At 66.3% G+C, this 44,633-nt stretch carries 20 protein-coding genes and 7 pseudogenes; 11 read left to right on the top strand and 16 right to left on the bottom strand.

The genetic code is table 11. The features are described from left to right. Positions 1-744 (bottom strand): IS256 family transposase (locus tag ACSVC7_RS28085; protein ID WP_483508924.1); only part of this gene is annotated, 744 nt, incomplete at its 3' end. Between the two features lie 205 nt (positions 745-949). On the opposite strand from ACSVC7_RS28085, the pseudogene ACSVC7_RS28080 reads away from it, so the two are divergent. Then, positions 950-1,150, top strand: a pseudogene (locus ACSVC7_RS28080) (IS4 family transposase); the annotation flags it as partial. 14 nt (positions 1,151-1,164) lie between these two features. On the opposite strand, the gene ACSVC7_RS28075 reads toward ACSVC7_RS28080, so the two are convergent. Further along, the gene (locus tag ACSVC7_RS28075) at positions 1,165-2,664 is read right to left on the bottom strand and encodes a recombinase zinc beta ribbon domain-containing protein (RefSeq protein WP_448207792.1); all 1,500 of its coding nucleotides are present in this window, start codon (positions 2,662-2,664) and stop codon (positions 1,165-1,167) included. Between the two features lie 93 nt (positions 2,665-2,757). Between ACSVC7_RS28075 and tnpA the strand changes: the two genes are divergently transcribed. Beyond that, entirely contained in the window at positions 2,758-3,012 is a 255-nt protein-coding gene (tnpA, locus tag ACSVC7_RS28070; RefSeq protein ID WP_448207791.1) for an IS66 family insertion sequence element accessory protein TnpA, read from the top strand. Here tnpA and ACSVC7_RS28065 read toward each other — a convergent pair. Both ACSVC7_RS28065 and ACSVC7_RS28060 read right to left on the bottom strand, forming a co-directional pair. Then, positions 2,969-3,681 (bottom strand): annotated as a pseudogene (locus ACSVC7_RS28065) (IS6 family transposase). The gene tnpA and the pseudogene ACSVC7_RS28065 overlap by 44 nt on opposite strands. Further along, positions 3,678-3,899: a hypothetical protein gene (locus tag ACSVC7_RS28060; RefSeq protein WP_448207794.1), complete on the bottom strand. Its 222-nt coding sequence runs from the start codon at positions 3,897-3,899 to the stop codon at positions 3,678-3,680. The pseudogene ACSVC7_RS28065 and the gene ACSVC7_RS28060 overlap by 4 nt, the downstream one beginning before the upstream one ends. 192 nt (positions 3,900-4,091) lie before the next feature. Between ACSVC7_RS28060 and ACSVC7_RS28055 the strand changes: the two genes are divergently transcribed. The 6 genes and pseudogenes from ACSVC7_RS28055 to ACSVC7_RS28030 form a co-directional block, all read left to right on the top strand. After that, the gene (locus ACSVC7_RS28055) at positions 4,092-5,711 is read left to right on the top strand and encodes an ISL3 family transposase (RefSeq protein WP_448207790.1); all 1,620 of its coding nucleotides are present in this window, start codon (positions 4,092-4,094) and stop codon (positions 5,709-5,711) included. A 72-nt stretch (positions 5,712-5,783) separates the two neighbouring features. Continuing rightward, positions 5,784-6,047, top strand: a pseudogene (locus tag ACSVC7_RS28050) (IS5/IS1182 family transposase); the annotation flags it as partial. A gap of 263 nt (positions 6,048-6,310) precedes the next feature. Continuing rightward, positions 6,311-6,976 carry a recombinase family protein gene (locus ACSVC7_RS28045; RefSeq protein WP_448207789.1) on the top strand — a complete coding sequence of 222 codons (666 nt, stop codon included), beginning with the start codon at positions 6,311-6,313 and terminating at the stop codon, positions 6,974-6,976. Then, a pseudogene (locus tag ACSVC7_RS28040) lies at positions 6,906-7,352 on the top strand (DUF4158 domain-containing protein); the annotation flags it as partial. The gene ACSVC7_RS28045 and the pseudogene ACSVC7_RS28040, both read left to right, overlap by 71 nt. 811 nt (positions 7,353-8,163) lie before the next feature. Continuing rightward, positions 8,164-8,751, top strand: a pseudogene (locus ACSVC7_RS28035) (Tn3 family transposase); the annotation flags it as partial. 140 nt (positions 8,752-8,891) lie between these two features. Further along, a pseudogene (locus ACSVC7_RS28030) lies at positions 8,892-10,072 on the top strand (Tn3 family transposase); the annotation flags it as partial. 61 nt (positions 10,073-10,133) lie between these two features. Here ACSVC7_RS28030 and ACSVC7_RS28025 read toward each other — a convergent pair. After that, positions 10,134-10,295 (bottom strand): annotated as a pseudogene (locus ACSVC7_RS28025) (IS3 family transposase); the annotation flags it as partial. A gap of 206 nt (positions 10,296-10,501) precedes the next feature. Here ACSVC7_RS28025 and ACSVC7_RS28020 point away from each other — a divergent pair. After that, positions 10,502-14,575, top strand: a complete 4,074-nt coding sequence (locus tag ACSVC7_RS28020) for a hypothetical protein (RefSeq protein WP_448207788.1) — start codon at positions 10,502-10,504, stop codon at positions 14,573-14,575. A 25-nt stretch (positions 14,576-14,600) separates the two neighbouring features. Next, positions 14,601-19,253, top strand: coding sequence for a tubulin-like doman-containing protein (locus tag ACSVC7_RS28015; RefSeq protein WP_448207787.1), 4,653 nt, complete (start codon positions 14,601-14,603; stop codon positions 19,251-19,253). A gap of 57 nt (positions 19,254-19,310) precedes the next feature. On the opposite strand, the gene ACSVC7_RS28010 is transcribed toward ACSVC7_RS28015, so the two are convergent. The 11 genes from ACSVC7_RS28010 to ACSVC7_RS27960 are packed head-to-tail and all read right to left on the bottom strand — an operon-like array spanning position 19,311 to position 42,918. Further along, positions 19,311-27,416, bottom strand: coding sequence for a hypothetical protein (locus ACSVC7_RS28010; protein WP_448207786.1), 8,106 nt, complete (start codon positions 27,414-27,416; stop codon positions 19,311-19,313). Next, the gene (locus ACSVC7_RS28005; protein ID WP_448207785.1) at positions 27,413-28,738 is read right to left on the bottom strand and encodes a hypothetical protein; all 1,326 of its coding nucleotides are present in this window, start codon (positions 28,736-28,738) and stop codon (positions 27,413-27,415) included. The genes ACSVC7_RS28010 and ACSVC7_RS28005 overlap by 4 nt, the downstream gene beginning before the upstream one ends. After that, a complete protein-coding gene (locus tag ACSVC7_RS28000) occupies positions 28,735-29,142 on the bottom strand; it encodes a hypothetical protein (RefSeq protein ID WP_448207784.1) in 408 nt (135 codons plus the stop codon). Before ACSVC7_RS28000 ends, ACSVC7_RS28005 begins: the two co-directional genes overlap by 4 nt. Further along, positions 29,136-31,235, bottom strand: coding sequence for a hypothetical protein (locus ACSVC7_RS27995; RefSeq protein ID WP_448207783.1), 2,100 nt, complete (start codon positions 31,233-31,235; stop codon positions 29,136-29,138). Before ACSVC7_RS27995 ends, ACSVC7_RS28000 begins: the two co-directional genes overlap by 7 nt. 2 nt (positions 31,236-31,237) lie before the next feature. After that, positions 31,238-32,911: a hypothetical protein gene (locus ACSVC7_RS27990; protein WP_448207782.1), complete on the bottom strand. Its 1,674-nt coding sequence runs from the start codon at positions 32,909-32,911 to the stop codon at positions 31,238-31,240. A gap of 9 nt (positions 32,912-32,920) precedes the next feature. Beyond that, entirely contained in the window at positions 32,921-33,949 is a 1,029-nt protein-coding gene (locus tag ACSVC7_RS27985) for an AAA family ATPase (protein WP_448207781.1), read from the bottom strand. Then, positions 33,942-34,838: a hypothetical protein gene (locus ACSVC7_RS27980; RefSeq protein ID WP_448207780.1), complete on the bottom strand. Its 897-nt coding sequence runs from the start codon at positions 34,836-34,838 to the stop codon at positions 33,942-33,944. The genes ACSVC7_RS27985 and ACSVC7_RS27980 overlap by 8 nt, the downstream gene beginning before the upstream one ends. A 6-nt stretch (positions 34,839-34,844) precedes the next feature. Further along, positions 34,845-37,010, bottom strand: coding sequence for a hypothetical protein (locus ACSVC7_RS27975; RefSeq protein WP_448207779.1), 2,166 nt, complete (start codon positions 37,008-37,010; stop codon positions 34,845-34,847). Beyond that, positions 37,007-39,589: a hypothetical protein gene (locus ACSVC7_RS27970; RefSeq protein ID WP_448207778.1), complete on the bottom strand. Its 2,583-nt coding sequence runs from the start codon at positions 39,587-39,589 to the stop codon at positions 37,007-37,009. The genes ACSVC7_RS27975 and ACSVC7_RS27970 overlap by 4 nt, the downstream gene beginning before the upstream one ends. Positions 39,590-39,638: 49 nt before the next feature. Next, positions 39,639-41,237 carry an SUMF1/EgtB/PvdO family nonheme iron enzyme gene (locus ACSVC7_RS27965; RefSeq protein WP_448207777.1) on the bottom strand — a complete coding sequence of 533 codons (1,599 nt, stop codon included), beginning with the start codon at positions 41,235-41,237 and terminating at the stop codon, positions 39,639-39,641. A gap of 46 nt (positions 41,238-41,283) precedes the next feature. Further along, entirely contained in the window at positions 41,284-42,918 is a 1,635-nt protein-coding gene (locus tag ACSVC7_RS27960) for a P-loop NTPase (protein ID WP_448207776.1), read from the bottom strand. Between the two features lie 330 nt (positions 42,919-43,248). Between ACSVC7_RS27960 and ACSVC7_RS27955 the strand changes: the two genes are divergently transcribed. Then, positions 43,249-44,253, top strand: coding sequence for a sigma-54-dependent transcriptional regulator (locus ACSVC7_RS27955; RefSeq protein WP_448207775.1), 1,005 nt, complete (start codon positions 43,249-43,251; stop codon positions 44,251-44,253). Positions 44,254-44,633 lie beyond the last annotated feature (380 nt).

The raw sequence follows: 44,633 nt of genomic DNA, 5'->3' as shown, positions 1-44,633 counted from the left end.
CCGGCAGCGTTGCCACGTGGCGCTCAGAACCTGGCTGATGGCCGCCTTCAGCCCCTCGTGGGCATCGGAGATCACCAGCTTCACGCCCTTCAGCCCGCGCCGCCCGAGGCCGCGCAGGAACTCGATCCAGAAGGTCGCCGCCTCCGATTGGCCGAGCCCGAGGCCGAGGATCTCGCGCCGGCCGTCCTGGTTGACGCCGGTGGCGATTATCGCCGCGATCGAGACGATGCGCCCGTTCTGGCGGACCTTGAGGTAGGTGGCGTCCAGCCAGACGTAGGGCCACTCGCCGTCCAGCGGGCGCTTCAGGAAGGAGTGCACGCGCTCGTCGATCTCCTGGCACAGAGCGGAAACCTGCGACTTGGAGATGCCGGTCATGCCCAGCGCCTGGACGAGGTCGTCGACCTTGCGCGTCGAGACGCCTTGGATCCAGGCTTCCTGGATGACGGCCGTCAGCGCCTTCTCCGCCGTCTTGCGCGGTTCCAGAAAGCTCGGGAAATAGGAGCCCTGGCGCAGCTTGGGGATCTTCAGGTCGAGCGTGCCGAGCCGGGGGTCGAACGGACGCGACCGCGAGCCGTTGCGGTAAGTGGTGCGCGCCTCGCTACGTTCGTGCCGGCCGGCGCCGATCCGCGCGTCGACCTCGAAGGCCATCAGCCGGTGCAGCGCGTGTTCGGCGATGGCGCGCAGGAAGTCGCCATCCGAGCTCTTCTGGATCTGGTCGAGAAGTGCCATTGTGTCGTCGGTCATCCCCGATCAAGTCGGGGACCGTCTCGCTGGTTGTGGTCCGGTGTCGCAACTCGACCTTACCAAAGACGCGCGATGGCCACCTCCTTCCGCCAAGTCACCGCCAGCGAGGCGGAGGATCGGGCCGGGCTACGCTATGGGAGGGCTTCGCCCGGCCCCGGCCCGATCCTTCATGGGCGCTTTTTCCACCACGCCCCTGGACGTTACCCTGTCCGACCGGGTTGGGCACCTGCCGGCCCGCCAAGCCAAGAGCCGGACCAACCCCTTTCCGGCCCCGGTGCGCGAGGTGCGGGTGCGCATCGCGACGGGCAAAGTGCTGCGGGTCTTGAGCAACGATTTGGCGGCGAGCGCGCAGGAGATCGCCGATCTGTACAAGCGCCGGTGGGCGATCGACATCTGCCAACCATGGCGCCTCTCAAGAGATTATAGTGTTTGGTGGGGTGATGGCCGGGTGGACCGGTGTTTGGGGATGTGCTCCCGTGCCGCCAAGCGGGCTATTTCCGCCTCATCGGCCTGGATCAGCCAAATCCGCTGGCCGCCGGCCTCGGCCAGCCGGCCGTGGAGCCAGCCCCGGCGCAACCACGCGAACACGGTCTGGTGCGGCATCGCCAAGCGCTCGGCCAATTCGAGGATCGTCACTTCATTGGCCTGACGGTCCACGCGTCCGACCACAGTCGAGCGTTGGTGCGACACCACGCCCTGCCGGCGGAGCGGATCCCCGATCATGCCGCCGGTGCAGTGGGCGCAACGTTTGGCCGGCATCCACCCTTCGGCATTCAGTGTGTCGGCGATGGCGGCATGCGTGTACCCGGCTTCGCGCAACTCCGCCACGCGCGACGCCAAGGCATCGTAGGTGCTCAGTTGCTTCAGGCTGGCCACCGGCCGGCGAAAGTGGGTCCGGGTTCGGACGCCGCCAGCCCAGAAGGCATCGACGATCACCGCTTCCGTCATTCCCTCCACGGTCACCACGATGTGGTCCAGCACCAAGCGAACCAGGGTTTGACGGTCCTGGTCAGTCGTGCCTGGGTCCGCCCACAGGGCCGGAACGTCCGCCGCCAGACGCCGGATCGCCTCTTGCTCCGCTGCGCTCGGCGGCACCGGCTGCTCCGCCCGCGCGCGCTCGTATTCCGCCAGCAGGCGGCGTTCGGTGGTCAAGGCCTCTTCCCATTGCTGTTCGAGGGCTCGCACCACCAACCGGTTCTCCGGTTCGACCGCATCATACTGCCGACGGGCTCGCTCGGCCTCATAGCGCGCCCGTTCCAGCCGTAGCCGCCATTGGCGATGCTGCTCGGCCCGCTCCAGTTCGAGATCCTCGACCAGCTGGAGACTGGTTTCCAAAGCTGAGGGCTGGACCGCCTGCAGCACCAGTTCGGCGATGTGCTGGTCAAGACTCCGCCCGGCCAGAGACTGACAGAGCGGCGTGCCGTAGGAGGCGCGCTCGACCCCACAGATGTAGCGCAGGTCACGGCCGTTGTTGTTGTAAACCGTGAGCATCCGGTGCCCGCAGCGGCCGCACACGACGAGCCCCGCCAGCAGGGCCGGTCCGCCGCGCGCCACACCGCGCTGCTGGGTGCGGTTGGCCTGCATCTGGTCGCGATTCCTCAGATACGCCTCCCAACTGATGTAGGCCGGCATGCGGTCTCGGAGCAGAATGATGCCATCGTCCAACTCATGGCCACGGCGCCGGCCGGTGGCGGGGTGGCCCGGTTGGCGGCGGCCCGGATCGACCGCGCGGCGTCCATACGCATAAACACCGGCATAGGCCGGGCTGTGCAGCAGGTCGCTCAGCGTGGCCCGGTTTGGACGTCGCCAATCCAACTCCCCCTTCCCGATGCCGGAGCGCCGCCGGTCGGGCAGGAGCAGGTCGTGGGCGACGAGATGACGAAGCACCCCGTCGATGGTGCCATACCGCTCGAACAGCATGAAGACCGTATCCGTCAGGAGCGCCCCATCTGGCCGATTTGGCGCTGAGGCCAGTAGCCTCCCGCGCGAACCGATCATCAGCGGGAGGCGGGGATGGGATCGACGGTGGCGGGCTCGGCCGAGTCGTTTTGGCGGGGACACGTTGAGGCGTGGCGGGCGAGTGGCCGGAGCCGCAGCGATTACTGCGCGGCGCAGGGGCTGTCGCGCAAGACCTTCGGCTGGTGGGCTTGGGGCACCGTCAACTCGTTGGCACCGACCATGATGGCTGGCGCAGTTCGGCCACGGATGCCCAGAGATCGGGGGATCAAGCGGCCAGCGGCGCACCAGCGACCTCAACCCAGGCAGTGAAGGCCTGGGCGCGGGCGGCGCGGTAGTCGGAGGCGGGTCGGTGGTCGCGGCGGAGGTGGAAGAGGTTGGCGATCGGGTCATGGATGGACAGAAAGCGCTGCACCTGTCGGGGCGATTTGAAGCGCTTCATCTGCCGCTCGCGTCGTCGGGTCGGTTGGTGCGAGTTCTCGGCCCGGTTGTTGATGCCCTTGTGCTGACGGTGCTCCACCCCCGGCATGATGGTCCGCTTGGCCGCGGCGTAGGACTTCAGCTTGTCGGTCACCAGCACCCGCGGCGCGCGGCCCTGCTTTTTCAGCAATTTGCGGAGCAGGCGCTTGGCCGCCTTGGCATCGCGCCGGCTCTGCACCAGCACATCGAGCACGAAGCCATCGCGGTCGACGGCCCGCCAGAGATAATGTTTCTTGCCGGCGATGGTCAAGACGACCTCGTCGAGGTGCCATTTATCGCCCCGGCGTGGCGCCCGCCGGCGCAACCGATCCGCGATCTCGCGGCCGAACTTCAAGGCCCATTGCCGCACCGTCTCATGGCTCACGGTGATGCCGCGGGCCGCCAGCGTTCCTCAACCATGCGCAGGCTCAAGGGGAAGCGGAAGTAGAGCCACACCGCCGTCGCGATGACCTCGGCGGGGAAGCGGTATCCGACGTAGCGGGGGTCACGGGGCGTCGTCATGGCAACCCTATACCCGCACCCCTGCCGCCCCGCCACCGTGGACTTGACGGTGCCCCGCTCGCGTAGCTGCGGAAATCGACCACGTGCGCGCCCGGCAAAAATGCCGTTTCCCATCCCTCGTAGACCTCCAGCTCAGGATCCTGATGATCTTCCTGGGCTTCCTTCTGGAGGTCGTCAGCGGTCTGGCTCAACCAGCCGAGCGGGTAGACGGCGATCACATCCTTCCGCTCCCGGAAGGATTCAGGACTGCTCAGAAGCTCGTGCAGCAGGGATTGTCCGGTTACCGCGTAGGGCCTGTCAGTGCCGGTTGAATACTCGGTCCATCCGCAAACTCGGTGCATGCCGGATGCGGATCGGAGCCGGAGTGAGCACATAAGGGGATCGAAATCCCCTTCAGAACATCGGTTTCCTTGTCCAAAACACTGCATTCCCTGCTTCCGGCCGGGCTTGCCGTCGACCGGGTCACCGTCGATGGCGACCGCGTCGTCGTGGCCGCCCATGTGCGGGCCGCCACGACGACCTGTCCGCAATGCCGGCGATCGTCGCGCCGCGTCCACAGCCGGTACAGCCGTCGCCTGGGCGACCTGCCCTGGCAGGGGCGGGTGGGCGAACTCCACCTGCGGGTCCGCCGGTTCCGCTGTGCAGCCCCGGACTGCCCGCGCCGCATCTTCGCTGAACGCCTGCCCACCGTGGCGCCACCCCGCATCCGGCGCACCCGCCGGCTGGCCGAGGCGCAGCGCACCATCGCATTGCGCGCGGGCGGCGAGCCCGGCGCCCGGCTGTCCAGCCGGCTCGCCATGCCGGTCAGCGGCGACACGCTGCTGCGCCTGATCCGGGCCGTGCCCGTCCCGGAAATGCCGGAGCCGCGCGTCATCGGCATCGATGACTGGGCCTGGCGCAAGGGCAAGCGCTACGGCACCATCGTCGTCGACCTCGAGCGCAACCGGTCCATCGACCTGCTGCCCGACCGGCAGGCCGACACCGTGGCTGCGTGGCTGAAGGCGCACCCTGGCGTGGAGATCGTTGCCCGCGATCGCGCCGGTGCCTACGCCGACGGCATCCGCCAGGGCGCGCCCGGCGCCATCCAGGTGGCGGATCGCTGGCATCTCCTGCGCAACTTCGGCGATGCGCTGGGGGAGGTCCTCACCGTCCATCACCGCGACCTGCGGGCAGCCGCCCGGCGGGCCATCGTTCCGGCCGAGACCGCCGGGCGGGACAAACCTGAAGAGCCGGCACCGCGCCCGACCAAGAACACCCGGCCGCCGACCCGCCGTGACCAGCGGCGTGCCGCGACCCACGCCGCCCGTCAATCCCGCTACGAGGAGGTCGCCGCGCTGGACGCCCGCGGCTGGTCCCAGACGCGCATCGCCGAGACGCTCGGGCTGGACCGCAGGACGGTGCGGGTCTGGCTGCGCGCCGGGCAGCCGCCGTCCTGGCAACGGCCGGCCGCGGGCAGCCTGCTCGATCCGTTCGCCGACCATCTGCGCCAGCGCTGGGACGAGGGCTGCCACAACGCCACGCGGCTGTGGCGAGGGATCCGCGCCTTCGGCTTCACTGGCCAGAGCGGTCTGGTCCGGGAGTGGGCGCGCCCCTTGCGGCAGGTCGCTGTGGGCGCAGCCTCCGCAGAGCCCGCTGCGTGGCGGACGCCCTCCCGGCGACGGACGGCGTGGCTGGTGGTGGCCGGCGACGACGAGATCGAGACGACCGAACAGGCTTTCGTCACCGCCCTGATCGCACGCTCCTCGAAGCTGGCGCGGACCATCGAACTGGCGCGGGCCTTCCGGGCGATGGTCCGCGGCCAGCGGGCCGACGAGCTGGACGGATGGCTGACGGCGGCGGCCGACACGGCCCTGGCGGGCTTTGCCGGCGGCCTGAAGCGCGACTTGGCGGCGGTGCAGGCGGCTTTGTCGCTGCCGTGGAGCACCGGGCCGGTGGAGGGACAGATCAGCACTCTTAAGACGACCAAGCGCACGATGAACGGCCGCGGCGGCTTCGACCTGCTACGCCATCGCGTCCTTGAGGCCGCCTGAACGGCACCGCTCAAGCCGTCCCTATGCACCGAGTTTGCGGATGGACCAAATTTCATCCGGCCTTTACACGGATCGCAGGTCGGTCCTCTGCTGGACCAGATTGACGGGCCTATTGCCGCGTTCATGGGCGACGGTGCTTACGACCAGACCGGCGTGACCGCAGCCGTGGCGGAGCACACACCGGACGCCGCGGTGATCGTGCCGCCCCGCTCCACGGCGGTGCCGAGTGCGACCGCCGAGACCACCTCAACACAGCGCGATCAGCACCTGCAGTCCATTGCCGAGCACGGACGCATGGCGTGGCAGAAAGCCTCCCGGTACAATGTCCGCGCGCTGGTCGGCCCGAACGAACGAAATGCGCAAATTTGACCTATAAGCGGACAAACCCGGAACAGCCACGCTGAAGGTTCCTGGAGAATCAACAGCTTGGCTTGCGCTGCCCCCTCTCCCTCGTTAGCGGTGCCCTGTCGGGAATCAGATGATTCCCGTGGGCCTCCGGCCGGCACGTCCGGAGGCCCTTTTCAGGCTGAAATTCTGTACGGCAAACCCTGTCGGAATGGGGTATTATACGGGAACCATTTCCAAGGGGTTTTCCGCACATGCTGATCGGGTACATGCGCGTGTCGAGCGACGGCGAGCGGCAGGTGGCGGATCTCCAGCGCGACGCCCTGCTCGCCGCCGGCGTCGATGCACGCCACCTCTACGAAGATCACGCCAGCGGCAGCCACGACAATCGCCCCGGACTTGCCGGGGCGCTCGCGTTTCTGCAGCCGGGCGATTGTCTGGTCGTGTGGAAGCTTGATCGCCTCGGCCGCTCCCTGCCGCACCTGCTGGCCACCGTCAACGAGCTCAAGGCGCGTGGGGTGGCGTTCCGCTCCCTCACCGAGCGGATCGACACCACCACCCCGCAGGGCGAGTTCCTGTTCCACATCTTCGGCGCGCTCGCCCAGTTCGAGCGCTCCCTGACCCAGGAACGGGTCATGGCCGGCTTGGCCGCCGCCCGTCGGCGCGGCCGCCGGGGCGGCCGTCCGCCCATCCTCGATGCCGAAAAGCTCGCCGCGGTGGTCGCCGCCCTCGACGGCGGCGCCAGCAAGGCCGCGGTCTGCCGCACCTTCGGCCTCAAGCGCAGCACCTTGATCGACGCGTTGGCCCGGATCGGCTGGGCTCCCGGCGTCCAACCACCGGGAGACCCGAGTGCCCCGCCGTCCGCAGTTGACCAAAGCCCACGCCGCCGCGCTGTTCGACCCGCCGACCGATCGGCGTGACCTGGTGCGTCATTACACGCTGTCCACCGGCGACCTTGCCCTGATCCGCGCTTGCCGGGGCGACCACAACCGTCTCGGCTTTGCGCTGATGCTCGGCTATCTGCGCTATCCGGGGCGGCCCTTGAAGGTCGACGAGCGCCCGCCGGCCGCCCTCGTTGCGTTCCTCGCCGAGCAGATCGACGTTCTTCCGAACTGCATCGAAGACTATTTGGCCGCACCGCGGACCTGCCGACGGCATGCCGCCGAGGCGCAGGAACGGGTCGGGCTGCGTCCGTTCGGATCCCGTCCTGCGGCCGAGTTGGCGAAATGGCTGCTGCCGCACGCGATCGAGGACGACCGGCTCGCCCATCTCGCCGGCCGGGTGCTGGAGGAATGCCGGCAGCGCCGGATCGCCATCCCGTCGCCAAGGGCGCTCGAACGGCTGTGCATCGAGGTCCGCCAGCAAGCCCGGCGGGAGGTCCAGCACCGCCTGACCGAGGGGCTGTCCGCCGAGCAGCGCAAAAGTCTGGACGCGTTGACGGAGCGCCGGGCCGACACCAGCCAGAGCTGGCTGACATGGTTGCGCCAAATGCCGGAAGCGGCCAAGCCGACGGCCATGCTCGGCCTCATGGAACGCGTGGCCCATGTCCGGAAAATCGGCATCGACGCGGCGCAGGGCCATCGCGTTCACCAAGGGCGCCTGGCCCACTTGGCCCGCGAGGCTGGCCGAACCACCGTGCAGCACCTCGCCGGCCTGGAGCGGCAGCGCCGCCACGCCACGCTGGTGGCCATCGCGCTGGACCTTGGCGCCAGCCTGACCGACCAAGCCATCGATCTCTTCGACCGGCTGGTCGGGACGATGTTTCGCAAGGCCGAAGGCCACCATGCCCGGGCTTTCCAGGCCGACGGGCGCGCCATCAATGACAAGGTGCGCCTTTTCGCCAAGGTCGGCGCCGCCCTGATCGGTGCCTACGATGGCCAGCGGGACGCCTTCACGGCCGTCGCCACGGTGATCCCGTGGGAGCGGTTCCGCACCAGCGTCGCGGAGGCCCAGGCGTTGGCGCGCGACGAGGAGTTCGATGCCTTCCAGATGCTGGGCGAGCATTACGCGGGGGTGCGCCGCTGGGCACCGGCGTTCCTGGAGGCGTTCAGCTTTCAAAGTGCTTCGGCCGCCGCCCCACTTCTGCGGGCCATCGAGGTGTTGCGCACGGTCAACCGCACGGGTGCCCGATCTGAAGGACCGGCGCCTGTACAGCTTCGAGAAGCCGTCGGCCTATCCGTCGCTGGAGCCGCTGATCGCCGGGCGGATCAACGTCGGGCTCATCCGGACCCACTGGGACGACATCCTGCGGATCGCCATGTCCATCCGCAACGGCGTGGTGACGGCCTCGGTGATCCTGCGCCAGCTGGCCGCCTTTCCGCGGCAAAACGGCACCGCTGCGGCGTTGCGGGAACTGGGCCGACTGGCCAGGACAGCTTTTACCCTGGACTGGCTGTCCGATCCCGAACTCCGGAGGCAAACCAGCCAGGAGCTCAACAAGGGCGAGTCCCGCAACAGCCTTGCGCGTGCGGTTTTCATCCATCGGCTCGGCGAGATCCGCGACCGGACTTACGAGAACCAGCAGCATCGCGCCTCCGGCCTGAACCTGCTGGTGACCGCGATCATCCTGTGGAACACGCGGTATCTGGAGCGCGCCGTCGCCGCCCTACAGGAGGTGGAAAACGTCCCCGAGCACCTGCTCGCTCATCTCTCACCGCTGGGATGGGAGCATGTCAACCTGACCGGCGACTACATCTGAAACACCGCTTCGAGCATAACGGAAAACCATGCCGGATTGAGGGCGCTCCGCCCTGTCCCGGACAGCCTCCTCCTTGCCGCCTGACGTTCTCATTTTGTCTGCTTATAGGCCAAATTTGCGCATTTCGTTCGTTCGGGCCCAACCTGCGCACCGGCGAGGCCTGCGACAACGAGAATGCGCTGCTCGCCGCCATCCTGGCCGACGGCACCAACCTGGGGCTGACGCGCATGGCGGAGGCCAGCCAGGGCGTGACCCGCGACCGGCTGATCTGGACCGCCGATTCCTTCATCCGGCTGGAAACCTACCAGGCGGCCCTGGCCCGGATCATCGACGCGCACCATCGGCTGCCCACGTTTGGGGTGGCGGCACGACGTCCTCGTCGGACGGCCAGTTCTTCCGCTCCGGCAAGCGCGGCAACGTCGCCGGCGAGGTGAACGCCCGCTACGGCGGCAGCCCCGGCTTCAGCTTCTACACCCACGTCTCGGATCAGCACGGTCCGTTCCATGTCCGGGTCATTTCGGCGGCGACGCACGAGGCACCCTTCGTTCTGGATGGTCTGCTCCACCACGGCACCGGCCTGACCATCGACACCCACTACGTGGACACGGGCGGCGCCTCGGATCATGTGTTCAGCATGGCGGCCATGCTCGGCTTCCGCTTCTGTCCCCGCCTGCGCGACTTTCCCGAACGCCGGTTGGCCAGCATCGAGCCGCCAAGCTGCTATCCGGACCTGCAGCCGCTGCTGGGCCGACGGATCAAGGTGGACGTCATCCGCGACCATTGGACCGACGTGGTGCGTCTGGTCGCGTCGCTGAAGGCCGGCACCGTGGCGCCCTCGACCATGTTGAAGAAACTGGCTGCCTACGAGCGGCAGAACCAGCTCGATCTGGCGCTCCAGGAACTGGGCCGCATCGAGCGCACACTCTTCATGATCGATTGGTTGGAAACGCCCGAACTCAGGAGGAGCTGTCACATCGGGCTGAACAAAGGGGAGCAGCGTCACGCCCTGGCCCAGGCGATCTGCACCTTCAAGCAGGGCCGGATCGCCGACCGCGGGTCCGAGGCCCAGCAGTACCGCGCCTCGGGACTAAATCTGCTCATCGCCGCGATCGTCCACTGGAATTCGACCTACATGGCTGACGCGGTGGCTCACCTGCGCATGATCGGCGAGACCGTGCCCGACGACCTGCTCGTCCACACCTCGCCGGTCGGCTGGGAGCACATCAGCCTGTCCCGTGATTTCCTGTGGGACCGGGCGGCAGCCATACCGATGGGAAGGCGGCCGCTCAACCTGGGACGTCGCCGCCATGCCGCTTGAAAGCCGCGTTCCCGGTGCGTTCGACCTTAGCGTTGTTTACCGAACAAATGTCGCGATGTCCTCGGACCCAGCCCCGCAGCGTCTCAGGATTGCAGCCGATCTTCGCCGCGATCGAGCTGATCGCCGCCCACTGCGAGGCGTGCTCCCCTTCGTGCTCGAACACCATCCGAACCGCGCGCTCGCGGACTTCAGGGGCGTATTTGGGTGATGCCTGTTTCGTCATGATGACCCCAGTCTCTCAAGAAACGGGGCCTCCGGGAAACCCGGCGCGGTTCATTCCGCACTGTCCAAGCTGTACAGTCCGGTTGTGCAGTGGACAGTCCCATTTGGCCCTCTGTTCCAAAATTCTCTTGAGATTCAAAGGTCAGAGCGCTGGCCCGATTCCTGCTAAAGGCCCGCCGGCTGGATGGACAGGAAAGGGACTTCACCATGGCACAGGCCTTGCGGACGCTTATCGTCGCGGCTTTGATGGTTGCGCTCACGTTGTTCGCGGGAACGGCGTCGGCGCAGCACGCGCTTCCTCCCATCGACCTGTTCGTCTTCCTGGACAATTCCAAGACGGTCTTCACGGGCGGGCCGGACGGTCCCAACCAACGACTGGCCGAAATGCTGAAGACTGCCTTCAACCTCCCCATCGACGGCACGCGGACCTTCGTCAGCCAGGGCGACCGTGTGTCGCTCTACACGTTCGGCCGGGAGGTGCTGCCGCTGGCCGAACGCATTGATGGCGGCAACGTCAGCGCGCTGAACAACGCGGTCAACCGTTTCACTGAAGCCATCACGCCGGACCGCGTGACCGACTTCGGCCCCATTCTGCGCTCCATCTCCACCCTTCCCGGTCTGCAGGACCGTTCGGACAACCGGCTCAAGATCGTTCTGATCGCCAGCGACTTCATCCACGATCCTTCCAACCAGGCGGAGAACAATCGGGGGACCGGCATCTGCGACCTGATGAAGCAGTACAAGGCTACTCAGAAGACGGCGGTCGCCTCGGACATCGACGCGGTCCGGCGGGCCATCGCCGTTCCGGCCGATTCCGACCAGTTGCCGGTTTATGTGGGCCTTTTCGTGGTGCGCCCCAGCGAGGCGGATTTCGCCGAAACCACTAAGCCCTACCGGGATTGCGCCTTGGACACGGTGCGGCTGCGCCCCCTGGTGCAGAGCCTGGAAAAGGAACTTAACGCGCAATCCATCGAATACTCAGATGCGGCCAAGGACCTGAACCAGTTCGCGCGCGAATTCGTGGACGGCGTGCTGCGCGCGACGCGGCCCCGGCTGGCCTTGTCGGCCGGAGCCTGCCAACCCCGCGGCGTGGATGGAATGAGCTGCACGCTGACGGTGCGCAACCCGGCGCGCGTGCCGACCCGTCTGCGGTCCGTGGCGCTGGCCGACCGTCCAGACGGAGCCGCGCTGGCCACAATTGCCGCCGACCGGACGATCGAGGCCGGTGCGACCGACACCATCGACCTGCGGGTCGGGGGAAATGAGGCGCGGTCCCTGCTGGCCGCCGCGTCCATCTTCGCCGGATTGGACAGCGAGGGGCGTGGCGCACCGACCCGGGTGAAGGTCGAGAAGGGCGGCGGCGGGGGCTTGACCGTCAATGAGGTCAAGGCGGAGCGCCGCGCGGCGGGACAGCCGGCAAGCCTGATCATCACGCTGGCCAACCCGCAATCGGACGCCAGGATCGTCCGTCGGATCGCCTTCTACAGCGCCGAACCGGGGAATGCAGGGCTGGGTGGGATCGACCTGCCGGCATCGACGGAATTGGCGAAGGGCGGGACGAGGTCTCTGACCATTCCCTTGACACAGACCATTGACGCGGCCTTGGACCGCGGCCCGGTTTTCGCCTCGGTCTTGTCCATGGACCGCGAGCGTTTGAACGATCCGGAGTCGCCCCGTGTGCGTGTCGTGTATGGCCGGCCGGCGCCGTTGCGGGTCGCCGAGGCGCGCGCCCGGACACAGGACGGCCGGGTGTTCCTCGACATCGAGGTCGTCTCCCCCGGCTTGCCGCCCCGGCTCGTCCGCAACGTCATTTTCTATGGGGCCGACGGCTCACCCTTTGCCAACGAGCCGGTCAGCTCGGCCGCTGAGATTGCTGCCGGCGGGAGTGCGCGGCTGACCGTTCCGCTGGGTGTTAGCGCGGTACAGGCATTGAACAACAACAGCCTGTCGGTCGCGGTCGATGACGCGGCGAGCGGGAGTGAATCCCAGCCGCGGCTGGTTGGGCGCCCGACGGCCAGTTCGACCAGTCTCAAAATCGACGAGCTGCGCTGGCTGGAAAATGTCGAAACCGGTCTTCTGCGCGCCCGGATTGTGGTCAGCAACGGCAACGCGATGTTTCGTGAAAGTCTGACGGGGGTGATGCTGCGTGGGGAGGGCGGCGAGAAGGTCGCGGTGCAGACCGACCCGTCTACCCTGAGCCCTGGTTCGACCATGGAGAAAATCCTGACCTTCGACGGGCGCGACATCGCCGTCCGGGCGATTCTGCGGCAATCGTCCTTCTTCATTCAGGCGATGGACGACAACGACAACCTGGGACCGGAGAAGAAAGAAACGACCCCTTCCTACGTCCCACTGCGGCTGGCGTCGGGTGCGTTCGCACCGAATGACAAAGGCTTCCTGGAATTGCAGCTTCAGGTGCAAAATCCGTCATTGGTTCTGAACCGCCTTACCCAGGTGCGGATTTTCGGCAAAGGCGGACGGCCGGAGCAGGCGGAACCCCTTCCTCTTCCATCGCCGGTGTCCATTGCCGGCCTGGGCCAGGAAACGATCAAGATTCCGTTCAACAAGGATTTCTTCCGGGCGCACAGTCCGCATCTGGACCAGAATGTGGTTTTGCAGGACGAAAATGGGCAGGCGGCGCCGGGGCGGGCGTTGTTGCCGAGCTACCCCATCACGCCATTGCCGTCGAAGCCGCTGAAGGTGGCGGACTCGGTTGCGTGGAGCGATCGTCTGCCGCTGATCCTGTCTGTCACCGTTGAGAACGAAGCGATCTACAATCAGACGCTGGGACGGATTTTGCTCGCCCCACCCGAAGGTGGTGAGCCCGAATTCTACGATCCTCCCAACGGAATTGAAATCAGGGGCGCTTCGAAGGAGGGAGCCAAGGAAATCCCCACGCCGCTTCAGGTGGTGGTTCCGATGAAGGACGAATGGCAGACCAAACTGCTGGCGGGGCAAAATTTGCGGATATGCGCCCTGACCGACCTCGATGTGTTGCAGAACCCGAAGTTGTGCCCGGTCGGTTGGGCGTCCGTTGCCTTGCCGACCCCGAAGCCACTTGAAGTCCAGGTGAATAAGGACCGTCCCTTCGACCCGCAACGCCGGGAAATCCGCATCGATATGGCCAACCCCGGCATTGTTCCGAACATGGCTACCGGTTATGCCCTTCTTTCGCCGGATGGAAAAAAGGAAATCGCGCAAAAGACGTTCGACATTCCGGAATTCGTGGGGGGCGGAAAGACAGTAACAAAGGTGATCGCACTGAACGATAACGAAGCAAGGGAAATTGCGACACTTCAAAGGTTTCGCGTGGAGCTTAGGGACAAGACGTCGTCCACCCGTAACGGCGATGCGCGTTCCTCTTCCTCCGCTGTTGGTGGAATACCTGTATTTGATTTCGCGTTCAGCAACTTCAAGGCAACCAAGGTTCCGACAAAGGATCCTTACACTGCGATAAGCGTCGATATCGAAATTCAGAACACATCGTTTCTAAGGCTTGGAAAGCAGGAATTCAATGTCTGGCTTTCAAGCAAGGATGGAACCGCGGTGTATGGTGATAGGATCGTCATACCGCATGACTTTTCGGGGGTTCGAGAAAGCTTCGCTGTAACAGTGGCTTGGGGGCTTCAGGGGGATTTTAGGCAGTACTCTCCTGGATTGGTGAGGATTGCTCCTGTGTCAAACCAGGAAAACAGTAAGTCATTTTCCTTTGACGATAGCTTTGGATACAATTTGTCCGCCATAATAATGGCTGGATCCGTTGTTGTCAGCGCCATCATGCTTCTTAGCATTGCAGGCCTTGCCAGGAAATGGTCTGCTGTAAGGAAAAAGGGTCTCGTTGAGTACTTTTTGTCAAACGGATCGAGTGCTTTTGACTGGATAAGCTCTTTTTCCAATCTGTTCGGCTCATTCATCGTTCCGTCCTCATTTTTTGGGGCTTGGATCAGCCTGTTGTGGCTCCTGGGTGATTTGGACTGGACCGTATGGCTTTCGGTGATCGCCGTCGTAACGTCCGCATTCACTGGACTTAGCCTTTTGGCGCGCGGATACAAAAGATTTCATGTAAACCGTATCGCCGTGAAAGGCGAAAAAGCGAAGGAAATGCCGGCGGTCATTCATTCCTTCGACCGGCATGTTGCCTTGCTCATTCTCGGAATATTCCTGGTGTCGCTCGTTCCACTTATAACCTACGCGATCTGGTACACCCCGACCGACCCGAGAACGGTCGAGCATCACTGGGACTACCGCGAAGCACGCAATCTGACCACCGCTCTGAACTGACCCGAAACCAAGGGGGACATCATCCATGTCCATGGCCATGAAGAATGTGAAGCGTTTCCCGGCCCTGGTGATCGGGTTGGGCGGCACGGGCGTCCGCACCCTGCGCTACCTGCGCTGGCAGGCGGAAAGCGGCGTGGATTCCGGGCTGCGGCGCATGTACGAAGACGGCCACCTGCAGCTGCTGGCCATCGACACGGACTGGAAGGCCAACCGGGAGGAGGAACTCGACGAGCATGTCGTCCCCCGCTCCGCCGCTTTCCGGAGTGGGGGAGGGCACGCGTTCGGCCGGACGCTGCCGACCATCGAGCCCATCATCGGTGTCCGCACCGACGACATCGTCCGCAGCGTCGAGGCGATCCGGCAGGCTCCGCGCCAGCGGCTCCGGGTGGTCGGGGGCGGGGAGTATGACGGCAGCGCGGAATCGGCGGTGCCCGCGGTGGCGGAATGGCTGCCGGCGATCAACCACGAGGCGCTCAACGAGATGTCGCTGGGTCAGGCCCGGTATGAAGGGGCCGGGCAATGGCGTCCCCTCGGCCGGATCGGCCTGTTCACTGAGGCCCGCGCCATTTACGACAAGCTGAAGGACAGCCACGAGCGGGTCCGCAAGGTCACGGAGCCCGGGAAGCCGGTCCGTGTGCATCTCGTCTGCTCGCTGTCCGGCGGCACCGGGGCGGGAACCTTCTGGGACGTGGCCTTCATGATGCGGCACATCGACCCCGACTGTGCGTTGACCGGCGCCTTCCTGCTGGCCGATCCGTTCGTCGCCAGCGACCGCGCGGAACGGGTCGAGACGAACGCCTACGCCGCGCTGAAGGAACTCGCCGCCTACAAGAACTGGCGCCTGCGGCCGGACGAGACGTTCAAGGTCCGCTATCCCATCGGCCGCCAGGGCCTGACCTTCGAGGCCAGGCGGGGCGACACCAGCGTCTTCAACCTCGTCTACCTCTACCAATCCTTCAAGCCGGAGGGCGAGCCGGCCGAGATTCCCGACTTGGCCGCGTCCACCATCCGCATGACCTGCTTCCGCATCGCCGAAAACATTCTGTCGCAGCTGCGGCAGGATGTGCGCGCCAAGCTGGACGAAGGGGCCAACAACGAAAAGACCGACGTCAACGCCCCGATCCATCACCGCGAACGGGGGTTCGTCTTCTCGACGTCGGCGGTCACGCCCCTGGCCCTGGCCGAAATCGGGGAGATGGCGCGGACCCTGGAAGCGGCGATCCTGAACCGCGTCATCGACGACACCGGCGCCCATAGGCCGGTCACGCCGGGCCGCAAGGTCAAAATGAGTCTTCTCCAGGCCATCCCGTCGCTGGCTACCGGAGCGTCGTCACCGGGCCTGCCCGACACCGCCGCCACCCGCCTGTACGGCGAGGAACGGGAACTGAAACGGCTGGAGCAAGGCACGCTGATCGATCTGTGGCAGCGGTCCGCTTCGGAAGACGGTCCGCCGGAAGCCTGCGCGCGGATCAACGGCATGCGCGCGGCCCTGGACGTGTTGAAGGCCCGCATCAAGGAACTGAAGGCGGGCCGGAAAGATCCCCTCGGACCCGAGGCGCGCGCGCAGGAGCTTTACCAGCTGGTGGATGAGGCGTTGCGCGAGCCCTGGGCCGCGGTCATCGAGTCCCAGGGCTGGAGCGTGGAGACCGGGGGCGTGGAAGCGGTCAAGGCCGACCTGCGCCACGTCGATCTGTGCGAGGCCGAGCTGGACGAGCGCTGGAAGCCGTTTCGCGAGGCTCTGAACGCCCTTTGCGACTCCCTGGATCGGAGCATCGGCATTCTCGACGATGAAGGGCTGGAACTGCTGCGCACTGCGCTGCTGACGCTGGAAGGCATGACGCCGGTGCCTCCGGAGGAACTCCGCGTCTCGTCCGTGGTAGCGCCCCCGTCGCTGATCCAGATGCGCATCGCGCTGAACATCCTCAACGAGACACGGGACGAAGACCTGATTCATCAGCACGCGATGCATGGCAGCGGTCCGCTGGACGTCATCATGGCCAAGTTCCGCGAGCGGCTCGACGCCATTCTGGCCGATGTCGGGCGGGCGGTCCTGGATCCGAAGACATGGCCAAAGCTCGTCGACCAGTTCCTGCACCAAAACCGGGAACGTCTGGCCGGCGATATCCGCAAGATTCTGGAGATGCATGACCGGAACTTGCGCCTGCTCAACGAACGCAACGTCGGCCTGCAGACCTACGGACAGCAAAAGCTGCGTGGTTCCTTCACCCAGCACAACCAGCACGCCGAGCGCTTCGAGCGCATGATGGCCCCCCTTCCGGCCACGCTCCGGTCCATCCTTGCCAGCGACACGCCGAACCGTCTGGATACCCTGCTCGACGAACTCAACGGCCTTTTCGCGCGCGACGCGATCGCGGAAGGGGAGGACCTGCGGAATCACTTCCAGGATGGTCCGTCGCGGCGCGCCGTATGGAAGGAATTCCTCAAGGACATCGTTGCCGCGGCCGAGCCGCGCGATGTCCGCTCCCAGCCCGCTTTGCCCCTGGTGCAGACCCTGGCGGAGGCGATCGACCGGCATTTCCTGCGCCCCCACAACGCTTCCGGCAATCGGGAGGACATTCGGACCAATGCCGCGTTCGACCACTTCCAAACGCTCGCCCGGCTCTACGCCGACGGCTTCGTCCGCTTCTGGTCTGAACAGGAGGCGTTCATCATCGCGCGCCTGAACGGCGATCAGGGGCTGGAGGAATTGATCGCCCGCTGCCGCAGCACGGTGTTTGGCAAAGGGCCGGTGGCGCCGACCATTCAGCAGGCCAAACTGGTGATCGGAAAGCCGCAGATCGGCCGCGCGCTGTCGGAAGACCGCAGCGCCTCCGACCGCAACGCCCTGATGAACCGCCTCAAGGCCGCGGCGCAGAAGGTGCTGAACATAACGCCCACCTTCACCGAGGAGGCCAGCCCGGTCCCGATCATCTATTACGAGGAACTGTACCGGGCCGGCGCGGAAATCTCCGGGATTCAGCGTTATCACCGCCGTTACCGGGACGCCGACCCGCGTTTCCGGTCCCTGTTCCATTTCCAGCGGGGGGCGGACGAATTGGAAAACCTCGTCCCCGACGAACTGGCGCCCGATGCTGTGCTGTGCGGAAACAAGGGATGCAGCTATGATCTCGGTCGGCTCCCGGGGCGCGATCAGCTGATCTGTCCGGGGTGCGGCGGACCGATCCTGAACCGCTGCGGCAACCCGTCCTGTCCGGCCGATGATCTGACCGAACGGTTGCCGCCAAGCGCCTTCGACGGGCTCGGGCGCCCGACGGTGCGGCAGTGCCCGTGCTGCCATGGCGAGCTGAAGACCTACTGGTGGCACTGTCCGGAATCGGCCCATGACGGCCGCCTCATCTCCATGCGCGACACGACCTGCCCGCAGTGCCTGGAGGGGTATGTTGCCGGACATCGGCCACTGGCGGCGGTCCGGCGCCGTGACCCCGACGATTCCATCGACTGCCCGGGCTGCATGGCCCTCCGGCTTGCCCCGGGGATGCGGACCCGGATTCCGGCTGCGCTCCGGACCTATTTCGAGAACGGCGTTGCGGCACTTGACCGGTTTGAGTTCGAGCAACTCATCGACAATCATCATTTTCTCGAACACCGATGCCCCAACCAGAATGTTCCGGAACACCTGCTGTTCCCGGCCCTGGAAGTGAAGGACGGCGCGGGGAAGAAACTGGTCCACGTGCATCGCGCGGACGGGCGCTTCAGCGCGGAGGCCGGCGTTCCGACCACCGCGCACAGTTGCTTCCATTGCGGCTTTCCGGCGTCGGCCGCGGACGTGGAGGCGACGCGGATCGGCAAGCCGCTGACCTGCCGTCGTTGCCAGCGCACGCTGCAGGTCTGCCAATATTGCTCGTCCCACGACGGCGCCCTGTTCGAGCCGATGCCGAGCACCATCGGCGCCATCCGTTGCCCGCGCTGCACCAACTTGATGCTGCGCGACACGAGCGATTACCAGTCCATCGCTGCTGACGGATTGAAGAGGCCGGGCTTCTGCCGCAACCTCTTCTCATGCCATGCCGGAGCGCGGCCTTGGAGCACGGCGGCCGATTACGATCTTGGCAACTGCCAGGCCTGCGGGGGCGCCGACAAGATACCGCTGCTTCCGTTCGAACATCTTTCCCGGCACATTGACGTCTGCCCGATCTGTCTTGTGCTGCTGGGGCGCCGCGAAACGAACAGGGTCCGGCATTTCCGTCCGGAGGACGTCGCGGAATATTTCCGCGACCGGCCGGCCCATACCCTGCCGGATTCCTGTGTGATCTGTGGGAGTCAGCCGGCCAGGGTCCTCCGCTGGATGCTGGAGACCGGTTACTTCGGCGCAACCAACGCAGATGTTCAGGAAAGCACCCTTCAGGCATTGCGCAACACCTTCAGCATCGGGCAGCCCATTCCAGACATCCCCGCAGAGTTGGGAATGGACATTCTGGAGGCGATGTTGCAGGACCACACGGAGCGTGCGCTGCATGAATCCATCACCGCCCTGCCGGGAATTCGCGAAGGTCATTTCGACCTTTCCGTTGTTCACGCGCAACTCAGCATCCTGTTCGCCGGTCCGCAGATTTCGGCGAGGGCGGTTCGTGGCAAGCTGGAAACCATGGTGCACATCAGCGAAGAGGTGCGCAGGCGCGAAAGAACATTCGTCGGCGATGAAATGGTTCTGTTCTGAGTTCGGACCGGGGCGCGGTCGCGTGAGCGTCGCCGCGCCCCGTAGGAATGGACAGGATCACGGAAGGGGGTGGCTTCCCCCGGTTGCCACGCCGAGGTCGATCTCCCAAATCTCGTTGGGCTCGACCAGGATCAGCCGGTCGCCGATGTTCGTGAGCCTGATCGGCAGCAACGGCCGCCCGGCCCATCGGGCAAGCGTTATGTCGCGCTCCAGCCGGTTGGACCGGACCACGCCGATGCCCGACGGCGTGGGGCGCAGGACGGCGGCGGAATCGCCCGCGCCATCCACTTCCGGCGACTGCCGGCGCGGCATGGCCGGTTCCAAGCCAATCACCGGCCGCTTCAGCCGCTCTGCATAAGCCCCGTCGCCCTCGGGAGAGTGTCCTGTGGTCCAGCGGATGCGCACGGAATGTCCAGGCCCGTCGGTGATCGCGATGTGCTGCGGCGGGGCGGTTCCCGGACGAGCGCCCTCGGCGGTGCCGGTGCCGGTCCACAGGTCGTGCAGGCCATCCCCGGTCAGATATTGGATTTTCTGATCGGAATACCGGTACAACGCCGTTGGCGCGGCTTCTGCCGGCAGACCATCGAAGGGCGGCAAGCGCCGAGCCTTCCAGGCCCCGTCGGCCTCGATGATCTGCACTCCGGAGGCCGTGGGCACATGAAGCGCCCAACCATCGGGTTCCCTTCCGAAAACAGGAAATCCCCTGACGGCGTCGTCCGTGAAGCGGCCGGCGGACAAGCGTCTTTGCCCGGTGCGTCCCTTGCCGTCGTGACCCACGATCCTCAGAGCCGCCGGAGCGCCGCCAGCGGTGTCCACACGGTATTCCCAACCGTCGGCGCTCGCCAGGACGTCGGCACAAACCCCAGACGACGCGGCAGGGGCGCCGTCGGGAAGAGCCCGGACGACGGATGGCGAACCCTTGGCTCCCGATGCCACGCACATCTCCGGCTTTCCGTCGCGAAGGCCGGCATGCAGCGACACGGCCGTGGCCGGATCGAACCCGGATACGGTTGGACGGCGAAAGGCAGCGGACGGCAGCATGTCCCGTTCCGAACCGAGCACCTCATACCACCCTTTGTCCTTGCTCAGGACATCGACGATGCCGGAACGCAACGACAGCAGGCGTTCGATCCGGTCGAAGGGAAAGCGTCCGCCGGTCAGCGCCAGCGTCTCTCCCGCCAGTCGAAGGTCCAGTCTTTGGTCCCCGCCGGGATGGCGGACCAAGGTGGCGTCCCATGGCGGGGCGACCGGGAGCGCCTGGAGGGAAAAGGGGTCGGGTCCCTTGTGGACGGCAATCCGCATATCGGCGCGGCTGCCTTCCACCGTGGCGGCGTACGTCCTTTCGCCCTCCCGACACCGGAAGGCGAGGGTCTCCTCCGAAACCAGCATCTCGTCCGCACGGCACGGTTCGGAAAGCAGAGGCCGCCAAGGCACAATGACCGGATCGTCCAGATCCAGGCGCCAGGGTCGGCTGGAATCGGGGGCCGCGAAGCGGATCAGCCCGTCCGGGGTCGCCACCCAGACAGAGCTTGCCATAACCGCCAGATCATCGAACCGATGCACCGAAAGGCGTTCCTCCGACCAGCTCAGAGGGCGCCAGATGTCCCTGTTGTCGCGGAACGTGGCGACGATTCCGGCTCCCGATCCGGACTTTTCGACGCGAAAGCCCCCCCGGACGAAGGGCGGCGTCTCCTGTGCCCGGCGGTCCAGCATGGCGGCCGCACGCCCGTCATCCACCGAAGTCCACGAGTCCCGGCCATAGCGCAGCGGCCGCTGCGGCGGGTTCGAAAGATAAAGTCCGGGAGCGATGGTCACCCCGCGGTTGACGACCGCCTTGTCCAGGCAGACGAAACGCGCCGACGACGCCTTCGGGGCGGGGGCCGTCGGATCGGCCACCCGGAAGGTTGTCGCGTTCCCCGTCACGCCGGTCTCGTCGCGCGGATACCGGGTCACCAAACCATCCTCCCAAAGCATGGTGGTGGTGCCGTCGCAGTCGGCGGCGTCCGCGATCCGGTCATGGCCGAACCGCCCGCCCGCCACTATGACGGAGTAAGGGGCTGTCGCTCGACCAGCCGGATCGGCCACGCGGTACAGCCCGCGCAGCCCGGTGCCGGCACTATCCAGCCATTCCCAGAAGGGCGTCGAGACCGCGACCCGCGTGTCGAGGTCGCCGGGGTGCTCGCAGGGCACGGCGGCGGTCCCTCGAACCGTCCAGCAGCGGCCCGTGCTGGTCACGGTCAGCCGATCGGGCTTTGTGGAGGGATAGCCCAGCCGCACCGCCGGTTCGGGCGCTTCGCCGTCCCCTTTGTTGAGGTCGAGCAGGGCCTCCATGTCGCTCAGCGCATACCCGGCATCGGGCTTTCCGATGGCAAGTCCGGCGTCGGTCGCAACATAAAGGCGGCGTCCGGCGGACTGCACCGCCGACACACGGTCAAAAGGAAAGCCTGCCGGGCCGAGAGCAAACGGTGCCCAGCGCTCCTGCACGGCTCCTTGCGGAGCCCGCAGCAGAACCGTGGTGCGCAGAACACCTTGGTCCCAGTCGATCCGCAACCGGCCGGTGGACACCAGCCGTCGCTTGAGACGCGGGTCGGCGGAGGACTCGACCGGAACGAAGGCCCCGTCCTTCCACCGGAGGGTCACCCCACCGGCGCGCGTGACGATGGACGGCTTGACGCCGGCTTCGGCCACGACCTCCAGCGTCTCCCGAGGGATGTCGGAAATGCGGCGTACGGCCGGGGAGGACGAGGCCGGCTGCGCCGGATGCTGCTCGATTCCCGCGGAGGTTGAAAGCAGCATGACGGATCCGTCTCCAGCGGCCGACACCAGCTGGTCCGACGCAAGCCCCAGGCCGTCGCCTCCGGAGGTCAGCATCTGCGGGACGTTCCATGCCCGAGACGACGCAACCACCCTGCCGTTTTCGGTCCACCATTCCCATGCGGAGTCGGAGACGATCGTCCGCCGGTCGGAAGGGGGCTTTTCCTCCCGGTTCCAGCGCTTTCCCGTGTACTGGAAAACCTCGGTTTCGGTCCGATAGAGCACGTTTCCCGCCGGAGCCCGCCGGAATGTTCCCGGACCGGCCGTGGATGGGGGCGCAATCCCGCCGTCCAGCGATCCGGCTGGCTGGGCACCGTCCGTGTAGAGGATCAACGGACCGTCATCGTGCCAAGCGACGCCTTCCCGCCGGTCCCACCGGAAGCCGAACGACGCGAAGGCATCGATGGTTTGGCCCTGCCGCTCGAAGCGCGCCGTCACGCCCGGGGATCGCTGATCGCCCGAAAGGACGAGTTTGCCGGCCGAGATCTCGACCGTTCCCGCCTCGGGCGCCGCCGGGGTGCCGGGCCTGTAGGCCGCCGATCCTCGTTCGCCGACGAAACGTCCGGGGAGGGCGACGATCCTGCCGGACAGGGAAGCCGGCTGAAAGGTGATGCGCCCGGCCTTCAAGGACAGCAGGGAATTGGGATAGCGCCAAACCCCCAGCGCGGTGGCGACCGTCGTGGTCCCCGTGTCGTCGGTCGCGACCGCGACGCCGGGCATTCCGAACAGGGGCTGCCCGTTCACGAACATCTGGTCCGCGGAAAGCCGCGTCTCTCCGGTCGGGGAGGCAACGATGAACTGGCGCGTCTCCGGATCCCACCTCGACCAGTCGGTCGAAAGCGGCGGCACCGACGGAGGCCCGACGATGCCCCGCGCGGCCAGGGGCAGCCGTCCCGTCGGCGTGACGGCGACCAAGCCCTCCTTCTCGTCGCCGCGCAATTCGGTCACCGCGCCGAACGCGTGGCGTCCGTCCGGCCGGGGCGCGACACGCGCGCGCAGTCTCGGCCACTCGTCGGGGAGGGGCGCCGCGCTCCACGCGCCGGTACGCCCCCCTTCCTCGGAAACGGCCCATCGAACGTGCGAAGTGGGGTCGGAGTTGAGGCTTGCGCGGAGCGTGGCGCCGCCTTGAACCGTGATCGACAGGCCCCCTGGGATCTTGGTGACGGCGGTGACCGGCGGGCTTTCGCCAAGGTCGATGCTGTCCTGGACGGCTGTGCACGGGGCTGCGTCCGGCGGGCCGTCGCCGGAACAGGGAGCCGCCACCAGGAACAACAGCCGTGCTCCGTCCTGCACCCAGGCGAGAACGTCGCCCTGCCCGGGAACCACCGACCGCAGGGCGGCGGCGTCGACAGTCTTCGGCAGCCGGTAGCTGGAAGGACGACCCCACCGAAGGTCGACGAGCAGCCGTCCGGCCTCGTCCAGTGCGGCGGAATCACCGTTCGGCATCATCCGCAACAGCCGAGCCTTCGTGGCAAGGCTGAGCACCGCCCGCGGTTCGCCGCCATTCAGCCAGAAGCCCTGGTCGTCACGAACGGCGACGAGTGTGCCGTACATCGCGACCATGTCGGTGACGCCTTCGAGGCTTGTGACCACGGAACCGTCATCGGCGATGGACAGCAAGCGTCCGCTTCCGGTCACCAGCCGGAATCCGTTCGGCGCGCTCCATACCCCACGCACCGGTTCGGCACCGATGCTGCCACGCAAGGGAATCTCCCGCCAGTTCGTCTCGGCGTCGGGCGAAGGCCCGAACAAAAGGCGGGCGCCACCGTCGGTAAACAGGAGGAGCAGCGTGCCGGCCGCGACGCGCGTCTGATACGCGCCGCGCACCACATCCGGCTCCAGCAGCGGTGCGGGCTCTACCGCTGCCCGGCACTGGAAGCCGTCGCCGGTGCCGAAACGACAGAACTGGACAGCTCCGTCCGTCCGGTGGCGGACCAGGTTGCCTTGGCCATCGAAACCGATGGCGGCGTCTTCCTCCTTCTGGTCGAAGCGGTTAAACAGGCTTGCGACCGGTCCATGCCGTTCGTCGAGCCTGCCCTTCGCGATCCACCAGGTCCGGCCATTCCGTTCAGTGACGACGGCCATGTTCCCAACCGTACCGAAACGCCGCGTTGGGTCAGCCTTCTCGAACTCGACGCTCCAGGCCCACCGCCGGCTTTCCGGATCGAAACCGCGTATCTGGCGGTCGAACAGAAAGACCCAGCGGTTGCCCTGGAGGTGAATGTCTCTCGGAGGTCCGGTGTCGGGAGGCAAGGGTGGAACGACGGGCGACCCGATCGGTGTCAGGGATATCCGGGTCGCGTCCGTCTTCAGCGATCCGGTGAACCGCTCACCGGTCGCGGTCACGGCGGTGACGACGACCCCGCCGGCAGCGGGTTCCATGACGACATCGGTCGCCATGCTGGACGAAGGCAGGGGAAAGGAAATTTGCCGCCACTCCCCGGACGATGGCGTGTACCGCCAGAGCGCGTCGGGAGCGGCGAACAGAAGCTTGTCGCCGCTTTTCGCGACACGCAGGAAGCGGTCCGTCTGCGGAAGCGCCGGGTTGGCGGACAGCAGGCTGGCCGAGGTCCCGTCCGCCCAGGTTGTCACGGCCCCGGCCGCCGTCAGCAGAACGACACGCCCTTCCGCCGGATGGACGGCGTAATCGACGACATCGCCGATCGCCCGTTCGTGCATGGAGGCGAAGCCGGACTCACAGCTTGCCGGAAGCTTAAGCGATGCCAAATCAAGGGCTTTGAGATGCCAGCCATCTTGCGTTCTGGTTGCCCTCAGAAGATGGCGCCCGACGCTGTGGAGCCGATCTTCCGGCGAAGCTGGCCCGGAAGCGATGCGCCGCCAGCTTCGCTCCGCCATGTGGTAAACCGCGAGCCCGACATCGGTGAGCACGACGAGGTGGTCCGGTCCCGCCGGCTGGGCATCAATGGCGCGTGTTGCGCCCGGCAACGATGCGTTCAGGAACAGGCAGGTGTCCTGCTGCCGGTCCAGCGGAGCGGAAGAAAGGTGCCCGCGCAGGTAGCGCCCGGTGACGCCATTCCGAACGGTCCAGATGCGATTGCCGGACAGGAACACGGTTCGCACGCCGCCGGCATCCGGCGCGAGCGGCTTGTCGCCCACCCAGGCCCGGTCACCGGCCATGGAGACCGGCAGCGTTCCATTGACACCGGCAAACCGGACCGGCTCTGCCGATCCGCCGAGGCGAAGCGGGTTCGCCTCCACGCGGCGCCGGGCCATGTCGTAGATTTCGATGACGCCGTTTCCACCCAGGAACAGGGTGTCGTTCAGGCTCATGGCGTCGGTCGGCCCGCTTTCCGGCAGCAGCAGAGGGCGGCCGGAACCGATGAGGCGCACCGGACTGGCCGGATTCGTCAGGTCGAACAAGCTGCCTGCGTCCGATACCGCGAGCAGCCGGTTGTCATGCCGCGCAAGGCGGCGCAAACGCCCACCGTCGGCGGATTGCGACGTCGGACCGCTGAAGGAACGGCTTTGCGGGTCATAGGTTACCAGTCCCCGGTCGGTGGCGAAGCGCAGCAGCCCACTGTCCTCGACCACGTCGCGCAGCACGGTTCCGGCCGGCAGGGGATCCCCGACGATGCGGTTCCCGGTCTCGCCGGGGACGACGGACCAGAGGCCGTTGGCGCGATCGGCGAGGATCGCTCCCCTGTTCCAGGGCCGGAGCCATTGCACGTCGCCCACGGGGAGCATCGTGGCGGAGGGATTGCTCAGCGTCGCGGGGCGGACGAGGTCGATGGCTTCGACCGCCGTGCGGTTTGCGCCGCTCCGCATCCCGATGATCTGACTGCCGTTCACCGCCACCGGCGATTTCGCGTCGGCAAGCCAGCCGGGAAGTGTCCGGCGCTCCAGCGCCTGCCGCTCGCCCGTGGCCATATCCGCAAGGACCGCCTCTCGCGCCGTGACGACAAGCAACTGGTCGCCGGCTCCGACGATCCGTTGCGGGCTGTCGGTTGGCATGGGCTGGGCTCCCGGCTTCCACAAGACCCGCACGTCGCCGTTCGGCATCAAGCCGTACAGATTTCCCGTCCGGGAGAGCGCCAGCGTCATCCCGTCGTAGCCGGCGAGCCGGTGGATGGGGCCTTCCGGCAATGTCCAGGCACGGCTGGACAGCGCGCCGTTGGCGACCAGCCTCACCGTTCCACCCGCCGCATACAGGAACGATCGGGCGTCGGTGGAAGCAAGAACCGCGCTTACCCGCCCCTCGTCGAGTTGGCGCCAGCCATGCAGGCGCTGGTCGTAGGCGTAAACCCCGGGATCGCCGGCGATGACGAGGTCGGCCTGTTGGAACTGCGCGAAACGCATCCGCCCGAGGTCGAGCTGGGGAAACAACGCCTCCTCGTCGATCAGGGTCACTGGGCGGGCCATCATGTGCGCCGTCGGTACGCGCGTCAGGCGGGTGCATTGCCCGGAGGATTTCGGGCATGGGCGCTCTTCCAGAACGAGCAGGGACTCCGTTCCGCTGGTCGCCAAATCCCGGATCCGCCCGGTGATCGCGCTTCCGTTTCCGTCGGCCGCCTTGCCACGCGAAGGCTTCTCGTCCGGCAGAATCCAATCGAGGCCTTCGGTCGTTCCCAGCCAGAAGCGATTGCCGCTCCAGCGGGCGACAGCCACGGCGGCGACGGCCGGTGCCGGAAACCAGCGGCGGGTCCGGCGTTGGTACAGGCCGACCTCGCCCCGGTTCGTTGCCAGCAACAGCCAAAGGCCATCGGGCGATGCGGCAACGGCGGTCACGTCGTCCTGCTTCACGGGATGGCCGTTGCGGTCGAGAAAGCGGTTGTCGGCGAAAACCGCCGTCCACACGCCTCCCTGGCGCCGGGCGAGTCCGCCACGCTGGCTCAATCCCCACAGTGTGTCCTCGACGGGGCATGGCTGGCGTCGTGCCGCCGTGGCGTCCTCTCCGCAGCCGGACTGGAGGGCCACCAGATCCGACGTAAGCCCGGAATCCGCCACCGTCTCGTCGGACCAAAGTCCGGTGCTGGCCGACCAGCGATGGACGACTTGTCCCCGTCGGCTGACGTACAGCGCGCCGTCGTTGTGCGCCACGGCATCCAGGAAAGGCCGCTCGGCAATCCCGTCGCGCAGGTTGCCGAGGAGCCGTTCGTCGGGCAAAGGCGCCGCCCCCGGTCTTTCAAGCCAGCCGAGCAGAGAGGCCCCCAGGAACGCCAGGGCCACCAGAGCGGAGAAGCCAGCGACCAGCCCGGCCCAAAGAAGGATCGATCCGGGGTCGATTCTCTGGCGGAGCGGCATGTGGCCCATGCTTTGGGTGCAGGACGCTTCCCTGTCGGCCGCGAGCCGGGCGCGCAGGTGGGCCAGGTTGGTGTTCGCTTCCTTCATGGTCCCTCTCCGTCATCGCCCGGCTCCGATGCGGCGGCGGCGGCTCTCATCCGGTCCAGCGCAAGAAGTTCGGTGCACGCGTTGGCGCCGAAGAGGGCGCGCGTCTCATCGATCCCGGAGGCGACGATCGAGGAGCGGTTCGCGCGCGCTGTTAACGCCGCGACCAGCCATGCCTCGTCGAGCGCAAGCGTGTCCGCCGGGGCGGGCTCAGGCGCCGCCGCCGCGCTCCGGCAATCATCGGCGAAGCGTGCCGCCTGCAACGCATCCGTGTGGGCCGCCAGTAGCCAAGCGGCGTCGGTCTGCATGGCGGTTGCCGCCGCGATCAGGAAAGCCAGCCGTTCGACGCCCGGCGACAGGGCCGTCGTCGGTCCGGGGACGGCGCTTCGGTGTTCCAACGCATCCACGCGGTCGAGGACCCGGCCGATGAAGGCCTCGGACGAAAAATGCACCGACGGGGCAAGCATCGCCTGAAGCAACCGGCCGGCTTCATCGACCAAATCCCAGGCATCCCAAGGATCCGGCGCAGCTGCCGGAGCGCCGCCGCACGCCGTGCTGGCCTTTGGATCGGCGGGGGAACCGGAAGCCGGAACGCCCGCTTGCGCCGCCCAGGACGTCAGCCCGGCAAAGCCGTCCGGGATCTCCAGCGGATGGCCAAGGGCCGGCGGCGCCAGAAGGCGCCAGACGAGCGTTTCGAGCACGGTGGCCGCACCCTCCAGAGCCCGTTCAGCCGCGGGCATGCAGACGCACGATGTCCGAAGCAGAAGCCGCGTCAGCGCGATCAGGCGCTCGGCCGGTTCCTCCGGCATCCGCCCGGCGCGCAACGCCGCGATGACCGCATCGAGACAGCGCCTTCTCTCCAGGTCCACGGCCTTGCACAGCATTTGCGGCGCCAGGCGCGTGCCGGCCGTCTTCTCGACCCAGCCGGCAAGAAGGCCATGGCTGGCGGGGAAGGCTATGAGCGCTTTCAGGCAATGCCGGTGGAGCGGGCCGAACACCCGCTGCCGAAAGGAGAGGACCAGCGCTACCAGTCCGATCGCGCCGGCCACGATGGCGCTGGCAGGGTAAAGCCGGGTCCAGAGGTTGCCCTTCAGCGGCAGATAGAAGCCGTCGTGCATGGCATAGAGCCAAGCGCCCGGTCCCGAAGGCGCCCACCACCGTCCAACCGTGCCGGCTGCCAGAACCACCAGGAGCGCCCCGCCGGCCAGGAGGATCGCGAGCTTGCGCGCTGACCGGCGGCGTGGGCGTGAGGCGGAACCCTGGTCGCGCGGCGCCAGCAGCGGCGAACGAAAAGTCGGTTCCATCGGCTGGGGAGTGTCCGTCATCCGGTCACCGCCCACAGCCGAAGCGCACCCCAGAGCATCCCGAGGACAGCGACCGCCGCGAGAATGCGTGGGATCATCAGGCGCAGCCTCAGGAGGGCAATGCGCAGTCGCAGGGCCCGCATCGGCCGGCTCTGCGGTGCCTGGCGGGCCATGGCGTGCAGTCGGTAGGCGCGGAAACGCACGGTGGCACCCCAAAGGGCGCGTTTGATCCGCCTGACCAGGAGGCGGCCTTGGATCGCGTCCATTGCCCGCGTCGCCGCGCGGCTGCGTGCCGCGATGTCGGCCCGCGCACCGGCCGCCACCGTCTCGCCGTCCGCCAATGTCTTGCCAGCCCGGGACCGCTCGTCCTCGAAGCGTTGCCAGAAGGCCTCGCGTGAAGGTCCGGATGGGGGAACGGTCACCATGACCAACTCTCCGCGATCCGGCCGCGCAGGGTGGCGATCACCGTGGCCAGCCGGCGAAGCTGCGCCTGCACTTGGGAATCGATCTCCAACGCCGCGGCCTCCATCTCCTTCAGTTGTGCGTCGAGACGTTTGCCCATGTCGGAGTCGCTGGCGGTCAAACGTTCCGCCGCCTGCACGGCCGCGGAATGGCCGCGGTCGAGGCGGTCGAGAAGGGCTTGCGCCTCGTCCCGCACGCCTTCGATGACCGCCAGCCGCTTCCGGAAGCTGTCGAGTTCGCCGAGCGCCTTCTCCGCCGCCTTTGCGATCCGGGCCACTTCGCCCTCCACCTCGCTGAGAAGACCGTCGCCTTGGCCGACGGCTTCGTCATGGATGGCGGCGGCGAGGCCGTTCAGCCGCTCTTGCGCGGCAGCGCTTCGCTCCGACAACTCCTGCGCCAGCCGCAACGCCGCCGCGTGGTCCGCAGCGGCCGCCAGCACGCTGCTCCGCTCCGCGATCCCGGCGGTGGCCGCGGCGCCCAGTTCGATGTTGTCGGCGATCCAGTGAAGAACGCTTCGGTCCAGGGGCCGGAACGCCTGCGCGTCGAACACGCGCAGCCGGATGCGATCCTCCGTATCGCGCGCGCTCTCGAAAACGTAGAAGGGGCGCGAAGGCACCACCGCCTCACCGCTTTGCTCCGTCAGCCAGCCCTGCACGATGTCGCGGATGTGCGATTCCGCATCTGCGCGCGTCCAGCCGTGCAGGACGGGGAAAAGCGCGTGCCGTGCCGGAACGAAGATGTGCATGCCTTCACTCTGGGACCCGTAATGATGGCTCCAGAAGGGATCGGCAACGAACTCGGCAACGCCGCTTTCCTCGTCGCTCCAGAAGCCGGCGCTTGGGGGCAGGGCCGTGCGGGCGCTGTCGATCAGCAGGTAGTGTTGCGGTTCGGCGTGCACCGGCGCATCCATGGCGTAGCGCACGCCGTTCGCACCGCCTTCCGGAATCGGAAGTCGGCGCAGCAGCGTGGCCAGCCGTTCCAACTGTCCGTGGGGAAAGCGCAGAAGGCGGGGCCGGGCCATCCGCTCGCCGGACAGCATGGCGTAGCGCTGTTGCAGCTCCGTCAGCCGCTTCAACAGCGCATCCATCTCTCCTTGCGACGTCTGGCGGCTTGAGATGCGATGGAGTTCGAGCCGATAGCCGGTACGGCCGGCCGCCTTGGAAAGCGTTCTGGCCAGACGTTCGAGGGCGTCGTCATCGCTGGGAGGCGGTGCGACCGTCACCTCCACCCGGCCGTTTTCCGGCCACAAGGAGGGATGCTTCCGGAACACCGCGTTCACCAGCGGCACCAGGACCGCTTCTTCGACGCCATCCGGCCGGGCGGCGGGCACGCGGAACAGCGCGAATTGCAGCCCATGGTCCGGCGCGGTCGGGCTTTGCGGCTCCAGGTCGAACAGACCGGGTGCCACCGCGCACAGGCGCAGGACGGTGTCGAGCAGCGAGGCGGAGGGAAGCGCCCCGCCGGGAAGGAAGAGCGTCCGTCCGTGACGGGTGAAGGGACGCAGCGTCTGAACGGAGGACAGGCGTCCGCTCCGACGCAGGGACTCCAGAGACGAGCGCCGGCTGGCATCGTCGAGGGCATGGAACAGCACCACGTCCCGGCCGCCGGCATCCTGGCGGACATGCAGGGTCAGGGCGGTCGCATGCTGGCCGAGCGCACCAAACAGTCTGACCGCGTCACGCGGGGGACACCGATGGGCGACGACCAGGGAATGCTTTGGCGCGGGGTACGCGAGATCCCGGTGGGTTGGCGTCGGGTTCAACAGCAGCAGTGCCGCGGCATGTCCGATCCGGTGGATGGGCTGGGACGCGATCTCGCCGTGGAAGGGTTCGATGCCGATCGCGGGGTGGACGTTCTTCAATTCCTGGTACAACCCGCCGACCGGTGCGCCGTGCCGTCCGGTCGACGACCTCCAGACGAACGACCATCCCTCCGGCTCCGCCCGCACCAGCACGCCGCCCGCATCCAGCTTCATCGCCGCCGGGCCCAGCGCGAGCAGCGCGTCGAGGGCACGCTGCGGCGCTACGGTTCCCAGGGCGTACCATGTGTTCGCCATGATCAGAGCACCTTCGCCAGAATGTCGAACCACGCGTCCAGGATCGCTCCCGCCGCCCGGTCGGCGCCCTCCCGGGTCGCCGGGACCGCATCGGCCGGCGACCCCGTCCGCAAGACCACCTCGCGGCGCCCTGGAGCCGCGTGGCCGATGCCCTGCGTGGTCAGGATCCAGGGCTGCCCCGCTTGTCCGCCGTCCACGGCAGGCATCCACAGCACGCCCAGCATGGCTGAGGGTGGGCCGCCGCCCGGCTCCCGCTCCACCGCTTGGGCGAGGCGCTGAGTCAGGGTGCGCCGCGTCTCCTGGCCCGACGCCGGGGACGGCATGGCCAGGAGGAAGAGTGCCTGCTCGTAGTCGGCCGAATGCCGCCCCGACTCGCTTGCGAGCGCCTGCATGGCGCCCTTCATCCACGCCACCGCGCTCTCCGGGCGATCGTTCGGGACGGCCAGCCTGATGTCGACGGGGCGTCGGCGGTCGGTGAGGGCCGGCAGGCAGTTCAACCGGTCGAGCAAAGCGGCGCGGGCGTCCCCGACCGGCAGGGATCCGTCGGGCATGGACGGCCACAGCTCCAGGTCCGCCGCGCACCCGTGCAGAGCCGTCAGCCCCTGGCTGTCGCTGTTCGCCCAAAACGCATCGACCTGCTTGGGCGAGACGTCGCGCAGGCGGGAAAGAGCCCCCATGAGGAACAGCAGCCAACTGGCTTGGGCCAATCGGACCGCATCGCCAGCGCCGGAGGCATCCACCAGAAACAGAATGAGCAGATCCCGGCGCGGCAGCCGGTATGGCGGCCGGTCTCTCATCAGGAACCCGGCGTTGGCCATGCGCTCCATGCGCAGAACGCGCGGCAGCAGGAATTCGCTGTCGAGTATCTGGTTCAGATCCTCATGCCGGCGCGAGTGCCGGATGCCGGAAATGCCGCCCTGCTGTGGACGGACACCCTGCCGGATCGATCCAGTCCGGTTGGTTCGATTCACCACGGACCTGCGGAGGGGACGAAGCGGCGGCAACTCCGGCTGCAACGTCAGCGCAAGCGCCGTCGTGACGGAGTCCCCCTGGGGGAGGCGCGCCGCGGGCGCTCCATCCGGAAGGGTGCGGTCGAATCCGGCGGCGCTCAGGGACCATCCCGTCATCGACAGGGCGCATTCCTCGCCCTCGATCAGCCGCTCCAGAATGCGGGCTGTTTCCGCCTCGTATGCCGCGTAGCGGGATGGGAAATCCACCGGGTCGGCGTGCCCGTTGCCGCCAAACAGAATGCAAAGCCCGTGTTCGTCGCAGGCACGTTGAACCAGAGGACCGATGAGCCGCGCGACAAGCGCGTGCGCCTGTCGTCGCAATTTGTGGACGAGGAAATCTTCGCCGGAAAGGACGGCGGGATCCGGTCTCCAGACGCCGGTGCGAGCCAGCCGCTCCGGCAACAGCGACCAGGGATGACATCGGAACAGGCGATCAAGTGGCGGGGCCGGTCCGAGCAGCCGCGCGAGCCCCGCCGCCGCCTGCATTCCGATGCCGACATGGTCACCGTGAAGACGCTGCACAATGGCGAGGAACAGGCGTCGTTCCTCGCAGCCCAGAGACGCCGCGGCGGCGTCGAACAGCGGACGCCAACTTTGTGGGGACGCTATGAGAAAACGCGTCGGCAGGGACGTCTGGCCGGGGATGGTCGCGGTGCTTCCGGTCATTGGAACGGCCTACTCCATGCCGAAACTGATCATTTGCTGTCGGCTTTCAGGGTCGAGGCTGCCGGGATCGTCGATGAAATACTTCCAGAACAGGTCGAATTCCGGCTGCCCGAAAGACAGAACGCCGCTCTCGGCGTGGCGCGAGGCCCGGTAGAGCCGGTGGATCAGCATGACGCGGAGAAGGCGGATCAGCCGCCGGTTCGAAAAACGGCTGATGTCGCGGTCGCGGACGAAATGGACAAGAGCCGTCAGGTGCTCGTAGGCAGCATTGTCGTTCAACGGGACGAGCTGCCCGGACTCCGTGGCGTCGACCAAGGACCGCTGCAGGCCGGCCATGTCCTCAAGGACACCGCCCACCTGTTGAGCCTTATGCTTGCGGTAGGTTTCCTTCCACCCTTTTTCGATGAGGCCGCGCAGCTTGGGAGGTTCCGCTTCGACGTAATCGATATGGCTGCGCAGGATGAAGCGGTCGAAAACGGCGCCCAGTTCGGCGGTTTGGGGGACGAGGTTCGTGGCACCGAACAGGCAACGCCAACGGGTCTTGTGGCGCCAGCCCCGGTCGTGGAAGATCCGTTCGTTCATGAAGGCCAGAATGGCGTTGAGGATTGCGCTCGACCCATTGAAGACCTCGTCGAGGAACACGACCTCGGCGTTCTGCATCATGCCGGCGTCGAGGCGCTTCAACTCCGGCGTGTTGCCGCTGAGCTTGGCGAGGTCGTAGTGGCCGAACAGTTCGCCGGGTTCGGTGAACGGGGTCAGGAGATATTCGAAGTAGCCGTTCCCGGCCGTCTCGCCGTCCTCGGCCGGGTCGGTGATCCCGACGATTTCGCACAGGTCGCGGATCAGCCGGGATTTCGCCGTGCCCGGCGGGCCGACGAACAGTAGCGGCTCGCCGGAGGCGACCGCCAGGATCATCGCGCGGACCTGCTCCTCCAGGTCGGCGAAGCGTTCGTTCAGCAGATCTTCGACCCGTCCAAGACGCGCCAGACCTTCCCGGTTCCGTTCCAGAAGGGGTTGCAGCTGAACAGGATCAAACATGGACTTCGGCTTTCTTCGCAGGGGTGGAGGCGGCGCGCAACGAAGTGCCCAGGCAGGGTGGGGCGGCGGCGTCCCAATCCGGTGCGGCGATGGACGGCCCCTCGGGGTCGGGAGGGCCGAGCGTTCCGCGCAGAGCCCGGTAGGCAGGGCGGTCGAAGACCGGCAATTGCGCCAGCAGGCGGGCCACCGCCGATCGCGCCACCAGCCCCGCGGCGGACCCCGCGGCGGATATGGCTTCCGCGATCAGCCATTGCTCCCAAACGCCGGCCCATCCCGGGGCGTTGGCGAGGCGCAAAGCCAATTCCGTCAGGTGGGCCGAGGGGGGTGACCCGGACCGCCGGTCGGGCAGGGCCGCGCAGAGCAGCCAGAAGGTTTCCGGGGCGGGGCGGACGGCGCCCTCGGGCATGTCCAGCGGTGATCCGGTCGCCCGGACCCTCCGGCGGATGCCCATGCCCAACGCGTGCAGGAAGCGGGGATCGCTCCAGGCGATGGTGCCGGCCAAGCGCCACCCTCCGTCCGGCACATAGCGCCGTTCCGGCGGAACGAAGCGGACCAGGGCCGGAAACCGCTTCATCCGGCGGCGCCAATCGGTGAAGGGCAGGGCGGTCCGCGCCGCCCGCGTCGTGACCATGTTGGCCGGAATCCGCCCGGCCCCGGCCTTCCCGAACAGGCGTCGGGACAGAAGGCCCGCCAGCAGGCGCTGTTCACCCGGTGGGTCGTCGGCGATCCAGTCGTCCAGCCAGCCGAAGTCTTGTCCATCGGCGGACAGGTCGGCCGGCGGCGTGACGAACGGCAGCCGCCCGAGCGCCAGGGAGCGCAGGGTTTCGGCTGCCGGTCCGATGGGCAGGACGGGAGTCGCGGAAGGAGGGGGCGGTGCCGACGCGGACATCGGAGGTTACACGTCCGGTTCCGGTTTGTCGGTCGCCGGCTTCTTCGCCCCCTTCAAGTCGGAGGGCGGCAGCATCGGCGCCCTCAATTCCGCCAGGGCGCTTGCTTTCGCCGCTTTCGCTTCCTCCGCGTCCATGAGCCGGGCTTTGATTTCACTGGTTTGCACGTCCTGAGCGTTCCGGTGGCGCTCGGCGATGGCGGTGTAATGGTCGATACCGACCGCCTTGACCGTTTCGATACGCTGCTTTTCGACCTCGATTTCCGCCCGCAGGTAGTCGCCGTAGGTCGTCTCGGTCAAGGTCTGGTCCCGCCGGACATACAGCAGAGACACCGACAAGCCGAACATCCGTAAGGCCGCGTCCTCAAGGATCGTCTGGATCCATTCGCGCACCTGCGCTTGCTTTGCCTCGGTGTCGAACAGCAGGACATCGCGATCCTTGACCTGAAGTCCGGATACGATCGCTCCGACCAGCCGGCGGCGGATGTAGTCCTCCCCGTCCGTTTCGTCGGTCAGGCTCTGGAAATCGTGCCACCCCGCGGGGTCGACGCCACCGATGCGGAACGCGCCGGACAGCGTCACCGGCTCCGTTCCGATCTTTCCCACCGTCGCGACCTCGACCTCGAAGTCGATGGCGGGGAGGGCCCGCAACCGGATCAGGCGGAGGGTGATGGCATCGTCCAGGGGCCGGATGGAGATCTGCCGGATGTCCGCCGGAAACTCCTCGCAAAGCCCCGTCCGGATCGCCTCCGCCAGCAGATCCTGGACGGCGGGCCGTCCGTTGCCGTCGGCGAACTCCATGTAGAAGCGCTCTGGCTCGATCGTCCGGATGATCCGGCGAAGTTCGGCGGTGGCGCGGCGCTTGATTTCCTGGAGGATGTCTTCGCGCCGGACCAGCCTGTCGCGGATCAGGCTCAGATCCCGGACGCGCAAGGTGACGACGGTGTCGATCTTGACCTCCGCCGGCAGCTTGGTGGCAAAGGTGTCGACATCGACGTGCACGTCATTGAACTCGGCGAGCCGGCGGTCCGGCAGGTCGGGAGCGGAAATCAGCGCCCGCAGTTCGTACCCGATGCCCTTGATGCTGATGTCGAGGTCGCTCTGGATCTGTTGCTCCAGCGCCTCCCATCCCAGAACCAGATCGACATAGTCGGCGTCGAACAGATGATTCCCGATGATCTGCCGGAGCTGGTCGCGAAGCCAGACCTCCAGGTTGGGCGCGCCGGCGTTCACGTACTGGCTGGCGTTGATGAGCGTCAGCCGGATCGTGCTTTCCACATGAATGGTGCCGGCGATGCGGTTGGGCTGGTAGGCGGTCTTGTTGATCAGCTCGACGGTGTTCGTGTTGAATTCCGGATCGGCGAACGTCACGACCAGCCGCTCGGGGTTGCGGCCATGCTCGCGGATGATGACGGTCAGCTTTTCCCTCAGTGTGGACAGCACGGCGTCGCGGTCGAAATAGATCTGATGCAGCGTCACGGATTCACGGCAATGCTGCCGGATCGTCTGGACCAGCGATTCGGTCAGCTCGTCCGGCTTCTGCATGTTGGTCAGCGCCGCCACAGGGTCGGTTTTCAGCACCCCCAGTTCGGCGGACAGGCTTCCCGCAACCTCCCGGAAGCAGTCGAACGTGGACACCGTGAAGGGGCGGGGGCCGATGGTCATCGGGCCGAGGAGTTCGTCGTTGTCCAGGCCGATCTTCAGGTTCAGCTTCAGCCCCCATTCCTTGCGGGCCAGTTCCTGGAGGGACTTGGCCAACTCCGGGGCCTCGGAGGTGAAGGCCGCAATGAAGGTGCCTTCCCGGTCGCGCAATTCGTCGTCGATGGCGGCAAGCAGGAGCGTTTCGAACGTGGCCGTCACGCCCGACTCGCCGTGGAGCGCGGCAACCGTCTTGGTTTCCTCCTTTTCGATGCAGCGCGCGCGCCCGGCGATCTTCAACTCCACGCGCCGGTCGTTCTGAAAGTCCTCGATCCGATGCCGGATCGGGCCGATCGCCGCCGTCCGTCGGGTGTCGACGTGGAAGCACTCCCAGGTTTCGTGCGGCAGACGGAACCGGGGACGGCGTGGAAGCGTCCGGCGCGAACGGGTTTCGATGGTGACCAGTGCGGCGCCGTCGCGAGGTGGAATGTGCAGATCGGCCTTTTTGACAATGTCGGGAAGTTGCGGTTCGGTCATGACGGCCTCGACGAAGAGCGGGGTGTCTGGGATGCCTTGTGGAACGCCTGGTCCAGGTCGTTGTAGAAGTCCTTCAGGGCCTGGAGCTTCTGGTGCAGCGCTCTGACCAGTCTTCGGGATGAGTCCGTGGCGGCGTTGGACGACTTGGCGGAATGCCGCGCGGTGTCCATGACCAGCCGGATCAGGGCGACGTGCTCACGCCAGTGGTTCTTCAATTCGGAGCGGGCGGGGCGGTCGATCCGGTTGACGTAGGCGTCGAGGAAGCGACGGAAGGCCTCCAACCGCGCAGGCGAGGCCGCCTGTTCGTCGACGCCGCGGATAAGGACATACCATTCGTTGACGAGCGTGCTCAGGATCTGCGGAGGATCATCCAGCATGTCCTGCCGGAAGTTGCTCCAGATTTCCTTCTTTCGGTATGATGAAACGTCTTCACGGTTGAGCAGGGTCAAGCCAAAGCTTTTTGCCAGAATATCCCGCTGCTGCCTGATGAAGGTCAAAAGATCGTGATGGTGCTTGTTATTCTCTGGTGAGCGATAGAGCAGCCATGTCATCTGGACGACAATGGTTAGCAGTCCTTTGATGTCTTGCCCAAGATTGACTTCAATATCGAAAATGTTGCGGACATAGTGTGTGATGCAGGGGTTGGTCAATATCCTCGCCAGCGTCTCCGCGTCCTCGGCATCGCCATGGAAAACCTGGTCCAGCAGGCTGTTGCCGGAAGGCCAGACGCCGTAACGCCAGGTGCTTGTCCGCGACGTCGCCTGGAGGAGAGCGACGACGATGAATCGCGCGGCTCCGGTCGCGCGGGTTGGCGGCACATTGCCGCCGTCCGGCGCCCAGTCGTCGGGCATCCACTTGGCGATGTCCCGGATCAGGAGGAACAGGGGAATGTTCGGCCGTCTGGCAACCTCAAGAAGCGTGAGGTGCGTTTCCTGCCGGATTTCCGTGCTGCCTTCTGAGAGCAGGCGGCCGTACCAAGGCAACAGCGCCACGGGGTCGCGCGTGTTCATATGGCGCAGGAACGCCAGAAGCGCGTGGTGGCAGCCGCGGTCCGCGGCGAGTTGGTTGAGAAAGCCGCGCGCGGTCGAACCCAGCCGTTCGTCATCGAACAGCTTGCTGAGCAGGTGTGCGAAAGTCCGTCCCCAGAACCGGACCTTCGCCTCGTTCAGCGGACCACTCGGCCGATGATCCGGACTGCCGGGCGTTTCGCCGTCGCCGCCTTCCTCTCCCGGCGCCTTGACCACCAAGCGCGGCATGAGATCCATAAGCCAGGCGATGTTGCTGGCGTCATCGTTGAATCGGGCGATGGCGACGGCGACGTCGATCCCTCCTTCGGACACGGCTGGAACGGAGTCATAGAACAGGCCGGTTGCCCGGATGTCGGCAAATCGCTGCTCCAGGAAGCCGTAGGCGATGTTGGTGAAGTGCTCCGTCAGCTTTCTTCGGAAATACTGGAGCGTGAAATCGATGCTGTGGCGCCCGTCGTCCCGTAACTTGATCGTCAGTTGGGCTTCGCTGCGGACGCGGTCCCAACGCTCCGCGAACTCGCCCCGCAAGGACACCGACCGCTCGGTCTGCACCTTGCGGATCTCGCCATTGTCGCCGACGACGCTCTGCCAGTCCTTTTCGGTTCGTGTGCGGTCGCGGAGCAGGGTTTCGGTGACACGGCGAAACTCCATGGGGCCGAGCGGCGGGAAGTAGGTCGCCACGAACAGCGCCGTCGCGTGCGGTTCCTGCGCGTTGACGACAAGCTCGCGCAAACGGACGATGTCTTCGTGCCGGTCGACTCCCGTCACATTGCCATCGTCCGACTTGCGCTTTAGAATCTCGGCGATCAGCCTTTTGCTTTGTATCGCTTCCAGGACCAGATTGAACTGGTCGATGGGTGTGCTTCCCCATCGTTCCTGGGCGATCTGCTGCCGAAGGTCGTCCAGGATCGAGATGCCGCTGTCTTTGCCGTCTTCCCGATAGTCCTTCAGCAGCAAGGGCAGGCAGTCGATCTCCACGCAGGAGATCGCATCGCGGACCGCCGGTTCCAGGTCGAGCAGCAATTCCGGCGAACCGATGATCACCACCACCCGCTGCAGCTCGGCCAGCCGGCGGGCCATGTCGCCCATCATGCTGACCGGCGGCAGGAACCGGGTCATCACGGAAAAGCCGTTCGAGCCGGACGCATCGATCAGGACGGCGGTCTTGTTCGCCGGGGCGCCATTGTCCTGGGCGGCATCGGGTTGGCTGAGCGCGGCGAGGGTGGCAAAACCATCCTCTTCACCCGCCAGCTGGTCGAGTATGCCTTGTCTGTGCCGATACCCGGCGAACAGCGGTCCGTCGAGCACCGCGAACGCCATGCGTTTGGCGAAGTTCGGCAGATAGCAGCCGAGGAACAGAATCCGATGGCGAGTCAGCTTTTCCGCGGCCTGCCGGAGAAAGCTCTTCTCAAAGTCCCCATCCCTCGGAGCCGTTTCCTGACCGCGCTGGGCTGGTCGGGTTGTTTTATCGAGCGAGTAGGCCGTTTGTGCGGTTTCGCTTGCGCCTTCTTCCTCGGCGATGCCGCTTAAAAGGTCGAGTTCTTCGGTCATGAACGGTTTCCCGACGGTTCCGGTTGCCGGTAATGGCGAATTTCGGCGGCTACCTTATCCAGCGCAGATCCATGGCGATGCGAAAGCCGATGATGTCGCTTGGCCTTGACGGATCGCGGCCTTGACGGCTGGCGCTGCGGGCCTTGCCGGCGTGGTCACGGCAGGAACCGCCCTTGATGACCCGGTCGGTCGGGTCGCCGGTCCACGCCGCGCCGTTTTCCGGTTGGCTGTGGAGGCTCGATCGCCAACCGTCCGCCACCCATTCCCAGACGTTGCCGTGGACGTGGCGGAGACCCCAAGGGTTCGGCACGCCGCTGTCCACGGTGTGGACGCGTCCCTGTGGAGCGCCCGGCCGCCCGGCGGACCCCAGATTGAAGTCTCCCAACGGTTGCCCGCCGCACCAGAAATCGTTGTCCGAGCCTGCCTGTGCCGCGTATTCCCACTCCGCTTCGCTGGGCAGGCGGACCCGGTAGGCGGCCGCTTGCGAAAGCCAGGCGGCGAAGGCGACCGCCCTGTGCCAGTCCACGTTCACCGCCGGCAGATCCGGATGTGCGGTGCAGGCCTCCGGCTGCCAGCGCGCGAACAGCCAGTTCGGAACCGCGGTGCAGCCGATCGCGAAGGCGTGCGGAATGGTGATGGTCTGGGGCGGAAACTCCTCGGGCTTGTTTCGGCTGCCCATCGTGAAGGTTCCGGGTGGAATCACCGCCATGGGGATGGTGATGCCCAGCTCGGGAACCTCCAACGGAAACAAGGGCGCCAGGCCGAGCCTGTCGGCCCACCACCGTTGCCGCGTCCCCGGCTCCACGGGTTCGGATTCCGGATGTTCCGCGTTGAACGCTTCGTGCCTGTCCGCGTGTCCGAATGGACCGTCGGCTTTCGGTGATCCGCCGGCGCGCCCTCGGTTGTCGGGCAGTTCGTAAAGCAGCTGAAACGCGAACGCCGCCGCGTTGTCGATGGCCTTTTCCTGGCTGGCCTGGGCCTCCGCTTCGTTCTTTCCCGTCAGCCGGTCGGAGATGCCCCGGATCACCAGCCAGGGAGCATTGCCCATGGCATGCGCGGCGGCCGCGAAACCAAGGCCTTCGGTTTCGACCGCCAATGCGTCGTTGTAGTGGTCGTGCAGGAAGGTGACCAGTTCCGCTTCATGGCTGGCGATGACCTTGTTGCCGGCCGCGATCGGACCGAAATGGATTCTCCGCTTGTCGTAGGGATCGCGGTACAGACGGCGGCGCTTCCAGTCCTCGCTGCGCGCCAGATCCCGGGCAAGCGACACCAGCTTCTGGTCCGGCCGGTAGGCGTCCGGCCGCGCCAGGAAGCTGTGCTTGGTGGTCTTGCCCGGTTCATAGCCGTAGATTTTGGTCGATACGACCGCGTCGCCCATCTGCGCGTCCTTCAGGCCGCCGGCAACCCCGACGAACAGCGCGATGTCGGGGTTGAACTTCATGATGGCCATAGTGGCGTTGACCGCAGCCATTTCGTTGCCACGCTCCTCGGCCACCACGACCTTCCAGTCCCGGCCGTTCCCGTCCCTGAAGCGGCCGACGCGGAAAACCTGCCCTGGATGGTCGTCATCGCGGATCGTGTCGGCGAGGTGAGGCAGGATATGGCGGGTTTCGACGTCGATGGCAGTCAGGATCAAGGCGGTGCGCATGGAAACTCTCCGGGCGTGGCAGGCGGGGTCGCCAGTCCTGCGGGGGCTACGGGGCGGTCCGATGGAAGATGAGGGCGAACAGGTGGGAGAAGCGGTGGTCCTGTGGTCGGCCGGCCACGGCTTGCCAAGCGCCGGGCGCGGCCTCGAACCTCCAGCCCGCGTCGATGATCGAGGCCGCGACATCCGCGATGACCCGGTCGAAGGCCCGGCCTTCGGGACGTTGGCCCGGCGGCGGCATTCCCCAATCCAGGGCATCGATCCATGCCTGGAGATGTCTTTGGAAGGGTTCGGCGACACAGCCCGCCCGCCTGGCGGCGTTCGCCAGCTCGTTCAACGCTGACCGGGCGACATCGCGTTTGAGCGCATCGCCATGGCGATGGTGAGCGCCGGGAGTGTCGCTCAGGCACATCATGCAGAAAAGCGCCGCTTCCCGAACGGCGCCGCGGCGCAGAGCGTGTCTGGCCATGACCGTCAGCAGTTGGCGCCACGAGCCATGATGGTGGGCATTGGACGGATGCGACGTGGTCGGCTGGGCAAAGTTGATGAGATCGGCCAGCAGGCTGTCCTCGTCCGCGATGCCCAGTTCGCGGGCGCATTCCCGGGCAAGCCGTTGGGCGACGGCGTGGTGGCGTGTCGCAAGCGTGCCTTCCGTCGTCTCGACCACCACAGCCTCGTAGAGCAGGCGCTTGATGAGTTCGCCGGCCTCCTTGTCGTCGCGGCATTGGCCCGACGACCGAAGGCAGTGCAGCAGAAAGCCACGGGTAAACCCCGGAAAACCCTCCGCATGCGCCACGGACGTGGCGCAAAGCGCGTAGAGCAGCGGGGCCTTTCCATCCGGCCGGCGATGGTCGTCGGACAGCTGCTTGACGATGCGGTTCAGGCGTTGGGCGGCACCGCCGCTCCCGCCCCATTCGACCAGAAGCGCCCCGAGAAGGGAGCCTTCGACGCGCACTCCTTCGGGGTCGGTGAAGGGAGAGGCCTCGTGCCGGGCGTGGTCGTAGAATTGGGACCATTTCTGGTTCCAGCCGGCCGCAGGAACCACGTTGAAGGCGACCCAGCCGTCGATGATGGAGCCCGTGTCTTCCCAGGACAGGCCGATGAAATTGCGCACGATCAGCTCGAAGCGCGCGTTGCGCGGAGCCTGCGGGGGCCAAGCCTGGTCGTGCGGCCACGCGATGTGCGAACAGGCGATCAGGATATCGACATCGTACCGCTCGTGCCGGAACAGCGCTTCCGCCAAGTCGAAGATTTCAAGGATCGGCTTGGCGTTGTCGACGACGACGAGCCATCGGTCGCGCCGCCGGCGGGCGTCATTTTCCGAAATCGGCAGGTTGGCGATAACGTCATCGGCCGGACCGACGGAGCCTTCGCGGACCAGCGCCCTTCGTGCTCCCGCTTCCGCCTGCTGCAGCCACCGCAAGACGGTCTGCCGCAAAGCGGTCGTCTTCCCTTCGCCGCAGCCGCCCCCAAGCATGACGATCCGCGGGCGGCTGCCGGGATCGCGCTCGCCCAAGCTGCCGAGCACCTTTCCCACCACGGCCAGCGGTTTGATTCGGGCGTCGGCGGCGAGCCGCCAGGATGCGCCGCTGCTGCCATGGAAGAAAGCATCGAGGTCGTTGCTGTCGAGCGGCTGCTCAATCCAGGACGGCGGGCTCTGGAAGTCGATCAGTTTCCAGGACAATGGGGGGGTGCCGCCCGGCAACTGGTCCGCGGCCGGTTCCGGCTGGGGGGCTAAACCTTTGGCTTGCCGCGAAGCCGTGCGCCGCGGTCGCCCAGATGCAGGGCCCGTTCCTTTGTCGCCGCTATCAGCATCGCTCAGTATGGACATTTACTTCTCGTGAAGAGAGACAGCAGTCGCCCTACATACAAAAGTAACCAGCTAAATCCATTCGAACACTTACGTCATACGGAAAGACAATAATCCTCTATGCCTTTATGGCATCTCTGGATATGATCTGTACAGTGCGTTTCTCGTAAGGCTTATGCTGTTCGTACGGAAAGGGAGAGGGCGGTGCTCAAAAAAGTTGAGCATGATGATACCAGCGCCAAACCCGCATCCGGCGATCGGATGCCTTTGGTTGCCAGCTCTGAATCCATGCATCGTGTGCTTCATGATGCGCGCGTCGTCGCCACTCGGCCGGGTTCGGTGCTGATTACTGGCGAAAGCGGAACCGGAAAAACCCGACTCTGTGAGGAGATCCACGCAGCCTCGCCACGGCGCGCCGGTCCATTCCGGCGGAGAGGCTGCGGAGAATTCGACCTTGGCACGCTGGAAGCGACCCTGTTCGGCCACTCACGCGATGCCTACACCTCCTCCCAAACCGACCAGCCAGGGGTTTTGCTGGAAGTGAACGGCGGCACTCTGGTGCTCGACGACGTGGACTGTTTGCCGTTGCGTGCGCAGGCCGGGCTTTTGCGGTTCCTGGATGATGGAGGCTTCTACCGCCTGGGCGAGCCGGGGAAGCTCTGCGTGTCCGACGTGCGGATCATCGTGACGACGAACGTCGATCTCGAAGCTCTGGTCAATGCCGGGAAGTTTCGACGGGACCTGTGGTTCCGCCTGCGTCGATGGCGCTTGCACGTTCCTCCGCTGCGGGCGCGGCGCGAAGACATCCGGGAACTGGCAAACCTGTTCCTGTGGGAATTCCATGCCTCGGCGGGTGGAAGCCCTTCGATTGCCCCACGCTTCGATGATGAGGTGCTGGAGTTCTTCCAACTGCTCTCATGGCCTGGAAATATCCGGGAATTGCGTGACGCAGTGGAGAACATTGCCTTGTTTGGAGAAGCTCGCCAGAGCGTGTATGGGCTCTCGACCGTTGCGCGGGTGCTCTTCAATTCCGACCATGGCCCCACTCCCGGACAATTCGATTGCAGCACGGGCACGGTCGACGACGCGCATGTGCTGCGGATCCTGCAGATGACCCAGTGGAACATCAGCATGGCCAGTCGCATTCTCGGCCGATCGCGCACCACGCTCTACAAAATCATCAAAACACATGGCTGGAAGGAGGTGTGATACGGCCGGAAAATAAGCATTTCTACCAACTTCCAGCTGTAGAATTAGTCCTGCGATCGAGGCTGTGTGGCTGGTGATCTTCCCCCGGTTCGGTGGTACTTCCGGAGATCCCATGTACTGGAGCATGCAAGAGCTTTTTGTGATCCCGGACTGCCGTGTGGTGACGGTTGAACCTGTTGGTGCGGCTGGTCTTCATGTGGCGGCCCAGGTCCAGCATTCCCACACATACTGTCGATCCTGTCCGTGGCCGAGCCAAGCCGTTCATAGCCGGTACCATTGAACCGTGCCGGGTTTCCCGGAGGCCCCGTTTCTTGAGAGACTGGGGTCATCATGACGAAAGCGGCATCACGCAAATACGCTCCTGAAGTCCGCGAACGCGC

The organism is Azospirillum mesophilum (assembly GCF_053470405.2).
This window is presented reverse-complemented; position numbering and strand designations above follow the sequence as displayed.

What these genes read in the sequence shown, in the direction of transcription:
- tnpA (WP_448207791.1), top strand. Translation starts at nt 2,758, where the DNA reads ATGGGATCGACGGTGGCGGGCTCGGCCGAGTCGTTTTGGCGGGGACAC.
- ACSVC7_RS27980 (WP_448207780.1), bottom strand. Translation starts at nt 34,838, where the DNA reads ATGTCCGCGTCGGCACCGCCCCCTCCTTCCGCGACTCCCGTCCTGCCC.
- ACSVC7_RS28005 (WP_448207785.1), bottom strand. Translation starts at nt 28,738, where the DNA reads ATGACGGACACTCCCCAGCCGATGGAACCGACTTTTCGTTCGCCGCTG.
- ACSVC7_RS28015 (WP_448207787.1), top strand. Translation starts at nt 14,601, where the DNA reads ATGTCCATGGCCATGAAGAATGTGAAGCGTTTCCCGGCCCTGGTGATC.
- ACSVC7_RS27970 (WP_448207778.1), bottom strand. Translation starts at nt 39,589, where the DNA reads ATGACCGAAGAACTCGACCTTTTAAGCGGCATCGCCGAGGAAGAAGGC.
- ACSVC7_RS27995 (WP_448207783.1), bottom strand. Translation starts at nt 31,235, where the DNA reads ATGGCGAACACATGGTACGCCCTGGGAACCGTAGCGCCGCAGCGTGCC.
- ACSVC7_RS27985 (WP_448207781.1), bottom strand. Translation starts at nt 33,949, where the DNA reads ATGTTTGATCCTGTTCAGCTGCAACCCCTTCTGGAACGGAACCGGGAA.
- ACSVC7_RS28000 (WP_448207784.1), bottom strand. Translation starts at nt 29,142, where the DNA reads ATGGTGACCGTTCCCCCATCCGGACCTTCACGCGAGGCCTTCTGGCAA.
- ACSVC7_RS28020 (WP_448207788.1), top strand. Translation starts at nt 10,502, where the DNA reads ATGGCACAGGCCTTGCGGACGCTTATCGTCGCGGCTTTGATGGTTGCG.
- ACSVC7_RS28075 (WP_448207792.1), bottom strand. Translation starts at nt 2,664, where the DNA reads ATGCTGTTCGAGCGGTATGGCACCATCGACGGGGTGCTTCGTCATCTC.
- ACSVC7_RS27990 (WP_448207782.1), bottom strand. Translation starts at nt 32,911, where the DNA reads ATGACCGGAAGCACCGCGACCATCCCCGGCCAGACGTCCCTGCCGACG.
- ACSVC7_RS28045 (WP_448207789.1), top strand. Translation starts at nt 6,311, where the DNA reads ATGCTGATCGGGTACATGCGCGTGTCGAGCGACGGCGAGCGGCAGGTG.
- ACSVC7_RS27965 (WP_448207777.1), bottom strand. Translation starts at nt 41,237, where the DNA reads ATGCGCACCGCCTTGATCCTGACTGCCATCGACGTCGAAACCCGCCAT.
- ACSVC7_RS28010 (WP_448207786.1), bottom strand. Translation starts at nt 27,416, where the DNA reads ATGAAGGAAGCGAACACCAACCTGGCCCACCTGCGCGCCCGGCTCGCG.
- ACSVC7_RS27975 (WP_448207779.1), bottom strand. Translation starts at nt 37,010, where the DNA reads ATGACCGAACCGCAACTTCCCGACATTGTCAAAAAGGCCGATCTGCAC.